This is a genomic window from Gordonia sp. HS-NH1 (genome assembly GCF_001418765.1).
Taxonomy (GTDB): Bacteria; Actinomycetota; Actinomycetes; order Mycobacteriales; family Mycobacteriaceae; genus Gordonia.
This window is the reverse complement of sequence record NZ_LIYC01000002.1, coordinates 1-57,671: the sequence shown is the minus strand read 5'-3', so window position 1 is coordinate 57,671 and position 57,671 is coordinate 1. Positions and strand designations below refer to the sequence as shown.

The 57,671-nt window shown below is 69.0% G+C and carries 49 protein-coding genes, 1 pseudogene and 1 riboswitch (1 of these 51 running past the window's edge); of the genes and pseudogenes, 39 read left to right on the top strand and 11 right to left on the bottom strand.

What is annotated here, in order from left to right; genetic code table 11:
* The 4 genes from AMD30_RS02090 to hisG all read left to right on the top strand — a co-directional run.
* Nucleotides 1-18: the 3' portion of a helix-turn-helix transcriptional regulator gene (locus tag AMD30_RS02090; RefSeq protein ID WP_055474710.1), read on the top strand. The gene continues 783 nt to the left of window position 1, outside the view; only the last 18 of its 801 coding nucleotides appear in the window; its start codon lies off the left edge, out of view; its stop codon occupies nt 16-18.
* Between the two features lie 98 nt (nt 19-116).
* Nucleotides 117-788 carry an HAD family hydrolase gene (locus AMD30_RS02085; RefSeq protein WP_014926728.1) on the top strand — a complete coding sequence of 224 codons (672 nt, stop codon included), beginning with the start codon at nt 117-119 and terminating at the stop codon, nt 786-788.
* Nucleotides 785-1,048 (top strand): phosphoribosyl-ATP diphosphatase, encoded by a 264-nt coding sequence (locus tag AMD30_RS02080; protein WP_014926729.1) that lies wholly within the window; start codon nt 785-787, stop codon nt 1,046-1,048. The genes AMD30_RS02085 and AMD30_RS02080 overlap by 4 nt, the downstream gene beginning before the upstream one ends.
* 92 nt (nt 1,049-1,140) lie before the next feature.
* Nucleotides 1,141-1,986, top strand: coding sequence for an ATP phosphoribosyltransferase (gene hisG, locus AMD30_RS02075; RefSeq protein ID WP_010841080.1), 846 nt, complete (start codon nt 1,141-1,143; stop codon nt 1,984-1,986).
* A gap of 545 nt (nt 1,987-2,531) precedes the next feature.
* On the opposite strand, the gene AMD30_RS02070 is transcribed toward hisG, so the two are convergent.
* Both AMD30_RS02070 and AMD30_RS02065 read right to left on the bottom strand, forming a co-directional pair.
* Nucleotides 2,532-3,383, bottom strand: a complete 852-nt coding sequence (locus AMD30_RS02070) for a thioesterase family protein (protein WP_055474586.1) — start codon at nt 3,381-3,383, stop codon at nt 2,532-2,534.
* 69 nt (nt 3,384-3,452) lie between these two features.
* Nucleotides 3,453-4,337: a RecB family exonuclease gene (locus tag AMD30_RS02065; RefSeq protein WP_055474585.1), complete on the bottom strand. Its 885-nt coding sequence runs from the start codon at nt 4,335-4,337 to the stop codon at nt 3,453-3,455.
* Nucleotides 4,338-4,538: 201 nt separating this feature from the next.
* Between AMD30_RS02065 and AMD30_RS02060 the strand changes: the two genes are divergently transcribed.
* From AMD30_RS02060 to AMD30_RS02050, 3 genes are all read left to right on the top strand, one after another.
* Nucleotides 4,539-5,369, top strand: a complete 831-nt coding sequence (locus AMD30_RS02060) for a tRNA (adenine-N1)-methyltransferase (protein ID WP_055474584.1) — start codon at nt 4,539-4,541, stop codon at nt 5,367-5,369.
* 178 nt (nt 5,370-5,547) lie between these two features.
* The gene (gene arc, locus AMD30_RS02055) at nt 5,548-7,338 is read left to right on the top strand and encodes a proteasome ATPase (RefSeq protein ID WP_010841084.1); all 1,791 of its coding nucleotides are present in this window, start codon (nt 5,548-5,550) and stop codon (nt 7,336-7,338) included.
* Nucleotides 7,339-7,455: 117 nt separating this feature from the next.
* On the top strand, nt 7,456-10,008 hold the full coding sequence (locus AMD30_RS02050) for an FHA domain-containing protein (RefSeq protein ID WP_055474709.1): 2,553 nt from the start codon (nt 7,456-7,458) through the stop codon (nt 10,006-10,008).
* Between the two features lie 38 nt (nt 10,009-10,046).
* Here the strand turns inward: AMD30_RS02050 and AMD30_RS02045 are convergent, their stop codons facing one another.
* Both AMD30_RS02045 and glgP read right to left on the bottom strand, forming a co-directional pair.
* Nucleotides 10,047-10,472 carry a nitroreductase family deazaflavin-dependent oxidoreductase gene (locus tag AMD30_RS02045; RefSeq protein WP_055474583.1) on the bottom strand — a complete coding sequence of 142 codons (426 nt, stop codon included), beginning with the start codon at nt 10,470-10,472 and terminating at the stop codon, nt 10,047-10,049.
* A 117-nt stretch (nt 10,473-10,589) separates the two neighbouring features.
* Complete coding sequence (glgP, locus tag AMD30_RS02040; protein ID WP_055474582.1) at nt 10,590-13,232, bottom strand: alpha-glucan family phosphorylase; 2,643 nt, start codon at nt 13,230-13,232, stop codon at nt 10,590-10,592.
* 67 nt (nt 13,233-13,299) lie between these two features.
* On the opposite strand from glgP, the gene dop reads away from it, so the two are divergent.
* The 11 genes from dop to AMD30_RS01985 all read left to right on the top strand — a co-directional run bounded on the left by dop (nt 13,300) and on the right by AMD30_RS01985 (nt 25,698).
* Nucleotides 13,300-14,799, top strand: a complete 1,500-nt coding sequence (dop, locus tag AMD30_RS02035) for a depupylase/deamidase Dop (protein ID WP_010841088.1) — start codon at nt 13,300-13,302, stop codon at nt 14,797-14,799.
* Between the two features lie 180 nt (nt 14,800-14,979).
* A complete protein-coding gene (locus AMD30_RS02030) occupies nt 14,980-15,171 on the top strand; it encodes a ubiquitin-like protein Pup (protein ID WP_004019064.1) in 192 nt (63 codons plus the stop codon).
* Nucleotides 15,168-16,043, top strand: a complete 876-nt coding sequence (gene prcB, locus AMD30_RS02025; protein ID WP_055474581.1) for a proteasome subunit beta — start codon at nt 15,168-15,170, stop codon at nt 16,041-16,043. The genes AMD30_RS02030 and prcB overlap by 4 nt, the downstream gene beginning before the upstream one ends.
* On the top strand, nt 16,040-16,816 hold the full coding sequence (gene prcA, locus AMD30_RS02020; RefSeq protein WP_055474580.1) for a proteasome subunit alpha: 777 nt from the start codon (nt 16,040-16,042) through the stop codon (nt 16,814-16,816). Before prcB ends, prcA begins: the two co-directional genes overlap by 4 nt.
* A gap of 75 nt (nt 16,817-16,891) precedes the next feature.
* Nucleotides 16,892-18,250 (top strand): Pup--protein ligase, encoded by a 1,359-nt coding sequence (gene pafA, locus AMD30_RS02015; RefSeq protein ID WP_010841091.1) that lies wholly within the window; start codon nt 16,892-16,894, stop codon nt 18,248-18,250.
* Between the two features lie 69 nt (nt 18,251-18,319).
* On the top strand, nt 18,320-19,312 hold the full coding sequence (locus AMD30_RS02010) for a helix-turn-helix transcriptional regulator (RefSeq protein WP_010841092.1): 993 nt from the start codon (nt 18,320-18,322) through the stop codon (nt 19,310-19,312).
* Entirely contained in the window at nt 19,312-20,283 is a 972-nt protein-coding gene (locus AMD30_RS02005) for a helix-turn-helix transcriptional regulator (protein ID WP_055474579.1), read from the top strand. The genes AMD30_RS02010 and AMD30_RS02005 overlap by 1 nt, the downstream gene beginning before the upstream one ends.
* Nucleotides 20,284-20,391: 108 nt before the next feature.
* A complete protein-coding gene (tatA, locus tag AMD30_RS02000; protein WP_055474578.1) occupies nt 20,392-20,664 on the top strand; it encodes a Sec-independent protein translocase subunit TatA in 273 nt (90 codons plus the stop codon).
* 93 nt (nt 20,665-20,757) lie between these two features.
* The gene (gene tatC / locus AMD30_RS01995; RefSeq protein WP_010841095.1) at nt 20,758-21,678 is read left to right on the top strand and encodes a twin-arginine translocase subunit TatC; all 921 of its coding nucleotides are present in this window, start codon (nt 20,758-20,760) and stop codon (nt 21,676-21,678) included.
* A complete protein-coding gene (locus tag AMD30_RS01990) occupies nt 21,675-24,482 on the top strand; it encodes a DEAD/DEAH box helicase (protein ID WP_055474577.1) in 2,808 nt (935 codons plus the stop codon). The genes tatC and AMD30_RS01990 overlap by 4 nt, the downstream gene beginning before the upstream one ends.
* Nucleotides 24,483-24,747: 265 nt before the next feature.
* The gene (locus AMD30_RS01985; protein WP_014926740.1) at nt 24,748-25,698 is read left to right on the top strand and encodes a DUF4333 domain-containing protein; all 951 of its coding nucleotides are present in this window, start codon (nt 24,748-24,750) and stop codon (nt 25,696-25,698) included.
* Between the two features lie 39 nt (nt 25,699-25,737).
* On the opposite strand, the gene AMD30_RS01980 is transcribed toward AMD30_RS01985, so the two are convergent.
* Nucleotides 25,738-26,694 (bottom strand): 5'-3' exonuclease, encoded by a 957-nt coding sequence (locus tag AMD30_RS01980; RefSeq protein WP_055474708.1) that lies wholly within the window; start codon nt 26,692-26,694, stop codon nt 25,738-25,740.
* A gap of 54 nt (nt 26,695-26,748) precedes the next feature.
* On the opposite strand from AMD30_RS01980, the gene AMD30_RS01975 reads away from it, so the two are divergent.
* Nucleotides 26,749-27,924, top strand: coding sequence for a M24 family metallopeptidase (locus AMD30_RS01975; protein WP_055474576.1), 1,176 nt, complete (start codon nt 26,749-26,751; stop codon nt 27,922-27,924).
* Between the two features lie 3 nt (nt 27,925-27,927).
* Here the strand turns inward: AMD30_RS01975 and AMD30_RS01970 are convergent, their stop codons facing one another.
* Complete coding sequence (locus AMD30_RS01970; protein WP_055474575.1) at nt 27,928-28,344, bottom strand: PPOX class F420-dependent oxidoreductase; 417 nt, start codon at nt 28,342-28,344, stop codon at nt 27,928-27,930.
* A gap of 63 nt (nt 28,345-28,407) precedes the next feature.
* Here AMD30_RS01970 and AMD30_RS01965 point away from each other — a divergent pair, with 63 nt between their 5' ends.
* From AMD30_RS01965 to AMD30_RS01950, 4 genes are read left to right on the top strand one after another with little or no spacing between them, the layout of a single operon-like run.
* Nucleotides 28,408-29,205, top strand: coding sequence for an SDR family NAD(P)-dependent oxidoreductase (locus AMD30_RS01965; protein ID WP_055474707.1), 798 nt, complete (start codon nt 28,408-28,410; stop codon nt 29,203-29,205).
* Nucleotides 29,202-30,500: a bifunctional cobalt-precorrin-7 (C(5))-methyltransferase/cobalt-precorrin-6B (C(15))-methyltransferase gene (locus tag AMD30_RS01960; protein ID WP_055474706.1), complete on the top strand. Its 1,299-nt coding sequence runs from the start codon at nt 29,202-29,204 to the stop codon at nt 30,498-30,500. Before AMD30_RS01965 ends, AMD30_RS01960 begins: the two co-directional genes overlap by 4 nt.
* Nucleotides 30,497-31,273 carry a precorrin-4 C(11)-methyltransferase gene (gene cobM / locus AMD30_RS01955; RefSeq protein ID WP_055474574.1) on the top strand — a complete coding sequence of 259 codons (777 nt, stop codon included), beginning with the start codon at nt 30,497-30,499 and terminating at the stop codon, nt 31,271-31,273. The genes AMD30_RS01960 and cobM overlap by 4 nt, the downstream gene beginning before the upstream one ends.
* The gene (locus AMD30_RS01950; protein WP_055474573.1) at nt 31,270-32,031 is read left to right on the top strand and encodes a cobalt-precorrin-6A reductase; all 762 of its coding nucleotides are present in this window, start codon (nt 31,270-31,272) and stop codon (nt 32,029-32,031) included. The genes cobM and AMD30_RS01950 overlap by 4 nt, the downstream gene beginning before the upstream one ends.
* Here the strand turns inward: AMD30_RS01950 and AMD30_RS01945 are convergent.
* The 3 genes from AMD30_RS01945 to cobG are packed head-to-tail and all read right to left on the bottom strand — an operon-like array spanning nt 31,984 to nt 35,433.
* Nucleotides 31,984-33,606, bottom strand: a complete 1,623-nt coding sequence (locus AMD30_RS01945; protein ID WP_055474572.1) for a precorrin-2 C(20)-methyltransferase — start codon at nt 33,604-33,606, stop codon at nt 31,984-31,986. The two genes, AMD30_RS01950 and AMD30_RS01945, sit on opposite strands and share 48 nt — an antisense overlap.
* An 11-nt stretch (nt 33,607-33,617) precedes the next feature.
* The gene (locus tag AMD30_RS01940) at nt 33,618-34,241 is read right to left on the bottom strand and encodes a precorrin-8X methylmutase (protein ID WP_055474571.1); all 624 of its coding nucleotides are present in this window, start codon (nt 34,239-34,241) and stop codon (nt 33,618-33,620) included.
* A gap of 13 nt (nt 34,242-34,254) precedes the next feature.
* Complete coding sequence (gene cobG / locus AMD30_RS01935) at nt 34,255-35,433, bottom strand: precorrin-3B synthase (protein WP_055474570.1); 1,179 nt, start codon at nt 35,431-35,433, stop codon at nt 34,255-34,257.
* A 60-nt stretch (nt 35,434-35,493) separates the two neighbouring features.
* Nucleotides 35,494-35,564, top strand: a riboswitch (cobalamin riboswitch).
* A gap of 78 nt (nt 35,565-35,642) precedes the next feature.
* Here cobG and cobN point away from each other — a divergent pair.
* The 5 genes from cobN (at nt 35,643) to AMD30_RS01910 (ending at nt 44,340) form a co-directional block, all read left to right on the top strand.
* Entirely contained in the window at nt 35,643-39,416 is a 3,774-nt protein-coding gene (gene cobN / locus AMD30_RS01930; RefSeq protein ID WP_055474569.1) for a cobaltochelatase subunit CobN, read from the top strand.
* 186 nt (nt 39,417-39,602) lie between these two features.
* Nucleotides 39,603-40,112 (top strand): FxsA family protein, encoded by a 510-nt coding sequence (locus tag AMD30_RS01925; RefSeq protein WP_014926752.1) that lies wholly within the window; start codon nt 39,603-39,605, stop codon nt 40,110-40,112.
* A gap of 109 nt (nt 40,113-40,221) precedes the next feature.
* Entirely contained in the window at nt 40,222-41,856 is a 1,635-nt protein-coding gene (locus tag AMD30_RS01920; protein ID WP_055474568.1) for an amidohydrolase, read from the top strand.
* On the top strand, nt 41,853-43,538 hold the full coding sequence (gene lnt, locus AMD30_RS01915; protein WP_055474705.1) for an apolipoprotein N-acyltransferase: 1,686 nt from the start codon (nt 41,853-41,855) through the stop codon (nt 43,536-43,538). Before AMD30_RS01920 ends, lnt begins: the two co-directional genes overlap by 4 nt.
* Complete coding sequence (locus AMD30_RS01910) at nt 43,522-44,340, top strand: polyprenol monophosphomannose synthase (protein WP_051129753.1); 819 nt, start codon at nt 43,522-43,524, stop codon at nt 44,338-44,340. Before lnt ends, AMD30_RS01910 begins: the two co-directional genes overlap by 17 nt.
* Nucleotides 44,341-44,418: 78 nt before the next feature.
* Here the strand turns inward: AMD30_RS01910 and AMD30_RS01905 are convergent, their stop codons facing one another.
* Nucleotides 44,419-44,763, bottom strand: coding sequence for an RNA polymerase-binding protein RbpA (locus tag AMD30_RS01905; protein ID WP_004019027.1), 345 nt, complete (start codon nt 44,761-44,763; stop codon nt 44,419-44,421).
* Nucleotides 44,764-44,987: 224 nt separating this feature from the next.
* Between AMD30_RS01905 and AMD30_RS01900 the strand changes: the two genes are divergently transcribed.
* From AMD30_RS01900 to AMD30_RS01875, 6 genes are all read left to right on the top strand, one after another.
* The gene (locus AMD30_RS01900; protein WP_197282733.1) at nt 44,988-45,353 is read left to right on the top strand and encodes a hypothetical protein; all 366 of its coding nucleotides are present in this window, start codon (nt 44,988-44,990) and stop codon (nt 45,351-45,353) included.
* Nucleotides 45,350-46,438, top strand: coding sequence for a DUF475 domain-containing protein (locus tag AMD30_RS01895; protein ID WP_010841114.1), 1,089 nt, complete (start codon nt 45,350-45,352; stop codon nt 46,436-46,438). Before AMD30_RS01900 ends, AMD30_RS01895 begins: the two co-directional genes overlap by 4 nt.
* Nucleotides 46,439-46,639: 201 nt before the next feature.
* Nucleotides 46,640-46,861: a DUF3263 domain-containing protein gene (locus AMD30_RS01890; RefSeq protein ID WP_055474704.1), complete on the top strand. Its 222-nt coding sequence runs from the start codon at nt 46,640-46,642 to the stop codon at nt 46,859-46,861.
* Between the two features lie 69 nt (nt 46,862-46,930).
* Nucleotides 46,931-47,251 (top strand): hypothetical protein, encoded by a 321-nt coding sequence (locus tag AMD30_RS01885; RefSeq protein WP_055474566.1) that lies wholly within the window; start codon nt 46,931-46,933, stop codon nt 47,249-47,251.
* A complete protein-coding gene (locus AMD30_RS01880; protein WP_055474565.1) occupies nt 47,248-47,976 on the top strand; it encodes a VOC family protein in 729 nt (242 codons plus the stop codon). The genes AMD30_RS01885 and AMD30_RS01880 overlap by 4 nt, the downstream gene beginning before the upstream one ends.
* Before the next feature lie 125 nt (nt 47,977-48,101).
* On the top strand, nt 48,102-49,109 hold the full coding sequence (locus tag AMD30_RS01875; protein WP_014926759.1) for an oxygenase MpaB family protein: 1,008 nt from the start codon (nt 48,102-48,104) through the stop codon (nt 49,107-49,109).
* A 19-nt stretch (nt 49,110-49,128) separates the two neighbouring features.
* Here the strand turns inward: AMD30_RS01875 and AMD30_RS01870 are convergent.
* Nucleotides 49,129-50,303, bottom strand: a pseudogene (locus AMD30_RS01870) (NAD(P)/FAD-dependent oxidoreductase).
* A gap of 112 nt (nt 50,304-50,415) precedes the next feature.
* On the opposite strand from AMD30_RS01870, the gene AMD30_RS01865 reads away from it, so the two are divergent.
* The 5 genes from AMD30_RS01865 to AMD30_RS01845 all read left to right on the top strand — a co-directional run bounded on the left by AMD30_RS01865 (nt 50,416) and on the right by AMD30_RS01845 (nt 56,857).
* On the top strand, nt 50,416-51,645 hold the full coding sequence (locus AMD30_RS01865) for a glucose-1-phosphate adenylyltransferase family protein (protein WP_055474564.1): 1,230 nt from the start codon (nt 50,416-50,418) through the stop codon (nt 51,643-51,645).
* Nucleotides 51,642-53,312, top strand: coding sequence for a phospho-sugar mutase (locus AMD30_RS01860; protein ID WP_055474563.1), 1,671 nt, complete (start codon nt 51,642-51,644; stop codon nt 53,310-53,312). The genes AMD30_RS01865 and AMD30_RS01860 overlap by 4 nt, the downstream gene beginning before the upstream one ends.
* Before the next feature lie 41 nt (nt 53,313-53,353).
* Complete coding sequence (locus tag AMD30_RS01855; RefSeq protein WP_010841122.1) at nt 53,354-53,785, top strand: helix-turn-helix transcriptional regulator; 432 nt, start codon at nt 53,354-53,356, stop codon at nt 53,783-53,785.
* Nucleotides 53,786-53,804: 19 nt separating this feature from the next.
* The gene (locus tag AMD30_RS01850) at nt 53,805-54,215 is read left to right on the top strand and encodes a VOC family protein (protein WP_010841123.1); all 411 of its coding nucleotides are present in this window, start codon (nt 53,805-53,807) and stop codon (nt 54,213-54,215) included.
* Between the two features lie 206 nt (nt 54,216-54,421).
* Nucleotides 54,422-56,857 carry an ATP-binding cassette domain-containing protein gene (locus AMD30_RS01845; RefSeq protein WP_055474562.1) on the top strand — a complete coding sequence of 812 codons (2,436 nt, stop codon included), beginning with the start codon at nt 54,422-54,424 and terminating at the stop codon, nt 56,855-56,857.
* Nucleotides 56,858-57,671 lie beyond the last annotated feature (814 nt).

Here is a 57,671-nt window from a genome sequence, read left to right as displayed (position 1 = left end):
GCGATGATGCAGGGGTGACAGACACCGCCCGACCGAGCCGGCCCGCCCCCGTCGGTACGTCCGTCCCCGCGACCTCGCCCTCGGGCGCGCGCCTGCCCGCCGCCGTGCTGTGGGACATGGATGGGACCCTGCTCGACTCCGAACCGATCTGGGACGTCGCGATGGCCGAGCTGGCCGCGCGGCACGGCATCGTCATGTCGCCCCGACTCCGCGAATCCACCCTCGGGAACTCGCTGCCCGACGCGCTTGCCAAGGTGCACGACGCGGCCGGTCTTTCCGCCGCGGAACGGGATCCGGATGCCGACGGGCGGTGGACCCTCGACCGGGTCGCCGAATTGTTCGCACAGGCACTTCCGTGGCGTCCCGGCGCGCCCGAAGCGCTGGACCTGGTGGCCGGGGCGGGGATCCCGATGGTCCTGGTGACCAACACGGTGCGGGAGCTCACCGAGGTGGCCCTGGAGACCATCGGGCGAGGACGCTTCGCCACCACGGTCTGCGGTGACGAGGTCGCCGTGGGCAAACCCGCGCCCGATCCCTACCTGCGCGCCGCGGAACTCCTCGGCGTCCCGACGGCCGACTGCCTGGCCGTGGAGGATTCGCCGACCGGTGCTCAGGCGGCGTCGGCCGCCGGATGCCCGACGCTCGTCGTCGAGTCCGCGGCGCCGGTCGAACCGGGTCGGCTGCGGGTCTTCCGGACATCCCTCGTCGGGTTGGACCTCGACGATGTGGCCGACGCATGGACCGGCGGTCTCGCGCGCATCACGACATGCAAAAATGAGGAATCGTGAAGACTTTCGAGGAGCTGTTCGCCGAACTCAGCGACAAGGCGCAGAGCCGTCCCGAGGGTTCGGGTACCGTCGCCGCCCTCGACTCCGGTGTGCACACCCTGGGCAAGAAGATCATCGAAGAGGCGGGTGAGGTCTGGCTCGCGGCCGAACACGAATCCGACGAGTCGCTCGGCGAGGAGATCTCCCAGCTCGTCTACTGGCTGCAGGTGATGATGATCAAGCGGGGATTGACGCTGCAGGACGTGTACCGACATCTGTGACCGGGGCGACCCGGTCCGGACACACCTCCCGCACGACACAGTTCCGCTCCATCACCGCGCCCGCGGGCGCACCCCACGAAAAGGACATCGAGATGCTGCGAGTGGCCGTACCCAACAAGGGTGCGCTCTCCGAATCCGCGTCGGCCATCCTCTCCGAGGCCGGCTACCGACGCCGGACCGACGCCAAGGACCTCACGGTCCTCGACAACAACAACGACGTCGAGTTCTTCTTCCTCCGCCCCAAGGACATCGCGATCTACGTGGCGTCCGGCCGCCTGGACCTGGGCATCACCGGGCGCGACCTCGCCCGGGACTCCGGCGCCGAGGTCGGCGAGCAGCTGGCGATGGGTTTCGGCTCGTCGAGCTTCCGCTATGCCGCGCCGGCCGACCAACAGTGGAGCGTGGCCGATCTCGCCGGCAAACGGATCGCCACGTCGTACCCGAACCTCGTGCGTGAGGACCTGGCCGGTCACGGCATCACCGCCGACATCATCCGGCTCGACGGTGCGGTCGAGATCTCGATCCAGCTCGGCGTCGCCGACGCGATCGCCGACGTCGTCGGTTCCGGTCGCACGCTGCGCCAGCACGGCCTGGTGGCCTTCGGGGAGTCGCTGTGCGATTCCGAGGCCGTTCTCATCTCCCGGCGCGACGCCGAACTCACCAAGGCCGAACGGCAATTCGTCGCCCGGGTCCAGGGTGTGGTGTTCGGACAGCAGTACGTGATGATCGACTACGACTGCCCCCGTTCACTTCTCGACCGGGCGTCGGTGCTCACCCCGGGCCTGGAGTCACCGACCGTGGCACCCATGGCCGACCCGGACTGGGTCGCCGTCCGTGCGATGGTGCCCCGCAAGGACCACCAGAACCTCATGGACGAGCTGTCCGAGCTGGGCGCGAAGGCGATCCTCGCCACCGACATCCGCTCCTGCCGGTTCTAGCCGTTTCGGTAGATCCACCAGCCCCTGCTCCCTAATCCGAAAGAACCACAGACCCGCTGGCCCGCCCTGCTCCCTGAGGAGCGCCCGGAGCTTGCGGAGGGCGCGTCACGAAGGGTCTGGCGACCGAGGCTGCGAACCCCTTCGTGACGCTCGCAAGCTCGCTCCCCAGGGAGCCGGGGGCTTTCGTAGTCCACGCCGGCCGGCCGCCAGGCCGCAGATACTGAGGTGCGAGGAGCGCAAGCGACGAACTTCCCGTTCCCTGAGGTGCGAGGAGCGCAAGCGACGAGCCACGAAGGGCGTGGCGACGCATCTCACCAGGACCCTTCGAGACGGCCTCCGCAGGCTCCGGCCTCCTCAGGGAGCAGTGGGTGACGCGCTCGCTCGCACCTGAGGGGGCAGTGGGTGGCTGGCTTTGCCCGCACCTGAGGGGGCAGGGGTGGCTGGCTTTGCCCGCACCTCAGGGGGCAGGGGTGGCTGGCTTTGCCCGCACCTGAGGGGCAGTGGGTGGCTGGCACTGCTCGCACCTCGGAACGCAGAAGGCGTGGCTACTGCACCGCGCTGAGCATCACCGTCTGGGCCGACCGCCCGATGTGACCGGAGGCGTCGTAGAGGTCGGCGAAGGTGCTGCCGAACCCGTCCGGGCCGGCGATCATGTGGGCGTCGATCCCGACCCACGGTCCGCTCGGGACGCGCGTCAGGTGCACGGTCGTGTCGGTGTTCATCCAGGTCCACTGGTCCGGGCGCAGTCGGGTACCCAGCCCGTTGGCGACGTCGATGACGGTGAACACCGACTCCAGGTCCTCGGTCTTCTCGCCGGCGACGAGCGGGATCGCCGGGCGCAGCCACACCGCGGGAGTCGAGCCGTTGCGTCCCTCGGCCCGGATCGACTCGATGGTGCCGATGAACCCCAGGGTGCCCCAGTCGACGGCCTCGCCGCTGTCGTCGGAGAAGCCGATCACCGCTGCCGACTCGTCGGGACCGGGAGCCAGGGGAGCGGGACCGTTGGCGATCTCGGCGGTGTCGGCGACGCGCAGTCGCCAGCCCACCGATCGTGCCGCGGCGCGGAACGACCCGTCGGCCTGCTGCACCTGCAGTTCGGTCTCGACGAGGCTGATCTGGCGGCCGGGCCGGATGACCCGGGCGGCGACCCGGTTGATGCCCAACCCGACCGGCCCGAGGATCTCGGTGGTCACCCGCGTGAAGTGCTGGGCCGGGTCGGGCTCGCATCGCAGCAGCGAACGCATCAGGAGGGCCGACGGGGGACCGCCGTGCTGCATGGTCGGCGACCACACGCTCAGCGTGGCGTCGGTCGGACGGAAGTACTCGAAGTCGCCTTCGGAATCAGTGTGGGCAGAGTCCGACGGGGCGTCGACGGGTTCGTAGTACGAGTTCTCCACGCGGTCACCTTATGACTGTCGGCATAGTCACCCGGTACGGGGGCACCCGGACCCCGGTTCCGGTGTCGGTCAGGAGGCGAAACCCGCCGGTGGACCGGGGTACAGCGGGACCTCGCCCCCGAACTCGGGACAGCGGGCGTGGTGCTCGCAGAACTTGCACAGCCACGACTTCTTCGGCGGGAAATCACCCGAGACCACGGCTGCGCGGATCGCCTGCCATATCGCACGCAGGGTGCGCTCGAAACGGAGCAGTTCGTCGTGGTCCGGGCGATAGATCAACTGCTGCCCGTCGGAGAGGTACATCAGTTGCAACCGGGCCGGAACCACCCCGCGGGTGCGCAGGATCGCGAGCGCATAGAACTTCATCTGGAACAGCGCCTTGGCCTCGTAGGCCTGGCCCGGGGATCGTCCGGTCTTGTAGTCGACGACGCGGATCTCACCGGTCGGCGCGACGTCGATGCGGTCGATGAAGCCGCGCATCAGCATGTCGTCGGCGTCGATCTCGACGTGTTCCTCCACCGCGTCGGCGTCGAAGGCGGTGGGGTTCTCCATCGTGTAGTAGGTGGCGATGAGCTTCTGCGCATCCGCGAGGAACGCCTCCTGCCCGTCTACTCCGACGACCTTCGCCAGTTCCGGGTCGCCCTCGCACAGCGCCGCCCAGGCGCCCTCGACCAGCAGCTCGGCCGAATCCTGGGTGCGGAGTTCGGCCGGGAGGTCGAACAGGTTCTCCAGGGCCGCGTGCACGACGGTGCCCCGGGTCTGGGCGGTCGTGGGTGTTTCCGGGAAGCGGTCGATCGCGCGGTAGCGATAGAGGAGGGGGCATTGCTTGAAGTCGGCGGCCCGGGACGGGGACAGGGCCAGCGGCCGCCCGACGATGCCCCGGCCGTCCGACCCGGGGGTGTCCGGTGCCGTTGCCCGCGTCGTGCTGGTGGAGGTGTCCCCGACTCCGGTCATCGTGCTCACCCTTCGCAGGGTAGGCGCCGGTCCCGACAGGCCGGCGTCCCGACACTCGCAGTCGCCACACCGAAAAGTCGCTCGCCGGTCCGGCGGGGCGACACGAGGCGGGTTCGGCCCACGTCGTCGGGTAACGTCCACACGGCCCACGAACCGGCGCCGAGTCGCGCGGGTTCGGATCGTTCACGAGAGGAAGCACCAGTGCCCACCACCGGACCGTTCGTCGTCGGCGACCGGGTTCAGCTGACCGATGCGAAGGGGCGCAAGTTCACGGTGCTGCTCGACGAGGGGAAGCAGTTCCACACCCATCGGGGTGCCATCTCGCACGACGATCTGATCGGCTCGCCCGAGGGCAGCATCGTCTCCGCGACGAGCGGGACCCAGTATCTCGCGTTGCGGCCGCTGCTGGTCGACTACGTGCTGTCGATGCCGCGCGGAGCCCAGGTCATCTACCCCAAGGACGCGGCGCAGATCGTGCTCGAGGGCGACATCTTCCCTGGTGCTCGTGTTCTCGAGGCCGGTGCCGGTTCGGGTGCGCTGACCTGTTCGTTGCTGCGCGCGGTCGGCGCCGAGGGCGAAGTCGTCTCCTACGAGATCCGGGACGACCACGCCGAGCACGCGATCCGCAACGTCGAGACCTTCTTCGGCGGCCGCCCCGGCAACTGGCACCTGACCGTCGACGACCTGGCGAACGTGGACCAGGACGAACGCTTCGACCGGGTCATCCTGGACATGCTCGCGCCCTGGGAACCCCTCGACGTCGTCCGCACGGTGTTGAAACCAGGCGGGGTCTTGACGGTGTACGTGGCGACCGTCACCCAGCTGTCCCGGGTGATGGAAGCCCTGCGCGAGCAGGAGTGCTGGACCGAGCCCCGGGCGTGGGAGACGCTCCTGCGTGAGTGGAGTGCGGTGGGACTCGCGGTGCGGCCGGAGCACAAAATGCAAGGCCACACGGCCTTTCTGATCACCGCTCGGCGCCTGGCCGACGGAACCACCACGCTGCGTCCGCAGCGCCGCCCCAGCAAGGGCTGATCCCGCCGCGGTCGCGGTGAAACATCGCGAATACGTTGCGAAGACGCACATTTAACACACCGTCAACACCGGCGATTGCGCGGCAGACGGCGATTCCGCGTCGCGGCCGGTAGCGTAGGGATACGGCGCGAGCATTCCGATCGAGGGATCGGGTGATTGCCGGCGAGAGGAGTCAGCAATGACCGAATCTGACCGCCACGACGCACTGGGGGACCGCGCGGTTCCCGAGAGCGCCAGTGCATCCGACGAGGGCTTCGTCCCCGCCTACACTCCGCCACTGTCGCGGAGCGGCTCGGACCCGTCTGCGCGAGGCGCAGCCGGCCGGCCGGCCGGGGATCTCCAGGAGCGTGTGGACAGCCTCACCGCACGCAACGCGAAGCTGCTCGACACTCTCAAGGAAGCCCGCCAGCAACTCATCGCACTCCGCGAGGAGGTCGACCGTCTCGGTCAGCCGCCGAGCGGGTACGGCGTACTGCTGGACGTGCATCCCGACGCCACCGTCGACGTGTTCACCTCCGGCCGCAAGATGCGGCTGACGTGTTCACCCAACATCGACACCGAGACGCTGACCAAGGGCCAGACCCTGCGCCTGAACGAGGCGCTGACCATCGTCGAGGCCTGTGAGTTCGACACCGTCGGCGAGATCAGCACGCTGCGTGAGGTGCTCGGCGACGGCAAACGCGCCCTGGTCGTCGGCCATGCCGACGAAGAGCGGGTGGTCTGGCTGGCCGAACCGCTCCTCGGCGAGGTCGACGGTGAGGACGGTCTGCGTCGCAAGCTGCGCCCCGGTGACTCGTTGCTCATCGACACCAAGGCCGGCTTCGCCTTCGAGCGGGTGCCCAAGGCCGAGGTGGAGGATCTCGTCCTCGAGGAGGTCCCGGACGTCGGGTACGAGGACATCGGCGGCCTCGGTCGTCAGATCGAGCAGATCCGCGATGCCGTCGAACTCCCGTTCCTGCACAAGGACCTGTTCCGCGACTACCAGCTGCGTCCGCCGAAGGGCGTGCTGCTCTACGGTCCGCCCGGGTGTGGAAAGACGCTCATCGCCAAGGCAGTGGCCAACTCCCTGGCGAAGAAGATCGCGCAGGTGCGCGGCGACGACGCCAAGGAGGCGAAGTCGTACTTCCTCAACATCAAGGGCCCCGAACTGCTGAACAAGTTCGTCGGTGAGACCGAGCGGCACATCCGGCTGATCTTCCAGCGCGCGCGGGAGAAGGCCTCGGAGGGCACACCGGTCATCGTGTTCTTCGACGAGATGGACTCGATCTTCCGCACGCGTGGCTCGGGTGTCTCCTCGGACGTGGAGACCACCGTGGTCCCGCAGCTGCTCAGCGAGATCGACGGCGTCGAGGGCCTCGAGAACGTCATCGTGATCGGTGCGTCGAACCGCGAGGACATGATCGATCCCGCGATCCTGCGTCCGGGACGTCTCGACGTGAAGATCAAGATCGAACGTCCCGACGCCGAGTCGGCGATCGACATCTTCTCGAAGTACCTGACCGAGGAGCTGCCGATCCACGCCGACGACATCGGCGAGTTCGGCGGTGATCGCACGGCCTGCGTCAACGCGATGATCGAGAAGGTCGTCGAGCGGATGTACGCCGAGAGCGAGGACAACCGGTTCCTCGAGGTCACCTACGCCAACGGCGACAAAGAGATCATGTACTTCAAGGACTTCAACTCCGGCGCGATGATCCAGAACGTCGTCGACCGCGCCAAGAAGTACGCGATCAAGTCGCAACTCGACACAGGTGCGCCAGGTCTGCGTGTGCAGCATCTCTTCGATTCCATCCTCGACGAGTTCGCGGAGAACGAGGATCTGCCCAACACGACCAACCCCGACGACTGGGCCCGGATCTCGGGCAAGAAGGGCGAGCGGATCGTCTACATCCGCACCCTGGTCACGGGCAAGAGCGCGGGCGCGAGCCGCGCCATCGACACCGAGACGAACACGGGCCAGTACCTGTAACGACCGACACATCCGCCGAGCAGACAGCCGACTCCGACGGGGTCGGCTGTCTGCTCGACAGAACCGCGTGAACAGCGCGTTCAGGCACTAGAGTTGTCGGCGATGAACAACACATCGATGGCGCGTGGACGAGTGATCGTCGACGGTGGGGCACCGCATCCACTGGGCGGGTCCCCGCGCGTCACCCTCGGGCGCGAGCCCGACAACGACATCGTGATCAACCACCCGATGGTGTCGCGCCGGCATCTGGCCATCGAGTGGCGCGGGGCGGCCTGGTGTCTGGTCGACATCGGGAGCACGAACGGCTTTTTCGTCAACGGTCAGCGGATGGCCGAGTTCATGGTGCCGGGCTCGATGCAGGTGCGCCTCGGCGACGTGACGACCGGTCCGGTCGTCGATCTCGTGGTCGACTCGCCGGCTCCCGGTCGCGGTGTGCCGCCCCGGCCGGTTCCGCCGGTCTCGCGCCCGATGCAGTCGGGCCATCCCGCGTCGGGTCCCCGCTCGGCGGGTTTCCCGCCCGCCGGAGTCCCGGCCTCCGGGCAGATGCCCGCGCGCGCACCCGGCGGATACGTCCGTCCCGGCGACCGCGCCGGAAGCGGAGCGGGCGGGCGGGTATTCGGCGGCACGGATCCGATGCCGCAGGAAGTGTTGAACGCGCCGCATCTGCAAGCGCTGCAGCAGAACGTGTCCGCGGTCTACCGGCTGCCCGGCGCGCCGACTCCGCCGGAGCGCGAGTCGATCTCACTGCGCGGGGTCCAGCGGATCGGTCGCACCCCCGACAACGACATCGTGGTCAGCGATGTGCTGGCGTCGCGGCATCACGCGCAGGTGTCCAGCCGCGGGGCCGCCCTCGTCATCGAGGATCTCGGCAGCGTCAACGGGACCTTCGTCAACGGCCGGCGGGTGTCGAGCGCCCCGCTGACCGACGGTGACGTCGTCACGATCGGCAACAGCGATTTCGTGGTGTCCGGCGGCACCCTGATGCGCGGCCAGGAGAGTGCCGCGGTCGCAGACGGGCTCCATGTCCATGGGGTCAGCCTCGTCGTCGACGGCGGGAAGCGATTGCTGGCCGACGTCGAGTTCAGTGCCAGTCCCGGCACGTTGACCGCGGTGATCGGCCCGTCGGGCGCGGGTAAGTCGACGGTGTCGAGGATCGCGGCCGGACTCAACTCGCCGACGAGCGGCCTGGTCACCTTCGAGAGCCGCAACGTGCACGCCGAGTACGACGCGCTGCGCACCCGCATCGGCATGGTGCCGCAGAAAGACGTGCTGCACCACAAGCTGACGCTACGACAGGCGTTGCGTTATGCCGCGGAACTGCGCCTGCCACCCGACCTCTCGAAGGCCGACCGGGACCGCGTGATCGACGGGGTGCTCAGTGAGCTGCAGCTGACCGAGCACGTCGACACCAGGGTGGAGAAGCTGTCCGGCGGCCAGCAGAAGCGTGCGTCGGTGGCCATGGAACTGCTGACGGGCCCGTCGCTGCTGATCCTCGACGAGCCGACCTCCGGTCTCGATCCCGCTCTCGACCGCCAGGTGATGGCCACGCTCCGCCGGCTCGCCGACGCCGGACGTGTGGTTCTCGTGGTCACGCACTCACTGACCTACCTGTCCATGTGCGACCAGGTGCTGCTGCTCGCCCCCGGCGGCAAGACATCCTTCTGCGGCCCGCCCGGACAGGTCGAGGGCGAGATGGGCACCTCCGACTGGGCCGAGATCTTCGCCTACGTCGCCGACCAGCCGGACACCGCGCACATGCGGTACCTGGACCGGCACCGCCGCGCACCCGCTCCACCGCCGCCCCAGCGTCCTCCCGGCCCGCCGATACCGGTGCCGCACACGAGCTTCCCCCGCCAGTCGTCGACCATCGCCCGACGTCAGGTACGGCTGATCTTCGCCGACGTAGGCTACCTGGTGTTCCTCGTGTTGCTGCCGGTCGTGTTGGGGTTGCTCACGCTTGTGATCCCGGGTTCGAGCGGATTCGCGCGTCTCGAGGTGATCCCCAACGCGCCTCCACCCAAGGACGGCGCGGAGGCGATCCAGATCCTGGTCGTGCTCGTCGTCGGCGCGGCGTTCATGGGTGCGGCACTGACCGTGCGCGATCTGGTCGGTGAGCGCGACATCTTCGAGCGCGAGCGTGCGGTCGGATTGCGGCCCGGCGCATACCTTTTCGCGAAGATCGTCGTGTTCTTCGTCGCCGCGGTCCTGCAGACGATCATCATGGTCGGCATCACCTTCGCCGGTCGCGGGCTGCCCGACTTCGGCGGACCGATCCTGCCGCCGCCGCTCGCGTTGCTGGTCGCGGTGGCTGTCCTGGCCTGTGTGAGCACGCTGGTCGGACTGGCCATCTCGTCGGCCGTGAAGTCCAACGAGCAGGTCATGCCGCCGCTGGTCATCGTCGTGATGGTCCAGTTGGTGTTCTGCGGCGGGCTCTTCAAGCTCGACGGCGTCGGGCTGGAGCAGTTGTCGTGGATCTTCCCGTCCTTCTGGGGCTACGTGGCCGCGGCCGGCAGTGTCGACCTCTACAGCATCAATGTCGCCGCCCCGCAGCGAATCACGCTGTGGGAGACGTCGATCGCCCACACCGCGCTGGCGTACGGGGTGCTCGCGGTGATCAGCGCGCTGCTGCTCGCGTTCACCTACTCGCGTCTGCGTCTGAAGAAGCGCTGACGCCCGGTCTCACTAAACGCTGACCGCGGGTCCGTCCCTCAGGCGTCCCGCATCGTGGCGCACAGCACCTTCCGGTCGGCGTCGAGACGATCGGGGAGTGGTATCGCACTGAGCGACGCCGGTTCGACGCGCACGTTCTCGATCCGGTGCCGCCGGCCGCGGTGCCGCACCGTGGCTTCATGTGCGGCGGTCACATTGGCCACCCAGTCCGATCCGGTGCCGTAGTTCAGGACGACCCAGAATCGGTGATCCGATACGACGGCCATGACCGGCGTGCGGTGGCGACGCCCACTACGACGGCCCACGTGCTCGATCACCGCCATGCCGGGCACCCGTCCGGCCCAGAGCCGCACGACCGGATTGGTCACGTACTTGTTCAGCACGGCGACCAGGCGCATCCGGCGCTGACCCAGCAGCGAGGCGATCCGCGAGGCCGTCCGAGCGACCGCCGACGACAAGGCCATTCGCTTCTCCCGTCACCGCACCGTCCGATCAGTGTGGCGGCACGACGCGGGTGGCGACATCCGGGACAACCCTGAATTCTCCTCCGGTGTCCGGCGGATCTGACCCACGGCCGCCGGTCAGGCCAGGTGTGGACTCCCACCGGTCGTCGTCGGGAAGCGCACCAGGCCGAGTTCGGATTCGGCGGACAGCTGCGGATGACTCGGCAGCACCCGGACGGTGTAGCCGAGTCGGCCCGACGCGGACGGCGGCACGAGTGCGGAGAACACCACCCGGTCCGATGCATCGCGGTCGGGTTCGGGCGTCATGTCGGTGAACGTCGGATCGAGGATGTCATCGTCGTCGCCGACCCGGCCGAGCACGACCTGGACCGCCACCGACTCCGGTGCCAGGTCTCCGAGTGCGACGTGCGCCGTGACGTGGAGGCCGTCCGCGCGCGTCTCGTCCTCGACCCCGGCCACCAGTACCGATGACCACCCGGTCTCCAGCGTCCGGCGGAAGGCCGCGAGGTCGCGTGCACCCGCATACGAGTCGGCGCACGCGGATTCGTAGGCTTTCGCCGCCGGGCAGTAGAGGTCGGTGGTGTAGTCGCGGACCATGCGCGACGCCAGCACTCGCGGCCCCAGTCGGGTGAGCGTGTGACGCATCATCTCCACCCACCGGCGGGGCACCCCGTTCTCGTCGCGGCGGTAGAACAGCGGGATCACCGTCTCCTCCAGGAGCGTGTACAGCGCCTGCGCCTCGAGGTCGTCGCGACGGTGCTCGTCGGCGATGCCCTCCGCGGAGGGGATGGCCCAGCCGTTCTCGCCGTCGGCCATCTCGTCCCACCAGCCGTCGAGAATCGACAGGTTGAGCCCTCCGTTCAGCGCCGACTTCATCCCCGACGTCCCGCAGGCCTCCATCGGCCGCACCGGGTTGTTCAGCCACACATCGCAACCCGCGTAGATGGCGCGAGCCATGGAGATGTCGTAGTCGGGGAGGAACACGATTCGGCCGCGCAGTTCCGGATCCTCGGTGAACCGCACGACCTGCTGGATCAGTGATTTGCCCCCGTCGTCGGCGGGATGCGCCTTGCCCGCGATGACGAGCTGCACCGGCCGATCGGGGTCGGTGAGGATGGCGCGCATGCGATCGGGATCGCGGAGCATAAGGGTGAGGCGTTTGTACGTGGCCGCCCGCCGGGCGAACCCGATCGTCAGCACGTGCGGGTCGAACAGGTCGGCGGTCCAACCCAGTTCGGCTTCGGTGAAGCCCCGCTCGAGGCCGCTGGCGCGAGCACGGCGGCGCACCTCACCGACGAGTCCCGCACGTAACTCCTCATGCGTCTGCCAGATGGTCTCGTCGGACAGGCCCGCATACACCTCGGCCGCGGAATCCTCGTCTCCGCCGGCGAAGTCGCGCCACTGAGGGGCCACCCAGGTCGGACCGTGCACACCGTTGGTGACCGCTCCGATGGGGACGTCGGCGGCGTCGAAACCCGGCCAGAGGTCGGCGAACATCTCGCGACTCACCGCGCCGTGCAGTCGGGAGACCCCGTTGCTGCGTTGTCCGAGCCGAAATCCCATGTGTGCCATGTTGAACACACCCGGGTCGGCCTCGTCGCCGAGTTCGACGACCGTCGCCGCGGCCAGCCCCGGGAGCAGGCGGGACCCGCCGTCGTCGTCGGCGTCGAGATACCGGGCCACGAGGTCGGCGGGGAACCGATCGATACCGGCCGGCACGGGGGTGTGGGTCGTGAAGACGTTCGACGCGCGGACCACCGCCTCCGCGGTGTCGAAGTCGAGACCGCCGGCCACGAGCTCCCGGATGCGTTCGACGCCGAGGAAGCCCGCGTGTCCTTCGTTCATGTGGAACACCGTCGGCTCGTCCCGGCCGGCGATGCGCACGTACTCGCGCAGGGCGCGCACGCCACCGATGCCCAGCAGGATCTCCTGCGCGATCCGGTGCTCCTGGTCGCCGCCGTACAACCGGTCGGTCACGGCACGCAGGGCGGCCCCGTCGGGCTGATCGTCGTTGTGGGCGATGTCGGAGTCGAGGAGCAGCAACGGGATTCGCCCCACGGTCGCCACCCACACCTGAGCCGACAGGGTCGCGCCATCGGGCATCGCGACCTCGATGATGACCGGGTCCGCGTCGTCGACGCGGCTGACGCCGGTTCCGTCGTGTTCCCCGCGGTGCAGAAGGGTCAGGGGGAGTTCGGCGGGGTCGTTCACGGGATACCGCTCGATCTGCCATCCGTCGTGGTCGAGGCCCTGGCGAAAGTAGCCGGACCGGTACAGCAATCCGACGCCGATCAGCGGCAGGCCGAGGTCGGAGGCCGCCTTCAGGTGGTCACCGGCGAGGATGCCGAGGCCGCCGGAGTAGATCGGGAGGACCTCCGAGACGCCGAACTCCATGGAGAAGTAGGCGATTCCGGGCGGCGCCACCAGGTCCTGCCCGGCACGGTCCTCGCCCGATGATCCTGCCGCGTACCTCTGGAACCACTGCGGTGCGTCGAGATACTCCCGGAGGTCGGCGTATGCGTCGGTCACCCGCGCCACGAAGCCCTCGTCGGCGGCCAGTTCGGCCAGTCGTCGCGGGTCGGCCTCGGCGAGGACCCGGAGCGGGTCGCCGGTCGTCGACCACAGGTGCGGATCGATCGTGGCGAACAGTTCCTGGGTGGGGAGGTGCCAGGCCCAGCGCAGGTTGTGCGACAACGGCGCGAGGTCCGCGATGCGGTCGGGCAGCGGGACTCGAACGGTGAACCGGCGGAATGCTTTCACGGCGTCGACCGTACTGCGCACATGCGGTGGTTGCGACCGGCGGCGAATGAACCTCTACCCTCGAAGGATGCAGCGAATCATCGGGACCGAGGTCGAGTACGGAATCTCCGCGCCCGGCGACCCGACCGCGAACCCGATCATGACGTCCACGCAGGCCGTTCTCGCCTACGCCGCGGCCGCGGGAGTGCCGCGCGCGAAGCGGACACGCTGGGACTACGAGGTGGAGTCGCCGCTGCGCGACGCCCGTGGTTTCGACCTCGGCCGCGGGTCCGGGCCGGCTCCGATCATCGACGCCGACGAGATCGGTGCGGCCAACATGATCCTCACCAACGGCGCCCGGCTCTACGTCGACCACGCCCACCCCGAGTACTCCGCCCCCGAGGTCACCGACCCCATGGACGCGGTCATCTGGGACAAGGCGGGCGAGCGCGTGATGGAGGCCGCGGCCCGCCACGTGGCCAGCGTCCCGGGCGCCCCGAAACTCCAGCTCTACAAGAACAACATCGACGGCAAGGGCGCGTCGTACGGCACCCACGAGAACTACCTCATGGCGCGGGACACGCCGTTCACCGCGATCATCGCCGGGCTGACGACCTTCTTCGCCTCGCGCCAGGTGATCACCGGTTCGGGACGGGTGGGCATCGGACAGTCCGGCGACGAGGCCGGTTACCAGCTGTCACAGCGGTCGGACTACATCGAGGTCGAGGTCGGGCTCGAGACCACCCTCAAGCGCGGCATCATCAACACCCGCGACGAACCGCATGCCGATCCCGAGCGGTACCGGCGCCTGCACGTCATCATCGGCGACGCCAACCTCGCCGAGACCTCCACCTACCTCAAGGTCGGGACCACGGCGCTCGTCCTCGATCTCATCGAGGCCGGCGTCGACTTCTCCGACATCGAACTCGCGCGACCGGTGCAGGCCGTGCACACCATCAGCCACGACCCGACGCTCACGGCGACCGTCGCCCTGACCAACGGCCGCGAACTCACCGGGCTGGCCCTGCAGCGGGAGTATCTGGAACGCTGCCAGAAATTCCACGAGCAGGAACACTCCGACGACGAGCGCGCCGCCCACGTCCTGCAGACGTGGGCCGACGTGCTCGACCGCCTCGAGCGCGATCCGATGGAGTGCGCCGACATCCTGGACTGGCCGGCGAAGCTGCGCATCCTCGAGGGCTTCCGCCAGCGCGAGAACCTGTCATGGTCGGCGCCGCGCCTGCAGCTCATCGACCTGCAGTATTCCGACGTCCGGCTCGACAAGGGGCTGTACAACCGGCTCGTCGCGCGCGGATCGATGAAGCGGTTGGTCGACGAGAACGACGTGCTCGCCGCGATCAGCGAGCCGCCGCGCGACACGCGGGCCTACTTCCGCGGTGAGTGCCTGCGCCGATTCGGTGCCGACGTCGCCGCGGCGAGCTGGGACTCGGTCATCTTCGACCTGGGCGGGGACTCGCTGGTCCGCATCCCCACACTGGAACCGCTGCGCGGTACCGCGGCGCACGTCGGCAAGCTCCTCGACTCGGTGAACTCGGCCGCCGAACTGGTGGATCAGCTCACCACCTGACGTGACGCGGGGCTTGTGCCTCGTTCCGCCACACTTGTCGTCCCCACAGGTAGTGTGGGAGCACACGATTCCGCAGGGTCGAGACACCAGGGATCACCGCCGCGACAGCGACACCCGATCCCGACTCTCCCTCGACCGCGGTAGCCCGCCAAGGGGCGATCGGTTTCAAGGAGGCAGCAGATGGCGCAGGAACAGACCAAGCGTGGTGGCGGCGGCGACGACGAGGGCGTGGGCCCCGATTCCGGCGCCGGACAAGAACGTCGCGAGAAGCTGGCCGAGGACACCGACGACCTGCTCGACGAGATCGACGACGTGCTGGAGGAGAACGCCGAGGACTTCGTGCGCGCCTACGTCCAGAAGGGCGGCCAGTGAGCGACAGGTTCGGTTCACTGCCCCCGCTGTCCCAGTCCCGTTCCGCTTTCGGTGCCGACATCTCGTCGTTCACCGACTTCCTCCGGACGCATGCGCCCGAACAGCTCCCGCAGGCGCAGATCGACCGCGTGGGGTCGTTCGCGGGCGGCACCGACGGCGCCGGTGACATCCCGCACGGCACGACGATCGTCGCGGTGTCGTACCCGGGCGGGGTCGTCCTGGCCGGAGACCGCCGGGCCACGATGGGCAATCTCATCGCCACCCGCGATGTCAAGAAGGTCTACATCACCGACGAGTACTCGGCCGCCGGGATCGCCGGCACCGCCGGTATCGCGATCGAGATGGTGCGGTTGTTCACCGTCGAACTCGAGCACTACGAGAAGATCGAGGGCGTCCCGCTGACCCTCGACGGCAAGGTCAGCCGGCTGGCGTCGATGGTGCGCGGCAACCTCGGCGCCGCCCTGCAGGGCCTGGCCGCCATCCCCCTGCTCGTCGGTTACGACATCGATCACGACGACCCGAGCGAACGCGGACGGATCTTCAGCTTCGACGTCGCCGGTGACCGCCACGAAGAGTTCGGCGGGTACACCGCCATCGGCTCGGGGTCGGTGTTCGCCAAGTCGTCGCTGAAAAAGCTGTACCGCGCCGACCTGACCGCCGACGAGGCACTCGCGATCGCCGTCGAGTCGCTGTACGACGCGGCCGACGACGATTCGGCGACCGGCGGGCCCGATCTGGTCCGCAAGATCTTCCCGATGGCCGCGATCGTCGGGGCCGACGGGGCGCGGGAGGTGGACGCGACCGACATCGAGGCGGCGGCGCGTGCCGTCATCGAACGCCGGAGTGCCGAGCACCAGGGGGGTGCACGATGACCTTCCCGTATTACGCCAGCGCCGAGCAGATCATGCGCGACCGCTCCGAGCTCGCCCGCAAGGGCATAGCCCGGGGTCGCAGCGTCGTGATCCTCACCTTTTCCGACGGCGTGCTGTTCGTCGCGGAGAACCCGTCGAACACGCTGCGCAAGACCAGCGAGATCTACGACCGGATCGGATTCGCGGCCGTGGGCAAGTACAACGAGTTCGAGAGCCTGCGCAAGGCCGGGATCCAGATCGCGGACATGCGCGGCTACAGCTACGACCGTGCCGACGTGTCCGGGCTGTCCCTGGCCAACACCTACGCGAACGCACTCGGCAGTGTCTTCACCGAACAGGCCAAGCCGTTCGAGGTGGAACTCTGCGTCGCCGAGGTCGCCCGACCGGGTAAACCGAAGCGTTCGCAGCTCTACCGGATCTCCTACGACGGGTCGATCACCGACGAGACACGCTTCCTCGTGATGGGCGGGGCGACCGAGCCGATCGCGGCCGCGCTCAAGGAGAGCTACGAGCCGGACATGGAACTCGGACGGGCCATCGGTGTCGCGGTCGACGCGCTGACGGCTCCGGCCGACAACGGCGGCGGGACCCCGACCGAACGTCGGGCGTTGGCCGCGGGTGACCTCGAAGTCGCGGTCCTCGACCACAACCGTCCGCGGCGCGCATTCCGGCGCCTCACGACGTCCACGGTCGAAGGTTTGCTCCCGGCGGCCGCGACCGCGACCGCCGATTCCGGCGAATCCCCTGGTGAGACGCCGTCCACCGAACAGTGATGAGAACGCCGCGGCTCGCGGCGGCCGGTGCGTGTCGACCGGTCCGCCGCGGCCCGCGCGAGTAGGGTTGGTCAAGTGCAGCGACGAATCATGGGCATCGAGACCGAGTTCGGTGTCACGTGCACCTTCCACGGCCACCGCCGCCTGAGTCCGGACGAGGTCGCCCGTTATCTCTTCCGGCGGGTCGTATCGTGGGGCCGGTCGTCGAACGTCTTCCTGCAGAACGGCGCCCGCCTCTATCTCGACGTGGGTTCGCACCCGGAGTACGCGACCGCGGAGTGCGACAGCCTCATCCAGCTGATCAACCACGACCGGGCGGGCGAGCTCGTGCTCGAGGACCTGCTCGTCGACGCCGAACAGCGTCTCGCCGACGAAGGCATCGGCGGCGACATCTACCTGTTCAAGAACAACACCGACTCGGCCGGCAACTCGTATGGATGCCACGAGAACTACCTGGTCGTGCGGGCGGGGGAGTTCTCCCGCATCTCCGACGTCCTGCTGCCGTTCCTCGTGACCCGCCAGCTGATCTGTGGCGCCGGCAAGGTGCTGCAGACCCCGAAGGCGGCGACGTTCTGTCTGTCGCAGCGCGCCGAGCACATCTGGGAGGGCGTCTCCTCGGCGACGACCCGGTCGCGTCCGATCATCAACACGCGCGACGAGCCGCACGCCGACGCGGAGAAGTACCGCAGGCTGCACGTCATCGTCGGCGACTCGAACATGTCCGAGATGACGACCCTCCTCAAGGTGGGTTCCGCGGCGCTCGTGCTGGAGATGATCGAGGCCGGCGTCGCGTTCCGTGACTTCGCGCTCGACAACCCGATCCGCGCGATCCGTGAGGTCAGCCACGACCCGACGGGGCGTCGGCCGGTACGACTCGCCGGCGGTCGGCAGGCCAGCGCCCTCGACATCCAGCGCGAGTACCACGCCCGCGCCGTCGAGCACCTCACCAACCGCCGACCGGACCCGGAGATGGACATGGTCGTCGACCTCTGGGGCCGCATGCTCGACGCGGTGGAGAGCAACGATTTCGCCAAGGTCGACACCGAGATCGACTGGGTCATCAAGCGCAAGCTCTTCGAGCGCTACCAGAACCGGTACTCGATGGAACTGTCGGATCCGAAGATCGCGCAACTCGACCTGGCCTTCCACGACATCAAACGCGGCCGCGGCGTCTTCGACGTGTTGATGCGCAAGGGACTGGTCGCCCGGGCGACCACCGACGAGGCGATCAAGACGGCGGTCAACGAGCCGCCGCAGACCACCCGCGCAAAACTTCGTGGCGACTTCATCTCGGCCGCGCAGAAGGCGGGCCGCGACTTCACCGTCGACTGGGTGCACCTCAAACTCAACGACCAGGCGCAGCGGACCGTGTTGTGCAAAGACCCGTTCCGCAGCGTCGACGAGCGCGTCGATCGCCTCATCGCGTCGATGTGAGTGCCCGGGTTACCCGCGAACGCAGCGTGCCTCCGCACGCGGTGAGCGGCCACGTTCTAACCTGACCCGGTGGCAACCCCCAAAGTCGAGCGTCTGCTCAACCTCGTGATCTGCCTGCTGTGGACGCGGCAGTACGTCACCGCGGAGTACATCCGCCGCAACGTTGCCGGCTACTCCGATGACGGGCAGTCCGACGAGGCGTTCAACCGGATGTTCGAACGGGACAAGAACGAGCTGCGGGATCTCGGGATCCCGCTCGTCACCGGCCGGTCGCCGATGGCGGCCGGCGGCGAGGGATACCGCATCGACCGCGACTCCTACGAATTGCCGGAGATCTCCCTGGAATCCGACGAGGCGGCGGCGATCGCCATGGCCGCCGCGCTGTGGGACACGCCGGAGGTCTCGACGCTGTCGCAGACGGCGATCCTCAAGCTGCGGGCAGCCGGGCTCGACGTCCGTTCCGAGGACGATCTGGGGATCACCACGGGCGGGTCGTCGAGATCACTCGGCTCCGAAGAGGTCATCGCGGGCCTTCTCGCCGCGGTCCAGGACAGGCGTGCGGTCGAGTTCCGGCACCGGTCGTCGGCGGCCGCCGCACCGACCACCCGGCGCGTCGAACCGTGGGGAGTGGTGTCGCACCGGGGCCGCTGGTACGTCGTCGGTCACGACCGCGATCGCGACGCCACCCGGACGTTCCGGCTGTCGCGGATCACGGCCGTCTCCGCGGTCGGTGCCGCCGACGCCGTCGTGGTGCCGGCGGGCACCGATCTCCAGCAGATCGTCTCGGCGGCTGTCGATTCCGCTTCTGGTTCCGACGGCCGCACCGCGCGGATCTGGGTCGCGGCCGACCGGGCGTTTGGCCTCCGCCGGGCCGCGACGGCGACCGAGCCCGCCGACCTCGACGGCGATCCCGGCGACATCGTGACCCTGGAGATCCACTCGCTGACCACGGTCGCACGCATGGTCCTGGGTGTGGGCCGCGACGCGGTCGTCCTGGACCCGCCGGAGCTGCGCGACCTCGTCATCGCGAGCCTCGACCGCCTCAGCGGGGTGACGGTCTGATGGCCGCCGCAGCACCGTCCCGCCTCAACCGCCTGCTGGCGATGGTCCCGTACTTCCAGGCCCGCCGCGGCATCTCGATCGTCCAGGCCGCCGCCGAACTCGGTGTGACCCAGGCGCAGCTCACGAAGGATCTCGAACTCCTCTTCGTCTGCGGACTCCCCGGGTACTACCCCGATGACCTCATCGAACTCGAGTTCAGTGAGGGTTACGTGACGGTCGGGTTCACCGCGGGCATGGACCGGCCCCTGCGGCTGACCACCGTGGAGGCCAGCACGCTCCTCGTCGCACTGCGAGCGCTCGTCGAGACGCCGGGAGTCGTCGATGTGGCGGCGGCTCGTCGGGCGATCGCGAAGATCGAGCAAGCGGTGGGTGCGACGGTGCCCGGGGTCGCCGGTGCGTCCGACTCGGCTCCCGATCCGTCGGGGGAGAACCCCACCTACACGACGATCCGCGAGGCCACCAAGCACGCTCGTGCACTGCGCCTTCGCTACTACTCGGCCGGCCGCGACAGCGTCACCGACCGGGTGGTCGACCCGATCCGTCTGCAGGTCATGGATCAGCACACTTATCTCGAGGCGTGGTGCCGGATGGCCGAGGGCGTGCGGTTGTTCCGCTTCGACCGCGTCGACACCGCGTCGGCCCTGGACGAACCGAGCCGTCCGCCGGCCGAGGCCGCGTCGTCGAATCAGTCGGTGCTGGTGGCCGAGAACCCCGATCTCCCGGCTGTCGAGATCGAGATCGACGCCGACCATCTGTGGATCCTCGACTACTACCCGCTCGAACCCGTCGAGAAGGTCGAGGACCGGCCCGACGCCGACCTGCCGGTCCGCGCCCGGCTCGTCTACGGCTCGCCGGAGTGGCTCACCCGGTTCCTGCTCGGATTCGGTGGAGCCGTCCGGGTCGTCGACGCGCCGGCCGTCGCCGCGGCGGTCGCCGACACCGCGACCGCGGCACGCAGGCGATATCGCTGAGGACCGCCCACCGCTGGGCCGGGCGGATCATCCGGTCGGGCCCGCTCCCCGCCGGGCGCGACTCAGGTAGCATTGGACACTGTCTGATCCGAACTGAAGGGTGATCTCATGGGCTTCACGTCATGGTGGCACTGGGCGATCGTTGCCATTGTGCTGCTGATCCTGTTCGGCTCGAAGAAGTTGCCGGACGCCGCCCGAGGTCTGGGACAGTCGCTGCGCATCTTCAAGAGCGAGGTCAAGGAGATGCAGAAGGACGACGACAAGGACTCGCAGGCCACCGCCGACGCGACGCCGGCCGACCCGTCGCGCCGTGAGCTGCCCGCGGGTGACTCCACCCAGGCCGCCACGCAGCGCGACGCCGACGTCAAGAAATCGGCATAGGGGCGCGTCGGAGCATCGCCAGTGCGCACTCTTCCGATTCCCCGACGTCTCGACCCCCGGCAGCGCAAACGAAAGCTCAACCCCGACGGCACCATGTCGTTGGTCGAGCACCTGTACGAGTTGCGCACTCGTATGGTCATCTCGATGCTGGCCATCATCGCCACGACGATCCTCGGGTTCCTCTGGTACAGCCACGGCTTCCTCGGCATCTCCTCGCTCGGTGACATGCTGCGCGGTCCGTACTGTGATCTGCCGCCATCGTCGCGTGCCTCGCTGACCGCCGACGATTCCTGTCGCCTTCTGGCGACCGGGCCGTTCGACCAGTTCATGCTTCGCCTCAAGGTGGCGCTCACCGCCGGTGTCGTGATGGCCTGCCCGGTGTGGATCTACCAGATCTGGCAGTTCATCACCCCCGGTCTCCACGACCACGAACGCCGATACGGCATCCTGTTCGTGGCGATGGCGACGACCCTGTTCGTCAGCGGCGCGGTGCTGGCCTACCTGGTGGTCGCCAAGGCCTTCGACTTCCTGTTGACCGTCGGCAACGAGGTCCAGGTCACGGCCCTGGCCGGTGACCAGTACTTCGGATTCATGCTCAACGTGCTCGTGATCTTCGGCGTGAGTTTCGAACTCCCGCTCCTCATCATCGCGCTCAACGTGGTGGGAGTGCTGACCTACGCCCGGTTGAAGAGCTGGCGGCGCGGCCTCATCTTCACGGTCTTCGTCTTCGCGGCCATCGTCACGCCGGGCCAGGACCCGTTCACGATGCTGGCCCTGGCGCTCGCGCTCACCGTCCTGCTCGAGTTCGCGATCCAGTTCGCGCGCATCTTCGACAAGCGCAAGGCGAAGAAGGCGTCGGCCTGGGCGGACCTCTCCGACGACGAGGCCAGCCCGCTGCCGCCGACGAAGCCGATCGCTCCGGCGTCGCCGATCCCGGCGCCGGCGAACCATGTCGGCGCCGGCGCCACCCGCACGTCGACGCGGGCGCGCGCGACCTTCGACGACGTCCTGTGACACAACTCGACTCGTTCACGTCGAGACTCGCTTTCCGGCTCGACGACTTCCAGCTCCGCGCGTGCGAGGCGCTCGAAGGCGGGCACGGTGTGCTGGTGTGCGCGCCGACCGGCGCGGGCAAGACCATCGTGGGTGAGTTCGCCGTGCATCTGGCGCTGGCCGGGGGCACGAAGTGCTTCTACACCACGCCGATCAAGGCGCTCAGCAATCAGAAGTACAACGACCTGGTGGCGGTCCACGGGGCCGAGTCGGTCGGGTTGCTGACCGGCGACAGCTCGATCAACCCCGATGCGCCGGTCGTCGTGATGACGACCGAGGTCGTGCGCAACATGATCTACGCCGAGTCACGAGCTCTGGACGGGTTGTCGCACGTCGTCATGGACGAGGTCCACTTCCTGGCAGACCGGTTCCGCGGGGCGGTGTGGGAAGAAGTCATCCTGCACCTCGAACCATCGGTTCGGGTGGTGAGCCTGTCGGCGACGGTGAGCAACGCCGAGGAGTTCGGCGACTGGATTCAGACGGTTCGCGGCGACACCTCGGTGATCGTGGACGAGCACCGGCCGGTGCCGCTGTCCCAGCACATGCTCGTCGGGCAACGGTTGTTCGACCTGTTCGACCCCGCCGACACCGGTCCGGCACGCAAGGCCGGTACCCGGCCCCGGGTCAATCCGGAACTGAAACGCCAGATCCGGCACCGGATCCTGATGGCCGACGACGAGCGGGAGTCGTCGCGCGGCCGTGGACGCGGTCGCGGCAGCGGACCCCGGCGTGACGGACGGGGACCGGCGCTGTCGCGGCCGAACCTCGTCACGCGTCTCGACCGGGAGGGCCTGCTCCCGGCCATCGGCTTCATCTTCTCGCGCGTCGGATGCGACGCCGCCCTGGCGCAGTGTCTGCGGTCGGGTATCTCGCTCCTCACCCCCGCGGAGATCGGCGAGGTCGACGCGATCGTCGACCGCCATCTCACCGAACTGTCGCCGACCGACCTCGATGTGCTGGGTGTGCACGAATGGCGAGAGGGGTTGCGCCGGGGGCTGGCCTCGCACCACGCGGGCATGCTCCCGACGTTCCGGCACACCGTCGAAGAGCTGTTCGTGCGGGGCCTGGTGCGGATGGTGTTCGCCACCGAGACGCTCGCGCTCGGCATCAACATGCCCGCGCGCTCGGTGGTCCTCGAACGTCTGGTCAAGTACAACGGTGAAGCCCATGTCGATCTGACCCCCGGCGAGTTCACGCAGCTGACCGGGCGGGCGGGTCGCCGCGGGATCGACGTCGAGGGCCACGCGGTCGTCGTGTGGACACCCGAGGTGGTACCCGAGGAGGTGGCCGGACTCGCAGGCGCGCGTACCTTCCCGCTGCGCAGCTCGTTCTCGCCGGAGTACAACATGGCGGTCAACCTGCTCGGACGGCTGGGTCTCGACGGTGCCCGCGAGCTGCTGCATCGGTCGTTCGCGCAGTTCCAGGCCGACCGGTCGGTTGTGGGACAGGCGCGCAAACTGGACGAGGCCCAGCGGGCGCTGCGCAAGCTCGACGGCGAGCTGGCGCGCACGGCGCAGGCGCGAGGGCTGGAACCTGCTGAGGCCGAAGCCGATTCGGAAGACGAGCCCTATGCCGGTTTTCTCGGATACGTCACGCTGCGCGAGGACATCCGCAGCCGCGAACGCGATCTCAAGTTCCGCAGGCGCACCGACACGCACGACGCCATCACCGCGGACCTGGCCGCGCTCAAACGCGGGCATGTCATCGGCGTACCCGTCGGACGGCACCGCGGTCTGGCGGTCATCATCGAACCGGCTACGCAGGCGCAGGATCCCAAGCCGCTCGTACTGACCGAGGACGCCTGGTGCGGTCGCGTCGGTACCCGCGACTTCGTCAATCCGCCCGAGGTGCTGGGCAACATGCGACTGCCGAAGAACGCCGACCGTCGCACCGGTCGCGGCCGACGCGATCTGGCGTCGGCGTTGCGATCGACCGGCATCGAGATGCCGCGCGGACGGCAGAAGAAGCGCGCCGACGCCGCCGACGACACCGAGCTCGCGCGCCTTCGACGCACCCTGCGTGCGCATCCGGCGCATCAGTTGCCGAACGGTGACGAGTTGTTCCGGCTCGCCGAACGCCGCAACCGGTTGCTGCGCGACATCGTCAACGCCGAGCGCAGCATCGGGGACCGGACGTCGACCCTTGGCGTCACGTTCGATCACATCGTCGGTGTCCTCAGCGAGTTGGGCTATCTCGAGCGCGTCGCCGAATCGACCGAGTCCACCGGCCACACGATGCTGGTGACCGACTCGGGCAAGCTGCTCGGCCGCATCTACAGCGAGAGCGACCTGGTGGTGACCGAGTGCATCCGGGCCGGCGTCTGGGACGATCTCTCCGCGCCCGATCTCGCCGCGGTGGTCGCGGCACTGGTCTACGAGAGCCGGCGCGACAGTTACAGCGGAGTCGATGCTCTTCCGGGCAGCAGCTCGATGCGCGCCGCGATGGCGGCGACGGTCGGGATCTGGTCGCGGGTCACCGCGGTGGAGCAGCGGCATCGGGTGAGTCCGACACGCGAACCCGACACCGGATTCTCCGTCGCCGTGGCGACGTGGGCATCGGGCCGTTCGCTCGGCGAGGCCCTGCTCCTGGCAGGCGAACGCGGACAACTCCTCTCGCCGGGGGACTTCGTGCGGTGGAACCGGCAGGTCGTGGATCTTCTCGAACAGATCCGGCTCGGGGTGGGGTCCGACACCCGTCTCGGTGGGACGGCCCGGGCAGCGGTCAAGGCGATCCGTCGCGGGGTGGTCGCTGCCGAACTCGGCTGATCGTTTCGGCCGAACTCGGCTGATCGTTTCGGCCGAACTCGGCTGATTATTTCAGCCGAACTCGGGTACATGCATCGGTCGGTCGGCGGGTGTCGGTTCACCGGACGACGCGCCCGCGGGGCGCGTGCGATGTTTGCTGATAGTCCCAGGCAGCTGAGGTAACGTTCATCCCGCATCCGGTGTCGGCGTGCCCGCCTCGATACCGCCGCGACGTCACAGTTCGCCGACACCCGTCGCCGGGTGAACGGCCGAGTGGGAGGGATTCATGACCGACCCGTACAACCCCAACCCGTCCCAACCGAATCCCCCCGGCCCACATTCTTCCGGCCCCGATCCGCAAGCCGGCCCGCGAGCGTCCGGAGACCAGTCGGGTCCGGACGGCAAGACCGAGATCGTGAACCTCCCCGGCGCCGGCCAGGCCGGCGCACCACCGGCCGACCCGACCACCATGGCGCCGAACCCGGCCGCGCAGACCCCGGGTTACGGCCAGCCGCAACAGGATCCGTATCAGCAGAACCCTTACCAGCAAGCGGGTGGACCTGCGGGGCAGCCTCCCCATTCCGGTCCGGCCCAGTCCCAGCCGACGCAGGTCGGCAACCCCGGACAGTACGGTCAGCCCGGTGGTCAACAGTATGGCCAGCCGGGTGCCCAGTACGGCGCCGACCAATATGGTGCACCGGGGCAGTACGGTGCCCCAGGGCAGTACGGGGCCGGCCAGTACGGGGCGCCCGGACAGGGGCAGTACGGCCAGCAGCCCTACGGCCAGAACCCGCAGGGCGCCACGGGACCGAATGCGCAGAACCCCTACGGCCAACAGCCCTACGGTCAGAACCAGTACGGTCAGAATCCGTACGGTGGCGGCGATCAGTTCAGCGGGATGGCGGCCGGGAAGTCGAACAAGACCGCCCGGACACTGATGTTCGTCGGCGGCGGCGCGCTGATCCTCATCGCCGCGATCGTGCTGATCACCGCGTTCCTCTTTCCCGGGTGGGCACCGAAGAACCTCGACCAGCAGGCTGCGCAGGACGGTGTGCAGCAGATCCTCACCGAGGATTATCAGGCCAGCGACGTCTCCGATGTGCAGTGCCCGTCGGGTCAGCGGGTCGAGACCGGTGCGTCGTTCACCTGCTCGGTCACCGTCGGCGGTCAGCAGCAGCAGGTCACCGTCACGTTCATCGACGACGACGGCCGCTACGAGGTCTCACGCCCGAGCTGACCGGCAAGGGGCCTCAGCCGGCTGTCACCCTCAGGGGCCTCAACCGGCCTGGGGCCAGCCGAGGGCCTTGGCGAGCCGCCCCACCGACGCCCCGATGCCCAGTTCCTCGACGAGTTCGGCGAGAGCTGCGGGGTCGGCGGGTTCGGCCGGCAATACATCCGACCCGCTGTCGATCGTCTCGGCGTCGGTGCGCACCGAGACGACGATTCGCGCCGCCTGCAGGTAGTCGACCGACGCGAGCAGTGACTTCCGGCTACGGGTCGGCACCGTCGACGACGGGTCGGCGGCAGCCGCCTCGAGTGCATCGAGGCTGCCGTACTCGCTGATCAGCTTCGCCGCGGTCTTCTCACCGATGCCGGCCACGCCCGGCAGCCCGTCCGAGGGATCCCCGCGCAACATCGACATCTCCGCGTAGCCGATCCCGGCGCGATCGACCGGCACGCCGTACTTCTCGGCGACCTCCACCGGCCCCATCATCTCGGCCTTGGCCAGGCCGCGGCCGACGTACAGGACGCGCACCGGGACCGGATCATCGGCGACCACCTGCAGCAGATCCCGATCACCGCTGACCACGATGACCGGATCCTCCGCCTCGTCATAGGCGAGCGTGCCGATCACGTCGTCGGCCTCACAACCGACGGCGCCCGAGGTCGCGATACCCGAAGCCGCCAGGACGGCCATGATCATGTCGACCTGCGGGGTGAGCGTGTCGGGCACCTCTTCGACGTCGATGTCCCTGCCCTCGACGTCGGTACCGCCGTCGGGAACCGCCACCCGGTGGGCCTTGTAGGTGGGGATCAGGTCGGTGCGGAACTCCGGGCGCCAGTCCAGGTCCAGGCACACCACCAGTCGCGTGGGTCGTTCGCGCACCACGAGATTGGCGATCGTGTCGAGGAAGCCCCGCACCGCGTTGACCGGGCGTCCGTCCGGGCTGGTCATCTTCTCCGGCAGGGCGAAGAACGATCGGAACCACAGGCTCGCGCCGTCGAGCAGCATCAACGAATCCGTCACCCCCACACTCTGTCATGAGTCGGCGGTAGTCTTCGTCGCATGGCATCTGGGACCGGAACAGCACGGGTGGCGACGTCGAAGGCGGGGGCCGCGCCGCTCTTCGGCGCAGAGGTGTACCGCGACCGGGTTCGCCGTGCCGCCGAACTCACCCGCGCCGCGGATCTGGACGCGCTCGTCGTCGCTCCCGGACCGGACCTGCGCTACCTGGTCGGGTCACGGGCGGAGACCTTCGAACGGCTCACCGCGCTCGTGATCCCCGCGACCGGCGACCCACGGCTCGTCATCGCGCGCCTCGAGGTCCCGTCGCTGTCCTCCTCGGCGGTGGGCGATCTCGACATCGAGGTGGCCGACTGGGTCGACGGTGACGACGCCCATGCGCTGGCACTGGCCGGGTTGCCCTCGCAGCCGCGCATCGCCGTCTCCGACTCCATGCCCGCCCTGCACGTGATCCCGCTCGCCCGGCACACCGGCGCCACACCGCAATTGGCGACCGACGTACTGCGCGAGCTCCGAATGATCAAGGATGCCGCGGAAATCGACGCACTCCGCCGTGCGGGTGCCGCGATCGACCGGGTGCACGCGCGGATGGGCGACTGGTTGATCCCCGGCCGCACCGAACGGGAGGTCGCCGCCGACATCGCCGCCGCGATCCTCGAGGAGGGGCACACCGAGGCGGCGTTCATCATCGTCGGGTCCGGCCCCAACGGCGCCGATCCCCACCACGAGTTCTCCGACCGGGTCATCGAGCGGTCCGACATCGTCGTCGTCGACATCGGCGGTCCGGTCGAGCCGGGTTACAACTCCGACTCCACGCGCACCTACTGCTTCGACGACCCGCCCGCCGACATCGCGGATGCCTACGCCGCGCTGCTCGAGGCGCAGCGTGCGGCCGTGGCCGCCGTCCGGCCCGGGGTGAGCGCGTCGTCGATCGATGCCGCGGCTCGCGATCTCCTCGCCGCACGCGGCCTGGCCGAGCGGTTCATCCACCGCACCGGGCACGGGATCGGGCTGTCGGTGCACGAGGAGCCCTACATCGTCGGCGGCAACGACATCCCGCTGCGGGCCGGAATGGCGTTCAGCGTGGAGCCGGGGGTGTACGTGTCCGGGCATTGGGGAGCCCGGATCGAGGACATCGTGATCGTCACCGACGACGGCTGCGAGTCCGTCAACAACCGCCCGCACGAACTGGTCCGGCTGGACGGATCGAACTCCTAGGGGTCAGGCCGGCCGCGACTCGCTGAACAGCGACGCCGAACCCAGTACGCGGCTCACCCTGATCTCGATCACCACGCGGCGGGGATTCGGCCGGGGTTCCCGGTATCGCTGCGCGTAGCGCTGCTCGGCCTCACGGACCTGGTCGGGTTCGCGGCGGACGGTCGCGGGTCCCTCGAGGGTCAGCCAGCGCGGGCCGTCGACGTTGGTGACGGCCGCATATCCGCCGCGCTCGGTGTTGCGGACCTTCTGATTGCCGTCGGAGGTGATGACCCGGGCGAGGCGGGCGTCGGGATCCCAGGTGAATCCGACCGCGACGGCATGCGGGGTGCCGTCGGCGCGCAGGGTGGTGAGGGTGCCGAGGTGGCGTTCGGTGAGGAACGCGAGGGCATCGGATCCGAGGTCGGCGGCGGTGCGGGGCATGACCCCACGGTAGTGGCGACGGCGCGCACGACCGGTCTCGGGGCCGATGCGATACTGCTAGCCATGGCGTCACGCAGCGAAGGGGCATCAGCGGGTCCGGATTCCGACCCGGTCGGTGCCCTCGTCCTGTTCGGCGGCCGCAGTGAGATCGGCGTGGCCACCGCCGCGCGTCTCGCGTCCGGGCGGACGGTCGTCCTGGCGGCCCGCCGTCCCAACGACCTGGGCGACGAGTCGGCACGCCTGCTCGAGGCCGGGGCGGTCGCGGTACACACCGTGGCATTCGACGCGAACGACACCGACACCCATCCCGCGCTCGTCGAATCGCTGTCCGAACGGTTCGGTCCGATCGGGATCGCGATCGTCGCGTTCGGCATCCTCGGTGACCAGGACCGGGCCGAAACCGATGTGGCACACGCACTTCAGATCGCGCACACCGATTACTACGCGCACGTCAGCGTGCTGACACCGCTCGCATCGGTGCTGCGCGCTCAGGCCTCCGGGACGATCATCGTCTTCTCCTCGGTGGCCGGCATCCGGGTGCGCCGGGCCAACTACGTCTACGGCTCGACCAAGGCCGGACTCGACGGGTTCGCCAGTGGTCTCGCAGATGCGTTGCACGGCAGCGGTGCTCGTCTGTTGCTGGCCCGCCCCGGCTTCGTCGTCGGCGCGATGACCCGCGACCTGATGGATTCCGGCGTGAAACCGGCTCCGTTGTCGCGCAATCCCGAGCAGGTTGCCGACGCCGTGGCGCACGCGTACCGCAAGGGACGCGGCGAGGTCTGGATCCCGGGGGTGCTACGTCCCGTGTTCTTCGGTATGCGGCTGCTGCCACGCGCGGTGTGGCGGAGGCTTCCCCGATGAGGTCACCGGGGGCAGCCGTCACGTCGACGGTCCCCACATCCGAGTTCGTGGTGGTCGGCATCGGTGCCGACGGCTGGCCCGGCCTCGGTGAGCCGGCACGCGACGAGTTACGCCGTGCACGGGTGATCTACGGCGCTGCACGGCAATTGGCGCTTCTCGACGGTGCTGCGCCCCGACTCGGTGCACAACTGCGGCCGTGGCGCTCACCGATGTCGGAGCACCTGGCCGAGCTCGTCGAGACGTGGGGCGTCGACGACGCCCACCCGGACACCGTGCACATCCTCGCCAGCGGCGACCCGATGTTCCACGGGGTCGGCGCGAGCATCGTCGCCCGCGTCGGTGCGGACCGGGTGCGGGTGTTTCCGGCCGTGTCGAGTGCGAGTCTGGCCTGCGCGCGCCTCGGCTGGGACCTTGCGACGACCCGGATCGTCAGCGCGGTGCGCACCGAGCCGGGCGTCGTGCTCGGCGAGGTCACCGACGGTGCTCGCGTGCTGGTCCTGAGCCGCGACGAGACCACTCCCGCCGCCGTCGCCGAACTCCTCACAGATGCCGGTTTCGGTGCGTCGGCGATGACCGTCCTCGAGCAGCTCGGTGGCCCCGCCGAACAGATCGCCACCGACACCGCGGAGGGCTGGCACCGCAGGGCCGGCGATCCGCTGAACATCGTCGCCGTCGACTGCGTCGGACCACACCGGACCCGGCTTCCCGGTCGGGCGGACGAGGCCTACGAGCACGACGGCCAGATCACCAAGTCGACGATCCGCGCCCTCACCGTCTGCGCACTCGAGCCGGCCGGGGCGCAGATCCTCTGGGACATCGGGGCCGGGTCGGGCAGCGTCGCGATCGAATGGTTACGCGCCGACGACCGCGGACTCGCGGTCGCCTTCGAGCGCGACCCCGAGCGCGCCGATCGGTTGCGACGCAATGCCGCTCGTCACGGCGTGGCGCACCGGCTCTCGGTGCGAGGACCGGCTCCCGACGAGCTGGCCGACGCGCCGGAACCCGATGCGGTCTTCATCGGCGGCGGACTGGACGAGGAGATCCTCGCGCTCGCCTGGGATGCGCTGGCGGATTCGGGCCGGCTCGTGGTGAACGCGGTGACCGTCGAGAACCAGGCCCTCGTGACACGACGGCACGCCGACCAGGGCGGTACCCTGCGGCGCCTGTCGGTGGAGACCGTCGCGCCCCTCGGCACGATGACCACCTGGCGTCCGGCCCTCCCGATCGTGCAGTGGTCTGTCGACAAACCGACGACGGGGCTTCCGGATGCCGGTCTCGCGGAGGTTGTCCGATGACCGTGTACTTCATCGGCGCCGGGCCGGGGGCGCCCGACCTGATCACGCTGCGGGGAGCACGGGTGCTGGGGGAGTGCGAGACCTGTGTCTACGCCGGATCGTTGGTGCCCGCGGAGCTTCTCGCACTGTGTCCCGAGGGTGCCGAACTCGTCGACACCGCCCGGATGCCGTTGTCGGACATCATCGATGTCATCGCGGCCGCAGACGCACGGGGGCATGACGTGGCCCGCCTGCACTCGGGTGATCTCGCCGTCTACTCGGCGATGGCCGAGCAACAGCGTGAACTGACCGCACGCGGTATCCCTCATCAGATCGTGCCCGGTGTGCCGGCGTTCGCGGCCGCCGCGGCCGCACTCGACACCGAACTCACCGTGCCGGGCGTCGGCCAGAGCCTGTTGATCACGCGCGTGTCGACACTGTCGACGGACATGCCGCCGGGGGAGGACCTCGCGAGCCTCGCCATGACCGGAGTGACACTCGCACTGCATCTCGCGGCACATCGCGCGGAACAGATCGTGGAGGCGCTCACCCCGCACTACGGCAGCGACTGCCCCACCGCGACAGTTGCTTTCGCCAGTCGCGAGAACGAGCAGATCGTGCGCTGCCCGTTGTCCCGGTTGCCCGAGACCCTGGACGCCGCCGACATCCGCAAGACCGCGGTCATCTTCGTCGGGCGTGTGCTGGATCCGTCGACATCGGACGCCACCGACAGCTACCTGTACTCGCATGCGCGGATGACCAAACTCCGCGCCGACCGCGACTCGTCGCGGTGAACGGTTCCGCCCCGGATCCCACCGAGCATGTGCTCATCCTCGGCGGAACGGGGGAGGCGCGTGCGCTGGCCTCGAGTCTGGCCGAGTCCGGCATCGAGTTCATCAGCTCACTCGCGGGTCGGGTCAACGACCCTCGCCTGCCGGTCGGTCCCGTGCGAATCGGCGGGTTCGGCGGAACCGAAGGGCTCCGGGACTGGCTGCGGAGCAATCGGATTCGTGCGGTGGTCGACGCCACCCACCCGTTCGCCGCGACCATCACCCGCAACGCTGCTCGGGCCGCCGCCGATGCGGGTGTCCCGCTGCTGCGGTTGCGCCGGGACCCGTGGGTGCCCGGGGACACCGACACGTGGACCCGCGTACCCGACCTCCCCTCGGCCGCGCGGGAGGTGGACGCCCGTGGCGGACGCGTCTTCCTGACCACCGGTCGCCAGGATGTCGTCGTCTTCGCGGGGATCCGTTCGGCGTGGTTTCTGATCCGGGTCGTCGACGCCCCGACCGGAGCGCTTCCGCCCCGCCACGAGGTGTTGCGTTCGCGCGGTCCCTACGACCATGCCTCGGAGTCGAGGCTGTTGCGCGACAACGACATCGACCTACTGGTCACCAAGAACAGCGGCGGATCACTGACCTCGGCGAAGCTGGTGGCCGCGGCCGAACTGGGGATCGAGGTCATCATGGTCGACCGGCCCGCCGAACCCGACTCGCCGGTCATCTCAGATGTCGGTGCCGCCCGGGACTGGCTCGAGGCGCTGCTCGACTGACTGATCGGCAGTCTCATCGGCGCTGTCCACCGGGCGGTGACTGCGTGGCGTGAACACCAGCGCACCCGCCGCGCGCGGGACCACCCTCGTCGCCGACGACCCGATGATGATCATGGTCCGCATGTCCACGACGGCGGGATCGAAGTCCGCGACCGTGGTGATGGTGAGCTGCTCTTCCGGACCGCCGACGTCCCGACCGAGCACGACGACGCGATCGGGCGACACCGTCTGGGCGAGGGTGTGCTGGAGGGCGCCGACCTGCCAGGTGCGGCTCGCCGACCCCGGGTTGTAGATGGCGATCACCAGGTCGGCACCGAGGGCGGCGCGGATGCGCCGTTCGATGACCGACCACGGCTTGAGCCGGTCGGAGAGCGAGATGATCGCGAAATCGTGCCCGAGCGGCGCTCCGACCGCCGCGGCGACGGCGGTGGCTGCGGTGACGCCGGGCACCACGCGTACCGGCACCTCGTGCCACCGCGGTTGCGCGGCGACCTCGGCGACCGCGGCGGCCATCGCGAACACGCCGGGATCGCCGGACGAGACGACGGCGACGCGAGCGCCGCGGCGGGCGAGATCCAGTGCGAACTCGGCGCGCTCGGCCTCGACCCGGTTGTCGCTCGCGTGCACTCGCTGACCCGGGCGCGGGGTGACGCGCTTGAGATAGGTGGTGTACCCGACGAGGTCGGTGGCCGTGGCGAGCTCGGCGCGCACCTCGGGGGTGGTCCAGCTGTCGTGACCCGGTCCGAGTCCGACGACGACGAGCTCACCGGGGACCGGCTTCGGCTCGAACATCGGATTGTTGCGGCGTCCGGGGACGACGAGGATGGAGAAGTACGGCACCTCCGCGGGATCCACGTCGGCCGCCGGCAGCACCCGTTCGACCGTCGTGGAGGCGCGTTCGACATAGAACGCCTCGTCGAGACGCCCGGCCTCGCCGAGTGCATCGCGCACCCGCTCGAACGTGCGACCGAGCTTCATCACCACGATCGCGTCCGCGGAACGGAACCGGAAGAGCAGCTCCGAGGTCGACGCCGTACCCGGAACGACCGTCAGGGTCTCCTCGCCTTCGACGAGCGGGACCCCGGTCGCCGCCGACGCCGCGCTGACCGAGGTGACACCGGGCACGATCTCGGCGTCGAAGTGCGGCGACAGGCGCTTGTGCATGTGCATGTAGGAGCTGTAGAACAGCGGGTCACCCTCGGCGAGGAGGACGACGTCGCGGCCGGCACGCAGGTGCACCGCGAGGCGTTCGGCGCTCTGGGCGTAGAAGTCGTCGAGCGCGCCCTGGTAGCCGCCCGGATGGTCGGTGGTCTCGGTGGTGACCGGGTACATCAGACGTTCCTCGGTCTGGCCGTCGCGCAGGTACGGTTCGGCGACCGACCTCGCGATGCTGTTGCCATGGCGCGCAGAGTGATACGCGATCACGTCCGCGGTGCTGATGAGGCGGGCGGCCTTCACGGTCATCAGTTCGCTGTCGCCCGGGCCCAGGCCGATGCCGTAGAGCGTGCCCTGGCGAGACGCGTTCCCGGCCGTCGAGTTGCCGTCCGGGTTCGTCGAGGAATTGTGAGAATTCATGGGAGCCACCATCATTCCTGCGGGGTCGCGAGCGCGTTGACCGCGGCCGCGGTGATCGCCGAGCCACCGCGCCGGCCCGTGACCGTGATGAATTCGAGGTCGTCGCGCTCGGCGAGTGCAGCGCAGGACTCGACTGCGCCGACGAAACCGACGGGTGCCCCGACGATGGCGGCGGGCCGCGGTGCACCGTCGTCGATCATGTCCAGGAGCGCGAACAGTGCGGTCGGCGCGTTGCCGATCGCGACCACCGCGCCTTCCAGGCGTGGGAGCCAGAACTGCAGTGCGGCAGCGGTTCTCGTGGTTCCCATCTGCTCTGCGAGCGACGGGAGGGTGGGTTCGGACAGGTGGCAGAACACCTCGTTGTCCGCGGGCAGACGCTTGCGCGTGATACCGGAGGCCACCATGTTGGCGTCGCAGAGGATCGGGGCGCCGGCCGCGAGCGCACCGCGCGCAGCGGCCACGACACCGGGCGTCGCGACGACGTCGCGCGTCAGGTCGGTCTGGCCACACGCGTGGATCATGCGGACGACCACGGTCGCCACGTCGGGCGCGAAGGCGGAGAGGTCGGACTCGGCGCGGATCGTGGCGAAGGACTGGCGGTAGATCGCGGCGCCGTCACGCAGGTACTCGGTCATGGTGTTGACGAGCCTAACGGCGCCGCCGTTCGTATCCGCCGTCGGGCGTGGCCTGCACCGAGAGGTGTGATTCGGCCGGCGATCCGCAACCCCGGGCACAACCCACCCAGTGTTCGCGTTCGTCGACGGGGTCGCCGTCTTGCACCCGGGCCATCAGGTCGTCCCGGACCGGGGCGTGCGCGGACGAGCATCCCGGGGCCCCGACGCAGCAGCTGACGGATGCCCAGGGCGAGGCGGCGTCGAAGATCAGGCCCATCGGGGCCAGCACGCGGACGACGGTCTCGGCCACGCCCTCGTCGAGGTCGCACAGCAGGATCTCGCGGTCGGGTGTGAAGACGACCGGCGCCTGGACAGCCGCGATGAACTCGGCCAGCCGGGCCGGCAGCCGTCCCAGTTCGACGACCGCGCCGAGCAGAACCGCCCCGTCGTCCTGGTCGAACCAGCCGACGATCGGTTCTCGGGACACGATCGGCGCGGCGTCGGGGTCGTCGCCGATCACGGGGTCGAGTGACGGCGCGGCGATATCGGCGAGCCGGCGCCGGGAGTCGGCGTCGAGGTCGCGCACCCGCCACGCGCCGGGCGCGACCTCGCCCAGACCGGCGGCCACCGCGATCAGCGCACGCACGATCGACTCCGAACCGGTGGCCGAGCCGACCGGGACCCCGCCGATGACGATGTCGGCCACGAGGGGAGTGTCGGCCACGACAGAGCTGCCGGCCCGGATCACCGCGCAGGCATCCGGCCGCCGGGCGGCGATGTCCCCGCGGCCGTCGTCGATGCCGAACAGGAACCGGCCCGACAGGGACGCCGCGGCCGGATCGGCACGCAAGGCGTCGTCAAGTGCCGCAGCGAGGGGCCGTGCGTCGGCGATCCCGCCGATACGGCCCGTGAGCGGGCTGAGCTCGATGTTGCGCACCTTGTCGTGGGTGCTGCTCGGCGCGAGTCCGGCGGCGACGACCGCCTCCGCGACGGCCTCGACGTCGGTGATCCCGCGCACCTGGAGATTGCCGCGCACCGTCAGCTCGAGGTGTCCGTCGGCATGTTCGGCCGCCGCCCGGGCGAGCAGCTCCAGCTGGTCCGGACGGATTCGACCGCCTGGCAGCCGGACCCGGGCCAGCGCGCCGTCGGCCGCCGGATGCGTGTCGAAGACCCCCGGGCAACGGTCGGCGGCGGGCCGGGCTGGTTGGTTCATCCCACCAGCCTACGACCGGCTCGTGCGGTGGCCGTAGGCTGAACGCACCGCGAGCGGGCTGAAGCCGGTGCGATTCCGGCGCGGTCGCGCCACTGTGATCGGGGGCCGGGATCGACCGGCCATCCGGGAGTCAGACCAGTCCCTCGCACTGCACCCGCCATCTACGGCACCGACACGCACCGGGCGCGACAACCCGGCGAGGAGACACGATGATCCTGCTGCTCTCGACCTCGGACACCGATCTGCTCACGGCCTCCGCCGCCCACGACCCGGAGCCCGGTTCAGCACTTGCCCCTGTCACGTACCGCGGGGCCAACCCGTCGCGCATCCTGGTCGAGGACATCCCGGGACTCGCCGCCGACGCCGACCTCATCGTCGTGCGCATCCTGGGCGGCGTGCGCGCCTGGGAGGACGGGCTCGCCGCGATCGAGGCGACCGGCAAGCCGCTCGTCGTGTGTTCCGGTGAGCAACAGCCCGACCCCGATCTGATGGCGCACTCCACCGTGCCCTCCGGCGTCGCCGCGCAGGCACACGACTACCTCGCCGCGGGTGGCGTCGCCAACATGGTGAATCTGCACCACTTCCTGTCCGACACCGTCCTGCTCACCGGCAACGGCTTCGAACTCCCGCAGCAGACCCCCGCCTGGGGCGTGCTGGAACGGACGCCCTCTCTGCTCCCTGAGGTGCGAGGAGCGCACGCTGAGGCTTCTCCGCTCCCTGAGGTGCGAGGAGCGCACGCTGAGGCTTCTCCGCTCCCTGAGGTGCGAGGAGCGCTAGCGACGAGCCACGAAGGGCCCGCCGATGCCCCCACCATCGCGGTCCTCTACTACCGCGCCCAGCACCTCGCGGGGAACACGCGCTACATCGCCGCCCTGTGTGACGCCATCGAGGCGAAGGGTGCCCGTGCGCTGCCGATCTTCTGCGCGTCGCTGCGGACCGCGCCCGACGACCTCCTCGAGCTGCTCGGCACCGCCGACGCGCTCGTGGTCACCGTGCTGGCCGCCGGTGGCGCCACCCCGGCCACCGCTTCGGCCGGCGGCGACGACGAGGCGTGGAACATCGAACGACTGGCCGCCCTCGACGTCCCCATTCTGCAGGGTCTCTGCCTCACCGGTTCCCGCGCCGACTGGGAGGACAGCGACGACGGCCTGTCGCCACTCGACGTCGCGACCCAGGTGGCGGTGCCCGAGTTCGACGGCCGCATCATCACCGTGCCGTTCTCGTTCAAGGAGTTCGACGACGACGGACTGCCCTGGTACCAGCCGGATCTCGAGCGCTGCGCACGCGTGGCGGGTATCGCCACCGCGCACGCCCGGTTGCGGCGGACGCCGGCCGCGGACAAGCGCATCGCGGTCATGCTGTCGGCCTACCCGACCAAGCATGCCCGGATCGGCAACGCGGTCGGCCTCGACACCCCGCGCAGCCTGCTGCGCCTGCTCGCCGCGATGCGCGAGGCCGGATACGACATCGGGCCCGAGTCCGGACCGGAAGCGATTCCCGGTCTCGCAGAGGATGATTCGGATGCGCTGATCCATCAGATCATCGCCACGGGCGGCCAGGATGCGGACTGGCTCACCGAGGAGACCCTCGCGGCCAACCCGATCCGTCTGTCGGCGCGGGATTATCGGTCGTGGTTCGACACCCTGCCCGAGGGGCTGCGCACGGCGGTCACCGAGCACTGGGGACCCGCACCCGGTGAGCTGTTCGTCGACCGCACCCACAATCCCGACGGCGACATCGTGATCGCGGCACTGACCTTCGGCAACATCGCGATCATGGTGCAGCCGCCGCGCGGATTCGGCGAGAACCCGGTGGCGATCTACCACGACCCCGATCTGCCGCCGTCGCATCACTATCTGGCCTCGTACCGGTGGCTCGCCGCCCACGACACCGGCTTCGGCGCCGATGCGATCGTGCACGTCGGCAAACACGGCAACCTGGAATGGTTGCCCGGCAAGAACCTCGGCATGTCGGCGGACTGCGGCACCGACGCCGCTCTCGGCGACCTCCCGCTCGTCTACCCGTTCCTGGTGAACGACCCGGGGGAGGGGACGCAGGCCAAACGACGTGCACACGCAGTTCTCGTCGACCACCTGATCCCGCCGATGGCGCGCGCCGAGTCCTACGGCGACATCGCCCGCCTGGAACAGCTGCTCGACGAACACGCCAACATCTCCGCGCTCGACCCGGCGAAGCTGCCGGCGATCCGCCAGCAGATCTGGACGCTCCTGACCGCGGCCAAGATGGATTCCGACCTCGGGCTCACCGAACGGCCCGACGAAGAGGTCTTCGACGACATGCTGCTGCACGTCGACGGCTGGCTGTGCGAGATCAAGGACGTGCAGATCCGCGACGGACTGCACGTGCTCGGCGAGCCCCCGCGCGACGACGCCGAGGTCGACCTGGTCCTGGCGATGCTGCGCGCGCGCCAGCTCTGGGGCGGCACGTCGGCCCTGCCCGGCCTGCGCGAGGCCCTCGGCCTCGTCGAGGACGGCTCGGCCGAGCGGAGTTCCGTCGACGCCGTGGAGGCCCAGGCCCGCGAACTCGTCGCCGCGTGCGCCAAGGACGACTGGTCGGCGGCATCCGTCGCCGCGGCCACTGCGGGACTACCCGCGGCGGTCGGGGACGTGCTCACGTTCGCGGCCACCGAGGTCGTGCCGCGCCTGCGTCAGACGACGGGCGAGGTCCCGCGCGTGCTGCACGCCCTGGACGGTGGGTTCATCCCGGCCGGACCGAGCGGCTCCCCGCTGCGCGGCCTGATCAACGTGCTGCCCACCGGACGCAACTTCTACTCCGTGGACCCGAAGGCGGTGCCCTCGCGGCTGGCGTGGGAGACCGGCCGGGCGATGGCCGACTCGCTGCTCGAGCGCTACCTCACCGATCACGGTGAGTACCCCGCATCGGTGGGCCTATCGGTGTGGGGCACCAGCGCGATGCGCACGTCCGGTGACGACGTCGCCGAGGTGCTCGCGCTGCTCGGGGTCATGCCCGTGTGGGACGAGATGTCCCGGCGTGTCTCCTCGCTGGAGCTGATCGGCCTCGAGGAACTGGGCCGCCCCCGCATCGATGTGACAGTCCGCATCTCCGGCTTCTTCCGGGACGCCTTCCCGCACGTCGTCACGATGCTCGACGACGCGGTCGCGCTCGCCGCGGCGGCCGAGGACGAGTCCGACGAGCAGAATTTCGTCGCCGCCCACGTGCGCGCCTCGATGTCCGACCACGGCGACCGGCGACGCGCCGTGACGCGCGTGTTCGGCTCCAAGCCCGGCACCTACGGCGCCGGGATCCTGCAGCTCATCGACTCCCGGGACTGGCGCAGCGACGAGGACCTGGCACGGGTCTACACCGAGTGGGGCGGTTACGCCTACGGACGTGACCTCGACGGTGTGCCCGCGGTCGACGACATGCGCGCCGCCTACAAGCGGATCGCCGTGGCGGCGAAGAACACCGACACCCGCGAGCACGACATCGCCGACTCCGATGACTACTTCCAGTACCACGGCGGCATGGTGGCAACGGTGCGCGCACTCACCGGCAAGTCGCCCGAGGCGTACATCGGAGACAGCACCCGGCCCGACTCCGTCCGCACCCGGACGCTGTCGGAGGAGACCAGTCGTGTGTTCCGCGCCCGCGTCGTCAATCCGCGTTGGATCTCGGCGATGCAGCGGCACGGGTACAAGGGTGCCTTCGAGATGGCGGCGACGGTCGACTACCTCTTCGGTTACGACGCGACCACCGACGTCGTCGCCGACTGGATGTACGAGAAGCTCACCGAGTCCTACGTCCTGGACGAGACCAACCAGCAGTTCATGCAGCAGTCCAACCCCTGGGCGCTGCACGGTATCGCCGAACGGCTGCTCGAGGCCGTCGAGCGCGACATGTGGCGCGAACCCCCGGCCGAGCTGCTCGACGCCCTGCGCAATGTCTACCTGCAGACCGAGGGCGACATCGAGGGCCGCGGGGAGGACGTCTCTGCCGGCTGAGTTCGTTCCCTGTGCCGGCTGAGCCGCCTTCCGCTGGTTGAGCCGCCTTCCGCTGGTTGAGCCGCCTTCCGCTGGTTGAGCTTGTCGAAACCACCCCTCGGGAGAAAAATCGCCTCGTCGTTCGTTACCGGTGCAGACCCTGACGTCAACGGGTGCCGGACGGCACCGAAGGACAGGTGAAGCACCATGGCACTCCGCTGGTTCGCGGCCTACGCCGTATTGGAGATCGCCGCATTCGTCGCGATGGTCATGACCCTCGGATTCGGCTGGGCGGTGCTCATCAGTCTCGCCGCCGTCGTCCTCGGAGTCGTGGTCCTGCGCTGGCAGGGCCGCAAGGTCTTCGGGGAGTTGCGCCGTGCGTCCCGGAACGAGGTGGACGCCCGCGCCCCGCTCGCCGACACCGCGCTCGTCGCCGTGTCGACTCTTCTGCTGGTCATCCCGGGTGTCGTGTCCACCGTGGCCGGGACCCTGCTGCTGTTCCCGCCGATGCGCCGTGTGATGCGACCGGTCGTCGCCGCGGTCGGCGCGCGTCGGGTCGCGACCGCCATGGACCGGGCCGGGGTGTATGCCACCGGTGTCTACGGCCCGGGACGTGGCGCAACCGTCGTCGAGGGTTCCGTCGTGGAATCCGACACCCCCGAGCCGGGGTCCACCTCGACGCCGTTCGGGACCCGAGGCCTGCCGCAGGGTCACTGAACCCGTCCTGATCTGCGCTTCGAACGTGTCGGCACCGCCCGCGGTGCCGACACACGCGCACCCGGACCCCTCGCCACCCTCCACCGACGGCAAGGCAGACTGAACGATCGTGGCAACCCAACTGCTCCTCGGCGGCGCCGTGTACTCACCGACAGCCCCCGACGCGACCGCGATGGCCGTCACCGACGGAATCGTCGTGTGGGTCGGAACCGACGACGTCGGCCGCGCGCTTCATCCCGACGCCGAGGTGATCGATCTCGGCGGACTCTTCGTCAGTCCCGGCTTCGTCGACTCCCACGTGCACCTGACCTCCACCGGACTCGGCCTCGACGGTCTGACCCTGAACGAGGCGTCGAGCCGCACGCATTGTCTGCGGCTGGTGGAGGAGGCCGTGGCCGCCGAGTCCGCCCACGACGCCGGCGACCTCATCTGGGGTCTCGGCTGGGACGACTCGACCTGGGCGGGGGCCCAACCAGACGACGGCCGGTTCCCGACGACCAGCGAGCTCGACGCCGTGGTCGGGACGAGACCGGTCTACCTCGCCCGGATCGACGAGCACTCGGCCGTGGCGTCCACCGCACTGCGACGCCTGGTCCCGGATCTGGCCGACGCCGTCGGGTATCACCCGGAGGAGCCGCTGGTCGCCGAAGCCCACCACCTCGTCCGGGGAGCGGCGCGGCTCCTGGTGACCGCCGCACACCGCGAACGTGCCCAGCGTCGCGCGCTGGACGTGGCCGCCGCTCACGGTGTGGTCGCGGTCCACGAGAACGGCGGACCCGACATCAGCGGTATGGACGATTTCCTGGCCCTCGCCGAGCTCGACCATCCCGTCGAGATCCGGCGCTACTGGGGACAGGCGGTCACCGACGCCGACCACGCCCGCGAACTGATGTCGATCACCCGGGCCGACGCGCTCGGCGGCGACCTGTTCATCGACGGTGCCATCGGCTCCCACACCGCGTGGCTCTCCGAGCCCTACACCGACGACCCGCACACCCGCGGGATCACCTACCTCGCTGCCGAGCAGATCCGCGACCACCTGCGCGCCTGCACGATCGCGGGCATCCAGGCGGGCTTCCACGTCATCGGCGACGCCGCGACCAATGCGGTCGTCGGAGCACTCGCCGAACTCGCCGACGAACTCGGCACTCCCGCGCTCGCGCGTTGCGCCCACCGGCTCGAACACGCCGAGATGGTCACGGCCGCCGACGCCGAGGTCCTCGCTCGCTGCGGCGTCATCGCCAGCATGCAACCGCTGTTCGACGCCGAATGGGGCGGGCCGGGTGATCTGTACGACGCGCGTCTCGGGTCGAGCCGCGCGGCCACGCTCAACGACTTCGCGATGCTGGCCAAAACCGGTGTGGCCCTCTCGTTCTCGTCGGATGCACCGGTCACGGCCATCGACCCGTGGTCGACGATCCGGGCCGCCGTGCACCATCATCAGCCGACCAACGCGATCTCGGCGCGCGGTGCGTTCGCCGCGACGACCCGCGGCGGCTGGCGGGCCGGGGGAGTCAACGACGGCGTCACCGGGACCCTCACGCCCGGCGCTCCGGCGAGCTACGCCGTCTGGGAGGTCGACGAACTCGTCGTCGCCGGATCCCACGAGAAGGTCCAGCGGTGGTCGACCGACCCGCGCTCCCGGGTCCCGGCGCTGCCGGACGTCTCGCCGGGGGCCGTGCTCCCGCGGTGTGTGCGCACCGTGCACCGGGGCCGGACCCTGTACGACCGGGACGCCGGGTGAGCCCGCCGCGGGTCTCGCGGTCCTGGCTCGCACGCACCGCAACCGCCGCGGCCGCGGGCATCGCGATGTGGGCTGCCTTCCCGCCGCGTAACTGGTGGTTCCTCGCGGTCCTGGGACTCGGCCTCCTGTTCGCCGCACTCTTTGTCGGCGCGCCCCGCGCGCGCACGGGCGCCTGGGTCGGTTTCGTCTTCGGCCTGGCGTTCTTCGTGCCGCTGCTCCCGTGGATCGGCGTCTACGTCGGCCCCCTCCCGTGGCTGGCGCTGGCCGCGATACTCGCCGGCTACCTGGCGCTGTTCGGCGCGATCGCCACCGTCACGATGCGGTTGCCCGTGCCGCCGGTGTGGTTCACGGTGTCCTGGGTGCTCGTGGAGGCACTGCGCTCTGCCTTTCCGTTCGGCGGTTTCCCCTGGGGAAGAACAGCTTTCAGTCAGGTCGACGGTCCGCTGCTGCCGCTGGCCTCGGTGCTCGGCGCGCCGGGACTGTCGGCAGGCGTCGCGCTGTTCGGCTCCTCGGTCGCCTGGCTGCTCGTGGTCCTCGTCCGCGCCTACCGGCGCACCAGCACCGGCACGACCTGGACCCCGATCCCGGATTCCGAGGGCCCGGTTCTCCCCGAACGTTCCTCGGGCGTGGTGCGCATCGCCACCACCGCGGTCGCCATCGCGTTGCTCGCCCCGATCGCGGCGATCGCGGCGACCCCCGCCAGCCTCGACCGGAACATCGCCACCACCTCGGCGCGCATCGGCGCCGTCCAGGGGAATGTCCCGCGCCTCGGCCTGGACTTCAACGCCCAGCGCCGCGCTGTCCTCGACAATCACGTACGCACCACGATGGCCTACGGCGGGGCGATCGACTCCGGACAGACCGAGCAACCCGACTTCGTCCTCTGGCCGGAGAACGCCTCGGACATCTCACCTCTGGACAACGCGGACGCCGCGGCCGAGATCACCGCCGCCTCCGAGGCCGTCGACGCACCCATCCTGGTCGGTACCCTCATCCACAACCCCGACGGGCGGCCCACCAACTCGGTGCTCGTCTGGGACGGCGCGCGGGGTCCGGTCGCCCGCTACGACAAGCACATCGTCCAGCCGTTCGGTGAGTACCTCCCGTGGCGGCCGTTCTTCCGTCTGTTCTCGTCCTACGCCGACATGGCCGGAGATTTCCGCCCCGGCACCGGACCCACCGTGGTCGACGTGCCCGGTCGCTCCGGGACGGTGACCGTCGGGGTCGCGACCTGCTGGGAGGTCGCCTTCGACCGGGCCGCGCGACAGTCCGTGCGCGAGGGCGCCCAGATGCTCTTCGTGCCCACCAACAACGCGACCTTCGGCCGGACCGAGATGACCTACCAGCAGTTGGCCATGTCACAGGTCCGCGCCGTCGAACACGGACGTGCCGTCGTCGTCGCGGCCACCAGCGGGGTGAGCGCCGTCATCGAGCCCGACGGATCCATCAGCCGACAGTCCGGCGTGTTCACCTCCGACGTCCTGACCGGACGTCTTCCGCTGCACGACGACATGACCCTCGCGACCCGCCTGGGCCCGTGGCCGGAGGTGCTGGCGATCATCGCGGCGGTGGCCGGACTTTTGTTTGCGCTGCGCTCGCGTACTAGGTTCTCACTCAGGCCACGCAGGGTCGCCGCACGGGCGACCGGTGACACGAAGGAGCTCGATGGCATCGGGGATTGACGCCACGGCAGGGCAGCGGCGGCCCGACGACGCGCCGCAACGCGTGGTCGGCGCCGACGGCACGGGCGCACTGGTCGTCGTGCCGACGTTCAACGAACGCGACAACCTGCCGCTGATCATCGGACGTCTGCAGGACGTACTGCCGGGGGCGCACGTTCTCGTCGTCGACGACTCGAGCCCGGACGGTACGGGCGACGTCGCCGACGAACTCGCCCGCGCCGACGAGACCACGCGCGTGCACGTGATGCACCGCGTCGACAAGGACGGCCTGGGCAAGGCCTATCTCGCCGGCTTCGCGTGGGGACTCGACCGCGACTACGCCGTCATCGTCGAGATGGACGCCGACGGCAGCCACGCACCCGAACAGCTGCATCGACTCTTCGACGCCATCAACGACGGCGCGGATCTCGTGATCGGATCCCGGTACGTCCCCGGCGGCAGACTCGTGAACTGGCCCAAGCGCCGAGAGTTCCTCTCCCGTGGGGCCAACACGTACGCACGACTCGCCCTCGGGGCGGGGGTGCACGACATCACCGCCGGTTTCCGCGCCTACCGCCGCATCGTTCTGGAGAAGATCCAGCTCGACACCGTCGAGTCCGCCGGATACTGCTTCCAGATCGATCTCGCCTGGCGAACCGTGCGTGCCGGATTCGACGTCCGGGAGGTGCCGATCACGTTCACCGAACGCGAGATCGGCGTCTCGAAGATGAGCGGCGGGGTCATGTCCGAGGCGTTCACGATGGTCGCCCGCTGGGGAGTCCAGAGCCGGCTCGAGCGCTGGGGGCTCCTCCGGACGCGCTGACCCTTGTGTGCAGACGAACAGACCCGGCAGGTGATCCTGCCGGGTCTGTTCGTATCGGGGCGTCAGGCGCCCTGTGTATCAGTTGGTGATGCCCTTGCGTCGCTGCTTGAGGAGGTCGAGGCGCTCGTTGAGCAGCACTTCGAGCTCTTCCTCACTGCGACGTTCGAGGAGCATGTCCCAGTGGGTGCGCGGCGGCTTGCCCTTCTTCTCCTCGGGCTCGGCGCCTTCGAGGATGGTGCCTTCCATGCCGTTCTTGCACGGCCACTTCGACGGGACCTCCGCGTCGTCGGCGAACGGCACGTCGAAGATCTCGCCGTTGTCGGTGCGGTACTGGACGATGCGTCGTGGCGCGAGGTCGTGGTCTCGATCGGTCTCGTAGCTCACCGCGCCGAGGCGGCTACCCCGAAGTACTCGATCTGCCATGAAGGGTTCCTCTCAACTTCGTCGGATCTCCCGGTCTGCCGGGAGATCTCTGTTGCATTCCTGGTTCGCGCGCAACGCTGCGCACGACTTTCGGGTCGTCAACAGGAATATTCTACGCGCTTTCCCGCGCAGGTTCGTCACCGGCGACGACCCGTGTTGCCCAGCGCCGTCAGCGGGACCGTAAGCGGTACGGTCTCGGTGTGGAACCAGGCACTTCGCACCGGGTGGAGAACGGCGCATCGCCGGGTGTCGGACCCGGCGTTTCGCGCCGACGTCGGCCGTACGCCTGCGCGTGGTGCGGTCGCGCGATGGTCGACTCCGAGCTGGGGCGCCGTCGGAAATACTGCAAGCGTTCGTGCAGGCAGCGAGCCTACGAGCAGAGAACGCTGCTCGAGGGCACATCCATTCCCGACGACGCGGTCATCCTCTCCGCGGCCGAGGCCGCCGACTTCGGCGACCGGATGTTCGCCCTCCGGTGTGCCGCCGAGGACCTCGGCACGGCCGTGGCCGAACGCGCCGACCACCATGTGCTCGCCGGCCTCACCGACACCTTGCTGGATCTCGCCCGGGAAGCCGAGAAGTTGCGATGATCGCGCGCATCTTCGCACCGTCCCTCGTCGTCACTCTCGTGGCGCTGGTCGTCGCCTACCTCTACCTCGGCTGGACCGGACTCGCGCTCTGCGCCATCCTCGGGGTCCTCGAGGTGTCGCTGTCGTTCGACAACGCGGTCATCAACGCGACCATCCTGGAGCGGATGAGCGCGTTCTGGCAGCGCATGTTCCTCACCGTCGGCGTCCTCATCGCGGTCTTCGGGATGCGCCTGCTGTTCCCGCTCGTGATCGTCTGGATCACCGGGAACCTCAATCCCGTCGAGGCGCTCGAGCTGGCGATGAACCCGCCGCCCGAGGGCCAGACCCACTTCGCCGACGGACAGCCCAGTTACGAGACCATCCTCACCGAGGCGCACCCGCAGATCGCGGCGTTCGGCGGGATGTTCCTCCTTCTGCTGTTCCTCAACTTCGTACTGACCGAGCGGTCGCTGACGTGGCTCACGTGGCTCGAGCGGCCACTGGCCACCCTCGGCAAGCTGGACCAACTCGCCGTCGTGCTCGCCGCACTGGCACTGGTGGTCACCGCCGAGTTCCTGGCGCCCGACGAGAGCCGCGCGACGGTCCTGATCGCCGGCCTCCTCGGCATGGTCACCTACATCACCGTCGACGGATTGAGTTCGCTGTTCATGGAGCCCGATACGGGACGGGACGGTCCGCACCCGGTCACCGTCGCCACCGGCAAGGCCGGGTTCTTCCTCTTCCTCTACCTGGAGCTGCTGGACGCCTCGTTCTCCTTCGACGGGGTGATCGGCGCGTTCGCCATCACCTCGGACCCGATCATCATCGCGCTCGGGCTCGGTTTCATCGGCGCGATGTTCGTCCGGTCCATCACGATCTACCTCGTTCGCAAGGGCACGCTGGGGGAGTACCGCTACCTCGAGCACGGCGCGCACTGGGCGATCGGCGCGCTGGCCGCGATCTTGCTGATCAGCATCGAGGTCGAGATCAACGAGGTGATCACCGGGCTCGTCGGCGTGGCGTTCATCGGCGCCTCCCTCGCGAGCAGCATCCGCGCGAACAGGCGCGAGGCGCGGGCGGCGAGCCCCGATCGTGTCGCCGTCTGAGGTTCGTCTCGGGGTCTTCTCGAACGCGCGATGAACGTTTGAGACACCTTTGGAATCAGCCTGGGCCACCCGCTGTCATCTGTCGGTCGACAGGTGTAGAAATGACGACGTCGGTGACGTGCGTCACGCGGGGGCCGAAGCCGGATGGCTCCGCGGCGAACGTTCAGGTTCTCGGTCGAAAACGCAGATTCGGTGGCTTTCATGGACAGCAAGCAGCAGCATATGATCCAGTTCGAGACGAATTGGTACTCCTTGGGCGGGGGCTCCTCCCGACAGATCGGCGAGGAGTTCGGTCTCACCGATCGGGACTTCTTCTCGGAGGTCGACCGCCTGGTCGACACCGACCCGCCGTCGGCGTTGACGGACTCGGAGCTGCGTCGTATGCGTGAGGTCATCCGCCGGCGGCTGTGGATGGCCCGCTGACCCGAGAGACCGCGCGCGACCCGGGCCGCCCGGCGCGATGGACCCGCGCCACAGGGGGATAATCGACGGGTGCCCTTCTCCGACGACGATCTCGAAGCGTTCTATCGCGAGATCGAGGCACGCACCGCGTTTCGCGATCAACCGCGCCGCCCGCGCCGGTCCGGTGTCGACTACCCCGCGTGCCCGACGCCCGACAAGTTGCCGTTCGCCTCGCCCGCCGACGCGCGTGAGGGCATCGATCGGCTGCGTCGGCACCTGGTCGGTACCGCGTCAGAACTTCGGTACTACGAGTGTTCGTGCGGCGCATGGCATATCACGAGCTCCGCGCAATTGATCCATCGACGGGTACCGCCGCCCGCGGCGCGTCGAAAGGGTAAGAAGAAGCGGTGACGAACCTCCCCGCCGGCCCGCACGCCCTCGTCGACCTCGCGAGCGACGATCTGCCGTCGGCCGCCGAGACCTATGAGCGGCTGCTCGGACGCGAGGTCGGTGCCGGCGCCGACGGCCGTCGAGCCGTGGGCGTCGGCAACGTCGTGCTCTCGCTGCGGCCACGCGCCGGCGGATCCGACACCCACGACGTCTACTTCACCGTCGACGACGTCCCGGCGACCCGGCGGCTGCTCGGCCGACGCGGTCATCCGCTCGCCGATTCGGCCCTCGGCGCACTCGGTGACATCTCCGCGGTCGGGATAGCCGAGCGTCCCGACCTCGGGGCCGACCCCCGCGGCGACCTCACCGGTCTCGACCACCTGGTCTTCACCTGCGACAACCGGGATGTCGCCGTCGCCCTGTTCGCCGGCACCTTCGATCTCGATTTCCGGCTCGACCAGCCGATCGGGCAGGACGCCCGCCAGTTGTTCTTCCGGCGGGGCGACCTGATCGTCGAGGTCGTGGCGGCGCCTCGCCCGGCGGCCGACCCGGTGCCCTCGTCGCCGGTCTCACTCTGGGGCGTCGCATGGCGGTCGGTCGACGTCGACGCCACCCACGCGCGCCTGACGGCGGCCGGCCTCGACCTCAGCGAGATCCGGGTCGGACGTAAGAAGGGCACGCGGATCTTCACGGTCCGCCACCGCGAACTCGCCTCGCGAACCGTGGTCATCGGTCCCGACTCCTGACAGCGGCCTTCGGCGTCGAAGCGCCCGAAATCCGGCAAACGGTGGGTTTTCGAGAACGCCTGCGCTAATCTGACTACGAATGTTGTCGAATTAGCTTTGTTTCCGAGCCGATGTTGGGGGCCACCATGACCGCGGTACACGAAGAACGGACAGTGACCGAACCCGTAACCAGTGACGTCGTGACGGGTGAGCCTCTGCTCAACCATCGCGACGACGAGATCGAGCTGATCCCGCCGGACTCGCTGACCGCCAAGCTCACGGGTATGTACACGTTCCTCCCGATCAACGGGGCGGCGTTCGTGATGCAGGTGATGCACCCGGTCATCGGCGACGTCGTCGACAAGTACTCGGTCTTCCGCACCGACCCCGTCGGCCGTGCGATCCGATCCGCCGATTCGGTGCTGCGCTGGACCTACGGCGGGCAGGAAGCGCTGGAGGAGGGCAAGCGACTCCGGAAGTTGCACCAACCGCTGCAGATGCGCAATTCCGAGGGCAAGCACATCAGTGCGCTCAACCCGGAGGCCTATGCCTGGGTGATCGCCACCGCGCTGCCGACCATCAAGACCGCCGCGCCGCTGGTGCTGGGCCGTCACTTCACCCTCGACGAGCGCAAGGAACTCCTGCGTGACAACCGGCGGATCGCGAAGATCGTCCAGGTGCCGATGAAGGACTACCCCGAGACCTTGGAAGAGTTCGACGAGTACTTCGACGACTTCATCGAGAACAAGCTGGTCCGGCACCCGGTCGCGCTGGAACTGATCGGTCAGATGCGTGCGGCGCCGGTCATCCCGAAGTCGGTGCCCAGGCCGTTGCGTCCCGCTGCCAAGAAGGCGGCCGCCACCGCTTCGGTGCCGTTCCAGAACTTCAACTACCTGACCACCGTCGGTGTCATGGATCCGCGCGTGCGCGAGATCCTCGGGCTCACCTGGACCGACGCCGAGCAGCGACACCTCGAGCGAATCCATCGCAATCTCCGGTTCGCCTACCGCACACTTCCCGAACGCCTGACCTACTTTCCGCTGGCGTACCACGCACGACGCCACCACGACGCGATCCAGGCCATGAAGGTCCGCGAGAAGGCGAGCGCCGCCTACCAGCACCATCCGAAAGAGGCCGGGGCACAGCAGGGCTGAGGTCGGCCGGTCGGTCTGGTCACGTCGTCGGGGGCGTGACCAGACCGACCACGTGGTCGGCGATCGCCAGTGACGACGTGATGCCCGGTGACTCGATACCGAACAGGTTGACCAGCCCGGCGATCCCGTGTGTTTCGGGGCCGTGGATCTCGAAGTCGCCGGGAGCAGTGCCGGGTCCCGCGACCTTCGGCCGGATCCCCGCATAGGCAGGAACCAGTGCGCCCGTGGGTAATCCCGGCCAATAGCTGCGTATGGCGCGTTCGAACGCGTCGGTGCGGGCTTCGTCGACCGCGTAGTCGAGTTCGGCCTCGGCAACCGCCCGTTCGGCGGGCACGGTCAACCATTCGACGTCGGGGCCGAATCGCGTGGCGCCGGCGAGGTCCATCGTGAAGTGCACGCCCAACCCGCCGTCGGCGGGTACCGGATACACGAGGTGCCGGAACGGCGCTCGGACGCCGGACAGTCCGAAGTAGTTGCCCTTGGCGAGAAAGCGCGGCGGGATCGGGCCGTCGAACCCCATCAGGCTCCGAGCCACCTGCCATGCACCGATGCCGGCGCAGTTGACCAGTGTCCGGGCCGCGGCCACCTCGCCGTCGCGCGTCTGCACGGTGACACCGCCCGGATCGACCCGACCGCCGATCACCGTGCTGCGCAACGCGATCGCTCCGCCGAGTGCCTCGAGGTCCTGCCGGAGCGCACGGACCACACCGTCGACGTCGACGATCCCGGTCGACGGAGAGAACAGTGCCGCCGCGCCGTGGACCTCTGGTTCGCGGTCGCGCAGTTCGTCGACGCCGACCTGCCGGAGGTCGGCGACGCCGTTGGCCAGTCCGCGCCGGAGTATCCCGTCCAGTCGATCGCGCTGGGTGTCGTCGGTGGCGACGATGAGCTTGCCCGGCCGCGCCCACGACACGTCGTGCTCATCGCAGAAGCGCGTCAACCGTTCCCGGCCCTCGACGCACAACCTCGCCTTCAGGCTGTCCTCGGGATAGTAGATGCCGGCGTGGATGACCTCCGAACTCCGCGACGTCGTTTGCGCGCAACGGAATCCCCAGCCTCCAAGACGACGACCTCGCGCCCTTGCAGGGCGAACGACCGTGCCACGGCCAGACCGACGATCCCACCGCCGACGACGAGACAGTCGACCTCGACACGCTCCTTCGTCGCGTGCTCGGCCCGGCGAATGCGGGTCACGGCGTACCTCCCTCATCAGACCGGCCCGCGGGCCTCGTGATCGAGCATGCCACCGACAGCTCCACGGGCGCGCTATCCCGGCAAACCCGGCGGCGTGCGGCAGACTGGGGTGATGCGTTATTCGGAGGTTCTCGCGATCGTGCAGGCCGGTGGACGTGGTTCGCGGATGGAGGTGCTGACCGACCGGCGCGCGAAACCCGCGTTGCCGTTCGCGGGCAACTATCAGCTGATCGACTTTCCGCTGTCCAATCTGCATCACAGTCACATCGACGACGTGTGGCTGTGCGTGCAGTACGAGGCCGAGACCATCACGCAGATCGTGGCGGGCGGACGTCCCTGGGACCTGGACCGCACGAGCGGCGGGCTACGCGTCGTGACACCGGAACAGACCGACGCCGCGGAGACCGAAGACGGATTCGCCACCGGTAACGCCGACCTGCTGTATCGCATCCGCGGTCGCATCGCCGCCCACGCTCCGGCCGAGGTCATCGTCATGAGCGCCGACCACGTCTACGACTTCGACTTCCGCGATGCCATCGAGACCCATCGCCGGCACGGGGCCGAGTGCACCGTCGTCACCACCACCTGCCCGCTCGACGAGGCCGCCCAGCACGCCACCGTCAAGACCCGCCGCGACGGGACGGTCCGCGAGTTCCGCTACAAGCCCGAGCGCGCCACCACCCGCACGATCGCGACCGAGATCTTCGTCTACGACCCGGCCGCCCTCATCGAAGGCCTGGAGTATCTCGAGAGGCGGACGACGGAGGGTTCGCCGAAGGACGACACCGGCCTGGGCGACTTCGGCGAGCATCTGTTGCCCTGGTTCGTCGACCGCGGCAAGACGGTCGCCCACGCGATGCCGGGCTACTGGATCGATGCCGGTCGTCCGGAGACCTACCTTCAGGCACATCGCGACCTCATCTCGGGGTCGATCGACGTCTTCCGCAGCGACCGGCCGATCCTCACCAATCAACCCCAACGACCGGCCGCGCGTATCGAGGCCGGGGCGGTCGTCGAGGACAGTCTGGTCAGCGGCGGCGCCCACGTTCTCGGGACCGTCCGGCGCAGCGTCCTCGGACCGGGGGTGGTCGTGGAGAAGGGCGCGGTGGTGGCCGATTCGGTGGTCTTCGCCGACGCCGTCATCGGCGCCGGCGCCTCGGTCGCATGGTCGGTGCTCGACGAACGGGTTCGCGTCGGCCCGAATGCGGTGATCGGCGGGCACCCCCGGACGCGCCCGGTACCCACGGACAAGATCACACTCGTCGGAATGGACACCCAGATCCTGCGTGGCGCCCGCGTCGCGTTGGGCGACCGCGTCGAGCCCGGCCGCCGCATCCGGTGACGACGATCGAGACCGCACGACACTGGCGAGACCACGATCCCGATCCGTCGACCCGAGCCACGCTCACCGAACTGATCGACGCAGCCGAGGCCGGCGACGACGCTGCCGCCGAGGAACTCGCGTCACGCTTCGGCGGGCCGCTGACCTTCGGGACCGCGGGCCTGCGCGGTGAGGTCGGGGCGGGCGAGTCGCGGATGAACGTCGCCGTCGTCACCCGGGCGACTGCCGGGCTCGCCCGGTATCTGCTCGACACGGTCGGTCCCGACGCGCGCGTAGTGGTCGGGTGCGACGCCCGGCACGGATCCGCCGAGTTCTTCGACGCGGCGACCGATGTGCTTGCCGCGCAGGGGCTCACCGTCTTCGCACTGCCGCCCCGACTGCCGACCCCGGTGACCGCCCACGCGACGCGATCGCTGCGCTGCGACGCCGGGGTGATGATCACCGCCTCGCACAACCCGCCGGCCGACAACGGCTACAAGGTCTACCTCGGTGGCCGCGCCACCGACGACGCGGGCCGGGGAGTCCAGATCATCTCGCCCGCCGACGCCGACATCGCGGACCGGATCGCGCAGGCGCCGCCCGCCGACGAGGTGCCGCGTGTCCCCGCAGCGGTGATCCACCTCGACGACGAGGTCGTCCGCACCTACATCGAGCGCACCTCAGGGTTACGGACCGACCCCGGTCCGTCACCGGTCCGCGTCGTCTTGACCCCGCTGCACGGGGTCGGCGGCTCGGTTGCCCGAGATGTGTTGCGGGCCGCGGGAATCGGCGACGTGCATGTCGTGTCGGCGCAGTCCGATCCCGACCCGGACTTCCCGACGGTGCCGTTTCCCAACCCGGAGGAACCCGGCGCACTCGATCTCGCGCTGGCTCTCGCCCGCGACGTCGACGCCGACGTCGTGATCGCCTTGGACCCCGACGCCGACCGATGCTCGGTCGCCACACCCGGTCCCGACGGGCACTGGCGGCAATTGACGGGTGACGAGATCGGCGGGTTGCTGGGGGAGCAGGCGGCGCGTGACTCGACCCGAGTCGGGGACACTCTGGCGAGTTCGATCGTGTCGAGCCGGATGCTGGGCCGTATCGCCGCGGATCACGGACTGCGGTTCACGGCGACGCTCACGGGGTTCAAATGGATCGCCCGCACACCCGGCCTCCGCTTCGGCTACGAGGAGGCGATCGGGTACTGCACCGACCCCGGCACCGTCCGCGACAAGGACGGCATCGGTGCGATGGTCCGGGTGATCTCGCTGGTCGAGGAACTGGCCCGCGATGGCGGTACGCTCTCCGACGAACTCGACCGCCTGGCGCGCCGCCACGGCCTGCACGCCACCGCACCGATGACGATCCGCGTCGAGGACACCGCCCTCATCGGCAAGATGATGGGGCGCCTTCGGTCCACGTCCATCGATCACCTCGCCGGGTCGCCGGTGGTGGAGAAACTGGACCTCGCACACGGATCGGCCGACCTGCCGCCGACGGACGGCATCTTGCTGCGGACCGCAGCCGACGACCGCGTCGTCGTCCGTCCCTCGGGCACCGAACCCAAGCTGAAGTGCTACCTGGAGGTCGTGCTCGACTGCCCGGACGGCGTCGTACCCCGTGCGGAGGCCGCCCATCGTCTCGACGCACTCGGCACCGACATAGCCGCAGTACTCGAGGTCTGAACCGTCTGCGCAGCAGATCGTCAGCGCATTACGATCTACTCGTGCCGCGAACCGATTCCGATCAGCGCCTGCGCGATCTGACCTTGCTGCGTCAGGTCCGCGACCGCATCGATCGCGAGTACGCGCAACCGCTCGACGTCGAGGCGCTCGCGCGCGGGGCGAACATGTCGGCGGGTCACCTGAGTCGGAAGTTCCGTCAGACCTACGGCGAATCGCCGTACTCGTACTTGATGACTCGTCGTATCGAACGCGCCATGACCCTGCTCCGGCGCGGCGACCTGAGCGTCACCGAGGTCTGCTTCGAGGTCGGCTGTTCCTCGCTGGGCACCTTCAGCACCCGGTTCACCGAACTCGTCGGGGTCCCGCCGACGGTGTACCGCGAACAGTCGGCCGACGCGACGGATGGGATACCGGCGTGCCTGGCGAAGAACATCACCAGACCGATCAGGAATCGAGAAGCACAGCGTGGATGAGACTGCCTAGCCTGATCCCATGAACATCACGATCCAATACACCTTCCTCCCACACACCGACGGCGAAGCGGCCCTCGCCTTCTACCGCGACCTCCTCGGCTTCGAACTCCGCAAGGACGTCGGATACGACGGCATGCGGTGGCTGACCGTCGGCCCGCCCGGACAGCCGGGTACGTCGATCGTCCTGCATCCGCCGGCCGCCGACCCCGGCATCACCGACGACGAGCGTCAGACGATCCTCGAACTGATCGCCAAGGGAAGCTACGGTGCCCTGACGCTGGCGACCGACGACCTCGACGGCCTGTTCGAGAAGCTGCAGGGCAGTGGCGTCGACATCGTGCAGGAACCGATGGATCAGCCGTACGGCGTGCGCGACGCCGCCGTCCGTGACCCGGCGGGCAACCTCATCCGTATCGACCAGGCCGGCTGAGAGATGTGCGGACCCGGTCGATTCCCGCCGTCGGACGCACTCGTCGCCGCCGTCGATGGACAACTCTCCGCGGCCGTGCCCTCCACCCTGGTTAGATCGACCGGGAGTCCGCGCACACCCCCCGCGCAGCCGAACCCCCGGAACGACACGAGTGCCCCGAACCATGACGACCGTCGACCGGTGGTCGTTGCCCTGATGGAGAGACGATGAGCCCAGCAACGCGCACCGCCCGGCCTGCCCGATCCGCATCAAGGTCCGCCGAGCAGGACGGCGCCGCACCGAGTGCCGATGTCCACCCCGCCGACACGCACGACCTCATCCGCGTCCACGGGGCACGCGAGAACAACCTCAAGGACGTCAGCGTCGATCTGCCCAAACGGCGGCTGACGGTGTTCACCGGTGTGTCCGGTTCCGGGAAGAGCTCCCTGGTCTTCAGCACGATTGCCGCGGAATCCCAGCGCCTCATCAACGAGACGTACAGCGCGTTCGTCCAGGGTTTCATGCCCTCGATGGCTCGCCCGGACGTCGACATCCTCGAAGGTCTGACGACCGCGATCATCGTCGACCAGGAACGCATGGGTGCCAACGTCCGGTCGACCGTGGGTACGGCCACCGATGCCAACGCGATGCTGCGTATCCTGTTCAGCCGCTTGGGAACTCCGCACATCGGCTCACCGCAGGCGTTCTCGTTCAATGTCGCCTCGATCAGCGGGGCGGGTGCGGTCACGATCGAGAAGGGCGGCCAGCAGGTCAAGGAACGCCGGAGCTTCTCCATCACCGGTGGTATGTGCCCGCGATGCGAGGGTCGCGGAGACGTCTCCGACTTCGACCTCACCGCGCTCTACGACTCGTCGAAATCCCTGAACGAGGGCGCGCTGACCATTCCCGGTTACTCGATGGACGGCTGGTACGGCCGGATCTATCGGGGCTGCGGCTTCTTCGACCCCGACAAGCCGATCGCGAAGTACACCAAGAAGCAACTCAACGACCTGCTGTACAAAGAGCCCACGAAGATCAAGGTCGAAGGCATCAACATCACCTTCGAGGGTCTGATCCCGAAGATCCAGAAGTCGATGCTGAGCAAGGACCGTGAGGCGATGCAGCCGCACATCCGTGCCTTCGTCGACCGCGCGATCACCTTCGCGAAGTGCCCGGACTGTGAGGGCACCCGCCTCACGGCGGAAACGCGGTCGTCGAAGATCAAGGGCATCAGCATCGCCGATGCGTGTGCGATGCAGATCAGCGATCTCGCCCAATGGGTTGCCGACCTCGACGACCCGTCGGTGGCACCCCTGATCGCGGCGGTGCGCGATCATCTCGACGCGTTCGTCGACATCGGTCTCGGCTACCTGTCGCTGGAACGCCCGGCCGGCACCCTGTCCGGTGGGGAGGCCCAGCGCACCAAGCTGATCCGTCACCTGGGTTCGTCGCTGACCGACGTGACCTACGTCTTCGACGAACCGTCGATCGGCCTCCATCCGCACGACATCACCCGGATGAACGACCTGCTGCGGGCCTTGCGCGACAAGGGCAACACGGTCCTCGTGGTCGAGCACAAGCCCGAGGTGATCGCTATCGCCGACCGCGTCGTCGACATCGGTCCGGGCGCCGGCACCGACGGCGGCGAGATCGTCTTCGAGGGCACCGTCGAGGAACTGCGGGCCGCGGACACGCTCACCGGGCGCCACCTGGAGGACCGCGCAGCCGTCAAGGACGAGGTCCGGACGCCGAGTGGACATCTCGAGGTCCGTGGGGCCGACGCGAACAACCTGCGCGATGTCGATGTCGACATCCCTCTCGGCGTGCTCGTCGTGCTCACCGGCGTCGCCGGCTCCGGAAAGAGTTCCCTGATCAACTCGACGGTGGCCAAGGAAGACGGGGTCGTCTCCATCGACCAGAGCGCCATCAAGGGGTCGAGGCGTTCCAATCCGGCGACCTACACCGGTCTGCTCGAACCGATCCGCAAGGCCTTCGCCAAGGCCAACGGCGTGAAGCCGGCACTGTTCAGCGCCAACTCCGAGGGCGCTTGCCCCAACTGCAACGGCGCGGGCGTCGTCTACTCCGACCTCGCGATGATGGCCGGCGTCGCCGCGCCCTGCGAGGTGTGCGAGGGCAAGCGATTCCAGGCCGAGGTGCTCGAGTACACCTTCGGCGGCCGCAACATCAGTGAGGTGCTCGAGATGTCGGTCGCCCAGGCGGAGGCCTTCTTTGCCGACGGGGACGCCAAACTCCCGGCAGCGCACAAGATCCTGCATCGGATGGTCGACGTCGGGCTCGGCTACATCAAGGTCGGCCAGCCGCTGACGACCCTGTCGGGTGGCGAACGTCAGCGACTGAAGCTGGCCAGCCACATGGGGGAGAAGGGTGACGTCTACATCCTCGACGAGCCGACTACCGGCCTCCACCTCGCCGACGTCGAACAGCTCCTCGGACTCCTCGATCGTCTCGTCGACTCCGGGAAGTCGGTGATCGTCATCGAACATCACCAGGCCGTCATGGCACACGCCGACTGGATCATCGACCTCGGCCCCGGCGCCGGTCACGACGGGGGCAGGATCGTCTTCGAGGGCACGCCGGCCGACATCGTCGCCGACCGGTCCACACTCACCGGCGAGCACCTCGCCGACTACGTCGGGGCCTGAGACTGAGGAACGCGCAAGTCCCTGACCTGCAGACGCACAGAAGCGCGCGCCCACGGGTGGAGCCATAGCGGTGCCGTCGCTCCCAGATCCGAAGAACCGCAGAACCCCCACCCCCGCGAGGTGAGGAGTCGACGTGACTTACTCGTTGCGCCGGTGACCAATTCGACCGATGAACCTCATCTCGACTGGTGGACTTCGATCGAGGTCCACCAGTCGAGTTGAGGTCTGTCGGTCACGAGAGTGGTAGGCGCGCGCCAGGCGATCGCGCTGGCTGAGGACGGTGCGCCCCCGCGGGTAGAGTTCCGCGGCTGGCGGTGAGGCGGCCCAACAGGTCGCTACCTACCTGGATCTGCGCCTGATACAACTAGCGCACATTGGGTCGAAGTAGCGCGGACCTGCAGCCCGCAACCTCGGGACAGGTCTCTCCGGGACCACGACGGCCGCCAGTCCGCAGACACTGAGGTGCGACGAGCGATGGCGATGCACCCTGACGTGCGAGGAGCCATGGCGATGCCCTTGCCCCCTGGGGTGCACAGCGTCCGCCCCTCCGCTCCCTTAGGTGCGAGGAGCGCAAGCGACGAGCCACGAAGGTTCCGGCGACCGAGACTGTGAAACTTTCGTAACGCTCGCAAGCTCGCGCTTCAGCGAGCAGGGCGACGCTGGCACGTTCGCACCCAGCGAGCATAGCTTCCAACTCTCGGCGTTTGCTATCCCACTATGGAGTTGTCAAGGGACGGAAGTGGTCCGGCCAGGCCGGGTGCGGAAGGTGCTACGCGAAAGTGTGATCGGCGGGGGTCAGGCGGCGTTGTCGAGT

Bases quoted from the DNA above. Each gene is read 5' to 3' on its own strand.
- AMD30_RS01905 (WP_004019027.1), bottom strand. From the start codon at position 44,763: ATGGCAGATCGAGTACTTCGGGGTAGCCGCCTCGGCGCGGTGAGCTAC.
- prcA (WP_055474580.1), top strand. From the start codon at position 16,040: ATGACCTTCCCGTATTACGCCAGCGCCGAGCAGATCATGCGCGACCGC.
- AMD30_RS01875 (WP_014926759.1), top strand. From the start codon at position 48,102: ATGACCGCGGTACACGAAGAACGGACAGTGACCGAACCCGTAACCAGT.
- AMD30_RS01980 (WP_055474708.1), bottom strand. From the start codon at position 26,694: ATGCTGCTCGACGGCGCGAGCCTGTGGTTCCGATCGTTCTTCGCCCTG.
- AMD30_RS01945 (WP_055474572.1), bottom strand. From the start codon at position 33,606: ATGAATTCTCACAATTCCTCGACGAACCCGGACGGCAACTCGACGGCC.
- AMD30_RS01895 (WP_010841114.1), top strand. From the start codon at position 45,350: ATGATCGCGCGCATCTTCGCACCGTCCCTCGTCGTCACTCTCGTGGCG.
- AMD30_RS01985 (WP_014926740.1), top strand. From the start codon at position 24,748: ATGACCGACCCGTACAACCCCAACCCGTCCCAACCGAATCCCCCCGGC.
- hisG (WP_010841080.1), top strand. From the start codon at position 1,141: ATGCTGCGAGTGGCCGTACCCAACAAGGGTGCGCTCTCCGAATCCGCG.
- AMD30_RS01850 (WP_010841123.1), top strand. From the start codon at position 53,805: ATGAACATCACGATCCAATACACCTTCCTCCCACACACCGACGGCGAA.
- AMD30_RS01845 (WP_055474562.1), top strand. From the start codon at position 54,422: ATGAGCCCAGCAACGCGCACCGCCCGGCCTGCCCGATCCGCATCAAGG.
- AMD30_RS01965 (WP_055474707.1), top strand. From the start codon at position 28,408: ATGGCGTCACGCAGCGAAGGGGCATCAGCGGGTCCGGATTCCGACCCG.
- AMD30_RS01890 (WP_055474704.1), top strand. From the start codon at position 46,640: ATGGACAGCAAGCAGCAGCATATGATCCAGTTCGAGACGAATTGGTAC.
- AMD30_RS01975 (WP_055474576.1), top strand. From the start codon at position 26,749: ATGGCATCTGGGACCGGAACAGCACGGGTGGCGACGTCGAAGGCGGGG.
- arc (WP_010841084.1), top strand. From the start codon at position 5,548: ATGACCGAATCTGACCGCCACGACGCACTGGGGGACCGCGCGGTTCCC.
- AMD30_RS02005 (WP_055474579.1), top strand. From the start codon at position 19,312: ATGGCCGCCGCAGCACCGTCCCGCCTCAACCGCCTGCTGGCGATGGTC.
- AMD30_RS01940 (WP_055474571.1), bottom strand. From the start codon at position 34,241: ATGACCGAGTACCTGCGTGACGGCGCCGCGATCTACCGCCAGTCCTTC.
- AMD30_RS01910 (WP_051129753.1), top strand. From the start codon at position 43,522: ATGGCATCGGGGATTGACGCCACGGCAGGGCAGCGGCGGCCCGACGAC.
- AMD30_RS01865 (WP_055474564.1), top strand. From the start codon at position 50,416: ATGCGTTATTCGGAGGTTCTCGCGATCGTGCAGGCCGGTGGACGTGGT.
- AMD30_RS02085 (WP_014926728.1), top strand. From the start codon at position 117: ATGGATGGGACCCTGCTCGACTCCGAACCGATCTGGGACGTCGCGATG.
- AMD30_RS02065 (WP_055474585.1), bottom strand. From the start codon at position 4,337: ATGACCGGAGTCGGGGACACCTCCACCAGCACGACGCGGGCAACGGCA.
- cobN (WP_055474569.1), top strand. From the start codon at position 35,643: ATGATCCTGCTGCTCTCGACCTCGGACACCGATCTGCTCACGGCCTCC.
- tatA (WP_055474578.1), top strand. From the start codon at position 20,392: ATGGGCTTCACGTCATGGTGGCACTGGGCGATCGTTGCCATTGTGCTG.
- tatC (WP_010841095.1), top strand. From the start codon at position 20,758: ATGTCGTTGGTCGAGCACCTGTACGAGTTGCGCACTCGTATGGTCATC.
- AMD30_RS02030 (WP_004019064.1), top strand. From the start codon at position 14,980: ATGGCGCAGGAACAGACCAAGCGTGGTGGCGGCGGCGACGACGAGGGC.
- AMD30_RS02050 (WP_055474709.1), top strand. From the start codon at position 7,456: ATGGCGCGTGGACGAGTGATCGTCGACGGTGGGGCACCGCATCCACTG.
- AMD30_RS02045 (WP_055474583.1), bottom strand. From the start codon at position 10,472: ATGGCCTTGTCGTCGGCGGTCGCTCGGACGGCCTCGCGGATCGCCTCG.
- AMD30_RS01970 (WP_055474575.1), bottom strand. From the start codon at position 28,344: ATGCCCCGCACCGCCGCCGACCTCGGATCCGATGCCCTCGCGTTCCTC.
- AMD30_RS01925 (WP_014926752.1), top strand. From the start codon at position 39,603: ATGGCACTCCGCTGGTTCGCGGCCTACGCCGTATTGGAGATCGCCGCA.
- cobM (WP_055474574.1), top strand. From the start codon at position 30,497: ATGACCGTGTACTTCATCGGCGCCGGGCCGGGGGCGCCCGACCTGATC.
- dop (WP_010841088.1), top strand. From the start codon at position 13,300: ATGCAGCGAATCATCGGGACCGAGGTCGAGTACGGAATCTCCGCGCCC.
- cobG (WP_055474570.1), bottom strand. From the start codon at position 35,433: ATGAACCAACCAGCCCGGCCCGCCGCCGACCGTTGCCCGGGGGTCTTC.
- AMD30_RS01960 (WP_055474706.1), top strand. From the start codon at position 29,202: ATGAGGTCACCGGGGGCAGCCGTCACGTCGACGGTCCCCACATCCGAG.